General features: G+C 49.5%; 41 protein-coding genes and 2 pseudogenes (2 of these 43 only partly in view). 4 read left to right on the plus strand and 39 right to left on the minus strand.

The window, feature by feature from the left end; all coding sequences use genetic code 11:
• Positions 1-1,380, minus strand: partial view of an ABC transporter permease gene (locus tag AC0THY_RS01310; RefSeq protein WP_489992677.1) — the 5' end (the start) only. 2,073 nt of this gene lie to the left of the window's left edge; 1,380 of the gene's 3,453 nt are visible here — the first part of the coding sequence; its start codon is at positions 1,378-1,380; the stop codon falls past the left edge of the window.
• Positions 1,381-1,414: 34 nt separating this feature from the next.
• A complete protein-coding gene (locus AC0THY_RS01315; protein ID WP_489992678.1) occupies positions 1,415-2,134 on the minus strand; it encodes an ABC transporter ATP-binding protein in 720 nt (239 codons plus the stop codon).
• A 310-nt stretch (positions 2,135-2,444) separates the two neighbouring features.
• Between AC0THY_RS01315 and AC0THY_RS01320 the strand changes: the two genes are divergently transcribed.
• Entirely contained in the window at positions 2,445-3,011 is a 567-nt protein-coding gene (locus AC0THY_RS01320; protein ID WP_489992679.1) for a hypothetical protein, read from the plus strand.
• Positions 3,012-3,026: 15 nt separating this feature from the next.
• Complete coding sequence (locus AC0THY_RS01325; RefSeq protein ID WP_489992680.1) at positions 3,027-4,208, plus strand: iron-containing alcohol dehydrogenase; 1,182 nt, start codon at positions 3,027-3,029, stop codon at positions 4,206-4,208.
• A gap of 63 nt (positions 4,209-4,271) precedes the next feature.
• Here AC0THY_RS01325 and AC0THY_RS01330 read toward each other — a convergent pair whose 3' ends face one another.
• From AC0THY_RS01330 to AC0THY_RS01370, 9 genes are all read right to left on the minus strand, one after another.
• Complete coding sequence (locus AC0THY_RS01330) at positions 4,272-4,904, minus strand: GyrI-like domain-containing protein (RefSeq protein ID WP_321003932.1); 633 nt, start codon at positions 4,902-4,904, stop codon at positions 4,272-4,274.
• 136 nt (positions 4,905-5,040) lie between these two features.
• Positions 5,041-5,340: a hypothetical protein gene (locus AC0THY_RS01335; RefSeq protein WP_321003933.1), complete on the minus strand. Its 300-nt coding sequence runs from the start codon at positions 5,338-5,340 to the stop codon at positions 5,041-5,043.
• A gap of 180 nt (positions 5,341-5,520) precedes the next feature.
• Positions 5,521-7,812 (minus strand): hydratase, encoded by a 2,292-nt coding sequence (locus AC0THY_RS01340; protein WP_489992681.1) that lies wholly within the window; start codon positions 7,810-7,812, stop codon positions 5,521-5,523.
• Positions 7,813-7,969: 157 nt separating this feature from the next.
• Positions 7,970-9,058 carry a PucR family transcriptional regulator gene (locus AC0THY_RS01345; RefSeq protein WP_321003935.1) on the minus strand — a complete coding sequence of 363 codons (1,089 nt, stop codon included), beginning with the start codon at positions 9,056-9,058 and terminating at the stop codon, positions 7,970-7,972.
• A gap of 70 nt (positions 9,059-9,128) precedes the next feature.
• Entirely contained in the window at positions 9,129-9,680 is a 552-nt protein-coding gene (locus AC0THY_RS01350) for a hypothetical protein (protein WP_489992682.1), read from the minus strand.
• Positions 9,659-10,438, minus strand: a complete 780-nt coding sequence (locus AC0THY_RS01355) for a hypothetical protein (protein ID WP_489992683.1) — start codon at positions 10,436-10,438, stop codon at positions 9,659-9,661. Before AC0THY_RS01355 ends, AC0THY_RS01350 begins: the two co-directional genes overlap by 22 nt.
• A gap of 62 nt (positions 10,439-10,500) precedes the next feature.
• On the minus strand, positions 10,501-11,370 hold the full coding sequence (locus AC0THY_RS01360) for an aldose 1-epimerase family protein (protein WP_489992684.1): 870 nt from the start codon (positions 11,368-11,370) through the stop codon (positions 10,501-10,503).
• Positions 11,371-11,531: 161 nt separating this feature from the next.
• Entirely contained in the window at positions 11,532-11,906 is a 375-nt protein-coding gene (locus AC0THY_RS01365) for a hypothetical protein (RefSeq protein WP_489992685.1), read from the minus strand.
• A gap of 29 nt (positions 11,907-11,935) precedes the next feature.
• Positions 11,936-13,048 (minus strand): ABC transporter ATP-binding protein, encoded by a 1,113-nt coding sequence (locus AC0THY_RS01370; RefSeq protein ID WP_489992686.1) that lies wholly within the window; start codon positions 13,046-13,048, stop codon positions 11,936-11,938.
• 244 nt (positions 13,049-13,292) lie between these two features.
• On the opposite strand from AC0THY_RS01370, the gene AC0THY_RS01375 reads away from it, so the two are divergent.
• Entirely contained in the window at positions 13,293-14,258 is a 966-nt protein-coding gene (locus AC0THY_RS01375; RefSeq protein WP_489992687.1) for a 3'-5' exonuclease, read from the plus strand.
• 18 nt (positions 14,259-14,276) lie between these two features.
• Here AC0THY_RS01375 and AC0THY_RS01380 read toward each other — a convergent pair whose 3' ends face one another.
• From AC0THY_RS01380 to AC0THY_RS01415, 8 genes and pseudogenes are all read right to left on the minus strand, one after another.
• The gene (locus tag AC0THY_RS01380) at positions 14,277-15,014 is read right to left on the minus strand and encodes a tyrosine-type recombinase/integrase (RefSeq protein WP_489992688.1); all 738 of its coding nucleotides are present in this window, start codon (positions 15,012-15,014) and stop codon (positions 14,277-14,279) included.
• 3 nt (positions 15,015-15,017) lie between these two features.
• Positions 15,018-17,036: a D-alanyl-D-alanine carboxypeptidase family protein gene (locus AC0THY_RS01385; protein ID WP_489992689.1), complete on the minus strand. Its 2,019-nt coding sequence runs from the start codon at positions 17,034-17,036 to the stop codon at positions 15,018-15,020.
• A gap of 1,058 nt (positions 17,037-18,094) precedes the next feature.
• Positions 18,095-19,300 carry an IS256 family transposase gene (locus tag AC0THY_RS01390; RefSeq protein WP_489994127.1) on the minus strand — a complete coding sequence of 402 codons (1,206 nt, stop codon included), beginning with the start codon at positions 19,298-19,300 and terminating at the stop codon, positions 18,095-18,097.
• 184 nt (positions 19,301-19,484) lie between these two features.
• Positions 19,485-24,992, minus strand: a complete 5,508-nt coding sequence (locus tag AC0THY_RS01395; protein WP_489994229.1) for a hypothetical protein — start codon at positions 24,990-24,992, stop codon at positions 19,485-19,487.
• Positions 24,993-25,766: 774 nt separating this feature from the next.
• Positions 25,767-27,326, minus strand: a pseudogene (locus AC0THY_RS01400) (SPM autocatalytic domain-containing protein); the annotation flags it as partial.
• Positions 27,327-27,696: 370 nt separating this feature from the next.
• Positions 27,697-27,810 (minus strand): annotated as a pseudogene (locus AC0THY_RS01405) (IS200/IS605 family transposase); the annotation flags it as partial.
• Between the two features lie 254 nt (positions 27,811-28,064).
• Positions 28,065-28,685 carry a double zinc ribbon domain-containing protein gene (locus AC0THY_RS01410; protein ID WP_489992690.1) on the minus strand — a complete coding sequence of 207 codons (621 nt, stop codon included), beginning with the start codon at positions 28,683-28,685 and terminating at the stop codon, positions 28,065-28,067.
• Between the two features lie 60 nt (positions 28,686-28,745).
• Positions 28,746-29,666 carry a hypothetical protein gene (locus AC0THY_RS01415; RefSeq protein WP_489992691.1) on the minus strand — a complete coding sequence of 307 codons (921 nt, stop codon included), beginning with the start codon at positions 29,664-29,666 and terminating at the stop codon, positions 28,746-28,748.
• Between the two features lie 491 nt (positions 29,667-30,157).
• Between AC0THY_RS01415 and AC0THY_RS01420 the strand changes: the two genes are divergently transcribed.
• A complete protein-coding gene (locus AC0THY_RS01420; RefSeq protein WP_489992692.1) occupies positions 30,158-31,594 on the plus strand; it encodes an MATE family efflux transporter in 1,437 nt (478 codons plus the stop codon).
• A gap of 19 nt (positions 31,595-31,613) precedes the next feature.
• Here AC0THY_RS01420 and AC0THY_RS01425 read toward each other — a convergent pair whose 3' ends face one another.
• The 20 genes from AC0THY_RS01425 to AC0THY_RS01520 all read right to left on the minus strand — a co-directional run.
• Positions 31,614-32,117, minus strand: coding sequence for a tRNA (cytidine(34)-2'-O)-methyltransferase (locus AC0THY_RS01425; protein WP_489992693.1), 504 nt, complete (start codon positions 32,115-32,117; stop codon positions 31,614-31,616).
• On the minus strand, positions 32,117-33,295 hold the full coding sequence (locus AC0THY_RS01430) for an aminotransferase class I/II-fold pyridoxal phosphate-dependent enzyme (protein ID WP_489992694.1): 1,179 nt from the start codon (positions 33,293-33,295) through the stop codon (positions 32,117-32,119). The genes AC0THY_RS01425 and AC0THY_RS01430 overlap by 1 nt, the downstream gene beginning before the upstream one ends.
• Entirely contained in the window at positions 33,292-33,774 is a 483-nt protein-coding gene (locus tag AC0THY_RS01435) for an Lrp/AsnC family transcriptional regulator (RefSeq protein WP_489992695.1), read from the minus strand. Before AC0THY_RS01435 ends, AC0THY_RS01430 begins: the two co-directional genes overlap by 4 nt.
• A gap of 178 nt (positions 33,775-33,952) precedes the next feature.
• Positions 33,953-34,492 carry an AIR synthase-related protein gene (locus tag AC0THY_RS01440; protein ID WP_489992696.1) on the minus strand — a complete coding sequence of 180 codons (540 nt, stop codon included), beginning with the start codon at positions 34,490-34,492 and terminating at the stop codon, positions 33,953-33,955.
• Between the two features lie 189 nt (positions 34,493-34,681).
• Positions 34,682-36,328, minus strand: a complete 1,647-nt coding sequence (locus AC0THY_RS01445) for a VanW family protein (RefSeq protein ID WP_489992697.1) — start codon at positions 36,326-36,328, stop codon at positions 34,682-34,684.
• 147 nt (positions 36,329-36,475) lie between these two features.
• A complete protein-coding gene (locus tag AC0THY_RS01450; protein ID WP_489992698.1) occupies positions 36,476-37,189 on the minus strand; it encodes a 3'-5' exonuclease in 714 nt (237 codons plus the stop codon).
• 69 nt (positions 37,190-37,258) lie between these two features.
• Positions 37,259-37,897, minus strand: a complete 639-nt coding sequence (gene nth, locus AC0THY_RS01455) for an endonuclease III (protein ID WP_489992699.1) — start codon at positions 37,895-37,897, stop codon at positions 37,259-37,261.
• 59 nt (positions 37,898-37,956) lie between these two features.
• Complete coding sequence (locus AC0THY_RS01460; protein ID WP_489992700.1) at positions 37,957-39,693, minus strand: B12-binding domain-containing radical SAM protein; 1,737 nt, start codon at positions 39,691-39,693, stop codon at positions 37,957-37,959.
• A 14-nt stretch (positions 39,694-39,707) separates the two neighbouring features.
• Positions 39,708-40,754, minus strand: coding sequence for a type IV pilus twitching motility protein PilT (locus AC0THY_RS01465; protein ID WP_489992701.1), 1,047 nt, complete (start codon positions 40,752-40,754; stop codon positions 39,708-39,710).
• Positions 40,755-40,771: 17 nt separating this feature from the next.
• Positions 40,772-42,442 carry a GspE/PulE family protein gene (locus AC0THY_RS01470; RefSeq protein WP_489992702.1) on the minus strand — a complete coding sequence of 557 codons (1,671 nt, stop codon included), beginning with the start codon at positions 42,440-42,442 and terminating at the stop codon, positions 40,772-40,774.
• Positions 42,443-42,460: 18 nt separating this feature from the next.
• Positions 42,461-43,171 carry a hypothetical protein gene (locus tag AC0THY_RS01475; protein ID WP_489992703.1) on the minus strand — a complete coding sequence of 237 codons (711 nt, stop codon included), beginning with the start codon at positions 43,169-43,171 and terminating at the stop codon, positions 42,461-42,463.
• Positions 43,172-43,183: 12 nt separating this feature from the next.
• Positions 43,184-44,641 carry a type IV pilus biogenesis protein PilM gene (gene pilM / locus AC0THY_RS01480; RefSeq protein WP_489992704.1) on the minus strand — a complete coding sequence of 486 codons (1,458 nt, stop codon included), beginning with the start codon at positions 44,639-44,641 and terminating at the stop codon, positions 43,184-43,186.
• Positions 44,642-44,651: 10 nt separating this feature from the next.
• Positions 44,652-45,860, minus strand: coding sequence for a type II secretion system F family protein (locus AC0THY_RS01485; protein ID WP_489992705.1), 1,209 nt, complete (start codon positions 45,858-45,860; stop codon positions 44,652-44,654).
• A 173-nt stretch (positions 45,861-46,033) separates the two neighbouring features.
• On the minus strand, positions 46,034-46,804 hold the full coding sequence (locus tag AC0THY_RS01490) for a prepilin peptidase (protein ID WP_489992706.1): 771 nt from the start codon (positions 46,802-46,804) through the stop codon (positions 46,034-46,036).
• Between the two features lie 93 nt (positions 46,805-46,897).
• Positions 46,898-47,347: a hypothetical protein gene (locus AC0THY_RS01495; protein WP_489992707.1), complete on the minus strand. Its 450-nt coding sequence runs from the start codon at positions 47,345-47,347 to the stop codon at positions 46,898-46,900.
• Positions 47,348-47,418: 71 nt separating this feature from the next.
• Complete coding sequence (locus tag AC0THY_RS01500; RefSeq protein WP_489992708.1) at positions 47,419-47,820, minus strand: prepilin-type N-terminal cleavage/methylation domain-containing protein; 402 nt, start codon at positions 47,818-47,820, stop codon at positions 47,419-47,421.
• 247 nt (positions 47,821-48,067) lie between these two features.
• Positions 48,068-48,556 (minus strand): prepilin-type N-terminal cleavage/methylation domain-containing protein, encoded by a 489-nt coding sequence (locus tag AC0THY_RS01505; RefSeq protein WP_489992709.1) that lies wholly within the window; start codon positions 48,554-48,556, stop codon positions 48,068-48,070.
• Positions 48,553-48,870, minus strand: coding sequence for a prepilin-type N-terminal cleavage/methylation domain-containing protein (locus AC0THY_RS01510; RefSeq protein ID WP_489992710.1), 318 nt, complete (start codon positions 48,868-48,870; stop codon positions 48,553-48,555). Before AC0THY_RS01510 ends, AC0THY_RS01505 begins: the two co-directional genes overlap by 4 nt.
• Before the next feature lies 1 nt (position 48,871).
• On the minus strand, positions 48,872-49,468 hold the full coding sequence (locus tag AC0THY_RS01515) for a hypothetical protein (RefSeq protein WP_489992711.1): 597 nt from the start codon (positions 49,466-49,468) through the stop codon (positions 48,872-48,874).
• Positions 49,461-57,671: the 3' portion of a type II secretion system protein gene (locus tag AC0THY_RS01520; protein ID WP_489992712.1), read on the minus strand. It continues 2,190 nt past the right edge of the window; the window shows 8,211 of its 10,401 coding nt (coding positions 2,191-10,401); the start codon falls outside the window, past its right edge; it ends in the stop codon at positions 49,461-49,463. Before AC0THY_RS01520 ends, AC0THY_RS01515 begins: the two co-directional genes overlap by 8 nt.

The following is a 57,671-nucleotide window of genomic DNA, read 5'->3' on the forward strand; positions in this document are numbered from 1 at the left end:
CTCCCCCTCATCCAGCTGCTTTTTCGCCGTCTCCAGCTGGGCCAGCTTTGTGGCTGCATCTGCCTGGAGAGCGGCCGCCTGCTCCTGGGTCATCTGCCCGGACGCCACCATCTCCTCGATCTGCCTGGCTGCCTCCTCTGCCTGTGCCTTTCCGGCTTCGTACTCCTTCCTGCCTTTCTCCAGCTCCTTCTTTTTGTCTTCCAGCTCTTTTTCATTCTTTTTCAGGGTGTCCTTGGCATCTTTTATCTGCTTCTCGCCGCTTTTCAGCTTTTTTTCCGTAGATGTCTTTGTCTTTTTAAACTTAGCTTCCTGGCTTGTAAGTTCCTCCTTCGCCTGGGACAGCTGGGTTCTGCCGGAAGCGATCTGGGCTCTGGCATTGTCCAAATCCGCCTGCTTGGAATTTAGCTCCGCCTTGGCATCCTCTAGCTCCTTCTTTCCATCCTCAAGCTCTTTTCTGCCGTCGTCCAGCTTCTTTTGGGCATCGTCTATCTTTGCCTTAGCGTCCGCCAGCTCTTTGTCCGCCTCCTCTTTCTTATCCGCCAGTTCCTTTCTTGCGTCATCCAGCTCTTCATTTGCCTCATCCTGGATTTCCTGATACCGCACCTTGCATCTGGCTCCTTCTATGTCCTCAACAGCCTGACGGACCCTCTCCATAACGGAGTCATACTCCTCTGTGTACGCCGATGCCTCACGGCTCCCCTCAGCCTCCAGATATACCTGAGTGTAGACCTCCATATCAAAGCTGTCCTCAGTCACATAGAGAAATCCGGACACCTCCCCTGTCCCCAGGGTGGTGCTGCCTCTGCTAAAGGAGATATAGACCGGGCTGTTTCCGATACCAGTAATGGTAAAACGGTGGGCTTTCAGCACCTCACCGGACTCCTCACTGCTTTCCTCCTCATCCGTATCTTTCTCCTCCAAATCCTCTTTTACCTCCAGGATATCACCTACCTGATAACCCTCAGCGGCTGCGTACTCAGAGTCCAGGAAGCACTCTCCGGCCTTTTCCGGAAGCCTGCCTGCCTCAAGAGTCACTTTGTTAAGTGTCTCCGGGAGTGTTTCCATGTGAAGCACATCCATGGACTCATCCGTACCGCAGAGCACATCCGTCATGTATCCCGGCTCTGCCTTTTTGACACCCTCAAGCCCGGCCAGGGTCTCCACATCCTCCCCGGTGATCCCCATGGTTCCGATGACCTTGAGGTCCATCAGGTTATTTTCATCAAAATAAGCATCTCCCGTATGGCGCATATCAGGAGCTGCCGACTGTATCCCGGAATAAAAGGCAACTCCCATAGCCACGATAAAGAAAATCGAGAGGAAGCGACCTAAATTCCGCCTTATTTCCATATAAAAATCTTTTCTGAGCGCCCTTTTCATAGCCACCCCACCTTTGTCTTACTAATACACCGGATCACCACTCTATGTCCTCCACAGATATGGGGTTATCATTCAGATACATACGGGAGACCTTGCCATTCTTGATTTTAATCACCCTGTCCGCCATGGGTGTCAGAGCTGAGTTGTGGGTGATGACAATTACGGTCATGCCCTTCTCCCTGCACATGTTCTGCAGCAAGCGCAGTATGGCTTTGCCCGTCTGATAGTCCAGGGCCCCGGTGGGCTCATCACACAAAAGAAGCTTTGGATTTTTGGCAAGTGCTCTGGCTATAGACACCCTCTGCTGTTCCCCGCCGGAGAGCTGGGCAGGGAAATTGTCCAGGCGGTTCCCTAACCCCACTTCCTCCAGGACCTGCGCAGCATCCAGAGGATTCTTACAGATCTGAAGGGCCAGCTCCACATTCTCCTTGGCCGTCAGGTTGGGCACCAGATTGTAAAACTGGAATACAAACCCAATGTCATCCCTGCGGTACCCCGTGAGCTGTCTGGAACTGTATTTTGCGATATCCTCCCCATCCACCAGCACACTTCCACTGGTAGCGGTATCCATTCCCCCCAGTATATTCAGCACTGTGGTCTTGCCCGCGCCGCTGGGGCCCACCACCACCACGTACTCACCTTTCCTGATCGAAAATTCAATCCCGTCCACTGCCCGGATTTCCACTTCCCCCATCCGGTACACTTTGGACACACCTTTAAGCTCTACAAAGTTTTCACCATCTATATTATTCATGTGAAAGCCTCCGATTCCTTTTTGTCATATCATTTTATGCCCTGGCGTGAAAAAAACTGCCGCGGCAGGTTTTCTTTGTTAGTTACATTCTAACATACATAAAAATAAAAGAGGCTTAAATTTCTATGAAATTTCCATGCTCATTTTATTTGATCATCAAAATATTTGATGTTATAATTATATAGTTATTCAATGACTATTCAACAGGTCTGCGCATTTACTGCGCTGACCGTAAGAATTGATTCAAGCGTGTAAAAATCCCATCACCGAAGGTGATTTTAAATGGATTTTTAGCTGTGTATGGGAGGAAATGATGAGATTAAGAAAGAGATATTCCTGTAAAATGAAAAGCGCTGTCTGTGCAGCTGTGCTCTATGTGCTCTTTGGAGCATTAAAGCAGCTTTCGAGAATGGATACCCGGATGGCTGCAGAGATCAGCTCCTGGGAGGATGGGATGATCTACTGTCTGAAGACTTCTAAATGGGGACCGGCGCTTTATATTCAAAAAAATGGAGATACCATCTACCGGCTCCGGGATGCCCGCATCGGATTTGAGGATGTAGAGATTACCTTTAAAAGCATTGACCGGGCATTTCTGGTACTCACGGGACAGCAGGGACTATCCGGTGCCTACAGCGCCCATGCTTTTACACTGAGAGGGGACATCCAAAAGACCATGTCTCTGTGCAGGTGTGCCGACCTGGCGGAGGCGTACCTGTTTCCTGCAATCATGACACGCAGGATTCTAAAGGAGCTGCCCGCCAAAGAACATTTCACTGTGACTGTGTACCTGCGTCTGCTCCTGGGGATTCTCTGCCAGGAGCACCGCCCTGTGAAAGAGCGGCCGCATATTTTTACAGTTGCCAAAAGCCAATAATAGGGGGATACGGATATGCTTAAATACTATGAATTTCAAAACAGCGCTAAGCTGCTGGCGGGAAAATTCGCCCTGGAAAATGTACCGGGCGAACTGGAAAACCTGGGGTGTTCCCACCCCCTGCTGCTCTCTGACCATGTGCTCGCTAAGATCGGAGCCCTGGCCATTGTACAGGACGCCCTTCTCGCCGGACAGGTGCCTGCGGACACTCTTTTTACAGATATACCCGCGGATTCATCCTCTGACGTGGTCAATGAGATTGCAAGATTTTACCGCAAGAGCAAGTGCGACGGACTGGTGGCCATTGGCGGCGGTTCTGTCATAGACACCGCTAAGGGAGTGCGCATGCTGCTCTCCCAGGATGTATCGGACATTATGGAGCTGATGGGCTGCGAGGGAATCAAGAGAGGACGCCAGATCCCCTTTGTGATTATTCCCACTACATCCGGAACCGGTTCCGAGTCGACCCTGGTGGCTGTGATCAAGGACACCCAGAGAGAGGTAAAGATGGAGTTTATCTCCTACTACCTGCAGCCGGATGTGGCTGTCCTGGACCCCCGCATGACTCAATCCCTTCCCCCAAGGATGACCGCCTCCACCGGGATGGATGCGCTCTGCCACGCTGTGGAAGCATACACCTGCCTTCAGAAAAATCCACTGAGCGACGCCTATGCCACAGCCGCCATACGCATGATCAAGGATCATATCTTTACTGCAGTGGAGCACGGCCGTGATGCCTCCGCCCGGCTGGCCATGGCAAGCGCCTCCATGATGGCAGGTGCCGCTTTCTCCAATTCTATGGTGGGCATCGTACACGCCATCGGCCACTCCCTGGGCGCAGTCTGCCATGTCCCTCATGCGGAGGCTATGAGTATCCTGCTTCCCTTCTGCATGGAGTACAATCTGGATATGCTGTCTGAAGATTACGGGCGTTTGCTCTTGTATCTCACTGATGAGGACACCTATGCGCAGACTCCGCACAAGGAGCGCGCTGCGCGGTCCATTCAGGCTATACGGGATATGTGCAGCACCTTAAACAGGCTCTGCGGACTGCCGCTCACCCTGCGGGATGTAAATGTACAGCCAGAGGACTTTGAGCGGGTTGCGCAGGGGGCCATCAATGACGGCGCCATGATTGTGAATCCGAAACAGGCAGGGGTGGCGGATGTGGTTGGGATTTTGAAGAAGGCCTGGTAGTATTTAAGCGCATAAACCAGTTAAATTCCTAAGCCTCAACTTTGAAGAAAAACTTTTGACAGCCTATTTCACTCGTATAGGATGTCTGATTACCGTTTTCCACTTTGACACCTCAGTCTTTCTGGGGTCAGAGAGATATATTTCATGGTGCAGGCGCAGGTTACTAAAATCATTTACAAATCCATTTTCATTCACATATTCATCCATTTTGTCCACTGTTGCAGGTTCCTCATCGTATGAGCCATAGTGCATCATCTGGACGCATAGGCCCTCGTCTATAATCAGGAATTCGGCGGGGGCGCAGTCCAGCCTCTTCTTTCTTTGTGTTTCCCGGACAGCCCAGTCAAAATCCTCTCTCTTTACAAAATCCGGCAGTCGGATCACACTGACCCAATTAAAATTGCACTTATCGGAATAGTCCACGCCGTCAACGCCCTCTTGCCACCAAAACCCTTCCAGAGGAGGCACCACATATTCAAAAAAACCTTCTATTTTATGTGCGCTTTTATAGCTCATTCGTATAGTATAGGCAACGGCATACAAAATACTGACTGCCTTTTGATATTCCCCTCCCTCTTCATTTGGATCACCTTTTCCCCGCACAGCAATAAACTTCGCTGACGGTACCGTAACAACTGCCGGCTTATTTTTAGGCATATACAGTTCTTTAAACTCTTTTTTAAAATCAAATGTCATTTCAAACACCCTCCTCCTAACATATCAGTGTAGGTTCAACCCCTCAACATTCTGTGAAGATACTGAACAGTTACAGTTTACCACCATTAATATGACACCGCTATGTCATGTTCGGATATTGGATGTCAAAGGCCTCTTAACCGCATTTTCGCCCGCAGTTCACATAGCGGTCTTTTCTCTTCTTATTGGAGACTAATTCCATAATCTTTGCGCAATACTCCTCGTCTATGCTGATCCTCATCAGACTGATAAGCCGGTACGTATCCAGATGGTAGGGCAGGCTTCTGTGCAGGGCCAGATCAATCAGGTATTTGGCTGACTGAAAGCTGGATAGGTGTGTGTGTCCATTCTCAAACTTTTTCTCTGTGTTATGTACCACATAGCCGCCATCTGCCCGGTATACCTTAAATGCCTGTTTTGCGTAAATCTGATTCATACAATCATGCCTCCTTGTTTTTAACGGTTAAAGGGATCTCTTTACCTTATCAGAGGTGGGTCAGATATTTTCTGAAAGTTTACTAAAAGAACGTCTGCTTTCAATTTATTCCTCTCTTTATTCTATGAAAAAGGCGGCGGTACAAGAACACTTTGTCCCTGTGCCGCCGCCGTTTTTTATTTATCCTTTGTAGTAGTTAATCAGGCATCCCTTCAGTATGATAGTCCTTTCATCGTCTGTGAGTTCACCCATCTTCAGGGTAAATTCTTTCATTCCCTCACTTACCACATAGGCTTTGATTTCAGTTTTCTTTTCTTCCACTGCCTTCTTGATATCCGGCACATAGAGGTAATCCCCATTCTTAAAGGGCAGCTCCCCTTTATCGATCAGGAAGGGAAGCATTCCCCAGTTGATCAGATTAGAACGGTAACGTTTGGTGGCATACTCATTGGCAATGTTGGCCCAACCGCCAAGCACCTTCTGGCAGGAGGCCGCCTGCTCTCTCGCAGAGCCATCACCTGGTTTTACCGCAAAAATAGTGCTGCCGATGCCTGTATTTTTGCTGTCCATCTGTGGGAATTTTTCCTTTATGGCATCCCAGACGGGCTTTATCTCTCCGTTTGCCTCGCAGGGGCATTTGCCTTCTTCTCTGGCTTTTTCGCTCTTCTGCACTTCCTTCGCGCGTCCCACATAGGCCGGGTCTTTTCTGGAGAGTGTAAACTCTGCAAGCCCCAGAGGATTGGAACGGTAGGAGGAAGTCTCCCCTGACGGGATCAATTCATCCGTGGTGGTTACCGGATCATGGATTTCCGATACCACCTTCAGTACCAGGTTGTCTGTCAGTGCACACATTGCAGGCCAGTCCTTAATGTTGGGACCAAACTTGATCTCTACAGAAGGATCTGCCTCCCCGTGGCTGTCAAATACACGATTTTCGTAGATTGTCTTATCAAAGAAGTATTTCGGGTGGCTGAAGTTTACATCAATATCCGTAGCCGCTGTGAGATACCCCTTGTTGGCCGCCGTTGCTGCGATAGAACGTGCATCCATCAATGCCACTGAGGAAATCTGTCCGCTCTGCAGCTTGCTTCCCTCACGGTTGGGGAAGTTTCTGGTTGAATGGCGGATACTGAATGCATTGTTCGCAGGGGTATCTCCTGCTCCGAAGCAGGGGCCGCAGAATGCGGTCTTTACGATTGCTCCTGTCGCCATCAGATCTGCCAGTCTGCCGTTCTTGGCCAGCTCCACATAGATCGGGGTGCTGGCTGGATATACGCTAAGGGTAAACTCATCCGAGCCGATACTGTGCCCCTTCAGGATATCCGCTGCATCACAGATATTCTCAAATCCACCACCGGCACAGCCTGCAATGATTCCCTGATCCACATAAAGCTTTCCGTTTCGTACCTTATCCTTTAAGGTGAATTCCACAGCGCCGTCTAAGCTCACCTGAGCCTTCTTCTCTACATCATCCAGAATATCCATCAGGTTTGCATTCAGCTCCTCAATGGTGTAGGTATTGCTGGGATGGAAGGGCATAGCAATCATCGGGCGGATCTGGCTTAAGTCCACATAGACCATTCCATCATAGTAGGTGACCGCACCCGGTTCTAACGCTGCATATTCTTCAGAGCGTCCATGGATTTCATAGAACTCCCTGATCTGCTCATCATTTGTCTTCCAAATGGAGGAGAGGCAGGTAGTCTCCGTTGTCATGACATCAATGCCGATGCGGAAATCCGCGCTCAGCTTCTCAACACCAGGGCCTACAAATTCCATTACCTTGTTATTCACATATCCGTTTGCAAATACTGCGCCGATGATAGCCAGAGCCACGTCCTGGGGTCCCACTCCTGGAATGGGCTGTCCGTCAAGATACACACCCACAACGTCCGGCATATTGATATCATAGGTTTTGCACAGCAACTGCTTTACCAGCTCCGGGCCGCCCTCACCCATAGCCATGGTGCCCAGAGCACCGTAGCGTGTATGAGAATCAGAACCCAGAATCATCCTTCCGCCGCCTGCCAGCATTTCCCTGGCAAACTGGTGGATCACTGCCTGATGAGGGGGAACATAGACTCCGCCGTATTTCTTAGCACAGGTCAATCCAAACATGTGATCATCTTCATTGATGGTACCGCCCACAGCGCAGAGGCTGTTGTGGCAGTTCGTCAGCACATAGGGTACCGGAAACTTCTCCAGTCCTGAGGCTCTGGCCGTCTGGATAATACCCACAAAGGTAATATCGTGGGAAGTGAGCTTATCAAACTTAATCTTTAGCTTGTCCATGTTGTCAGAGGTGTTGTGTGCCTTCAAAATATTGTAAGCGATAGTGTTCCTGGCGGCATCCGCCTTAGAGGGAACCTGATCGCCTAATTTACTCTTGAGTACGGCTGCTGCGTCCTGGTCGTCCTGTACAAGCTCCGTGCCATTTAACAGATATGCGCCGCCATTATATAATTTAACCATTGTATAGTCCTCCTATCTATATTTCAACATCCTGCTACCTAAGTATAACGGCATCCGCCCAAAAAGTCAATTTCGACCAGGTCATTTTGGAAAACGACCTGGTCGTTTTCCAAAAATGACCTGGTCAAAATGGGAAAATTTATTAAAATTCTATAAACTAGAAATCCTGGCTCGCCATGTACTTCATATAACTCACCACCATCAACGCTATCTTAAAGGTTAAGGCATCCTCAAACACCCTTATATCCAGCCCCGTACTCTTCTGCAGTTTCTCCAGCCGGTACACCAGTGTATTCCGGTGTACGAACAGCTGTCTGGATGTCTCGGATACATTCAGGTTGTTTTCAAAGAATTTGTTGATTGTCATTAGTGTTTCATCGTCAAAGGTATCCGGCATGTTCTCCCCAAACACCTCGTGCATGAACATCTCACAAAGGGGCACCGGCAGCTGATAAATCAGACGTCCGATTCCCAGTGTACTGTATGCCACAATATCTTTTTCCGCATAAAATATCTTTCCCACATCCAGGGCCATCTTGGCCTCTTTGTAGGACTTGGATACCTGTTTGATCTCGTTCACGATTGTTCCATATGAAATGCGGACTGCGGACATAGCCTCTGAATTCAGCATGTCGCGAATCATCTTTGCGATATCCTCCAGCTCCTCGTAAGTATCCTCGGGCTTTAATTCCCTCACTAAAATAATGCTTTTTTCATCAACCGCCGTGATAAAGTCCCTGGTTCTGGATGCGAATAAGGACTTCATGGTCTCCAGGGCACTGCTGTCCTTTTCATATTTGGTCTCAACCATGAACACAACACGGCGCGCCTCCGCCTCTATATGAAGCTTCTTTGCCCGATTGTAAATATCCACCAGCAGAAGGTTGTCCAGCAGCAGGTTCTGGATAAAATTGTTTTTGTCATACCGCTCTTTGTAAGCAGTGAGCAGATTCTGAATCTCGCTGACCGCCACCTTACCGATCATATAGGCGTCCTCGCTGGCCCCCTGGGACACTAAAATGTACTCCAGATTTCTGTCGTCAAAGATTTTAAAAAAATGGTATCCCTGAACGACCTGACTCTCCGCCGCAGAATCTGCGAATAACTTTACCGCATGTCCCTGAATCTCTTCGCTCTCAAAAGTGGATACCACTGTACGTCCCTCTAAATCCATCACACATAAATCAATTCTGGTGATGGCTCTCAATTCATCAATTGCTGTTTGTAATACCTGGCTTGAAATCATTTTTTTCTCCTTTGCCATACCATATTTTTGTTTTATTAATAATAAATCATTTTTACTGAAATAGCAAGAATTATGATGTCCCGTTCTCGTTTAAGAGTATTTTTTTCCATACCAGACCGCCTCCGTGTTCGATCACAAACCTTCGGCAGTCCAGGGCGCCTTCCTTATCTCCCAGCTGTTTCAGGCATTGGCAGCGCAGAAATTCTTTAAATACCTCTAAATAGCATCCCCTTACTATCGTCCCCTTTGCGCATGGTTCATTGTCGTACGCTTCCATTTTTTCCAAAGCCCTCTGCCATTCCCCTGCTGTAAGTAAATCATTTATGCATAAGGAGTATCTGACATAACAGATCATGCTCTGCATTTTCTTACTTTTCTTCTTACCATTTCTGCCTATAAAATCCTCTATCTGCTGCCGCTCCGCTCTTTTTCCTTCCTCATCCTTCAGCATACAATAACATTCATACCGAAGATGATGGTAATGAAGATACACCAGCCTCTTTTCCCGGAACCTGCTGTACCTTGTTCCGTGCCAGATCATTTCGCTAAATTTCAGCGCCTCCTGAAAATCTCCAGCACACCGCATGGCCTCTGCCAGATTTATACTATAGCTATACGGCACATAGGCCCTAAGCCCCCAGCGATAACAAACAGCCCGGTAGACAAAATCCCTGACAGGATCAGATACCGCTGATGGCGTCTAAAGTACCTTTGAAAGCACTTCACTGCCTCCTGTTCCTTTCCCTCGTAGGTTCCTTGTCTCCTTTTAACCTGAATGTAAGCTTGCAGCTCACCAGCCCAGGGAGCCTTTCTAAAATGAAGCAAACTAAATACTACAAGCATCAGAGTAAAAATGAGCGCCAGACTCCCCAAGCTAAATATTTTATAATAATTTACACCTGTCTTCACTTCATATTCTTGGATATAAACAGAACTCTCTGCCCCGGAAATCTGTCCCAATTGCTCATCCTCAACGGCACTTTTATGGCTGTATTCGTCAAGCCATTCTGAAATTTCATCCGGTATCCTAATGGTCTGTTCCAGCCAGCCCGGCTTAGTCTCAAAGAATACCCGCATCTCCTGACTGCACGCCAAAGTATCCTCCTGTGTTCTCTCCTTTTCAAGTATAACAAACGTGCAGCCATTCTTTCGGTATTTCTCCACTTGCGGCGCTTCTTCCGGATATCGGAAAATCACATCCGCATGGACACCCGGCACAGCTATGACCGCCCGATAAGCAGTCCCGTCTGTTGCCACTACAGATACCTGTGCCACTCCTTCCATTGGAAAGCAAAATACATACATCGCGCATGCTGCAAACATTGTAAAACCCCATAATGCATATATAATGGTCACCATATTTTTCATCTTTCGTTTCATATTCCCCCTCACACCCCTTCCTCTATCTATGAGCCCCTATCTTGTTGTAACAAGTATCCGTATTACTCTATCTCAATGCTCCATTCATTCCGGTACTCTTCTCCTCCTCCCAGTTGTATTAAATCTTCCTTTTCCTCCAGCCTCTCCAAAACGCCCTTTCTGGCCGGAAGCGAAGTCCATGGCTCTATACATACATAGGGAGTCTCCGTTTTAGGCCAATGCCAGATACCAAGATACTTCATCTGCGGGAACCTGATGGTAATACATTTGTCCGCCACAGGGGAGGTGAGCTCAGCCCAAGTCCCCATTCCACTCAACACAATGGCATCCATGTCAAAAAGGTCGTGCCGCAGATGTATAGGGTTTTCCAAAGGTACATAGTCTCCGTCCTCCAGCACATATCCATCCTCGGAGATTGGCACACGCTCAGGTCTTGTCCCCTGCCCAAAATGTATCTCATAATCCTTGAACGTCCCCTGTGCCCCAATGGGAACACAAAAGCCTGGATGGCCCCCCACACCAAAATACATCTCCTTTTCCCCCCGGTTCTCTACCTCATAAGTAATCCACACAGTACTGCCTCTCAGCTCATAGGTTACCTGAAAACGAAATGCAAAGGGGTAATGCCTCCTGGTTATTTCACTGTCACTGAGTACAAAGGCAGCTTTTTCTTGGCTCTCTTTATTAACTTCAAATTCCGAGTACATGGCGATCCCATGAATGTCCATATGGTACGCTTTACCTTGATAAAGATATGTCTTTTCCGTAAGCCTTCCAATGTATGGGAAAAGTACCGGAGCATGCTCCTCCCATGTTGCAGCATCTCCCTGCCAGAGATACTCCTTTCCCTTTTCATCCTTCAATGACATCATCTGCGCCCCCAGTGACTCGATGTCCAGTGTCAGCTTCTCATTACAAATCCGGGTCATCATATGTTTTTTTCCTCCATTGTATTCTGAAAGCGCTTAGTAGCCGAAGTTCTTTCGATTCGCATCCGCCGCCATCCTTATCTGATCATCATCCATCCTCTCAAGCACCTTAAGCACTTCACCCTCTCTCTGTGCATATACTGCCTCCTCATGGCAGAGGGGAATCAACTGATAAAAGCTAAGCAGCCTCCCAGTAGACAGTTGTTTCTGACCCACTCCCCCTGATTATCAAAAACCGGCATGGTGGCGGCGGCACGAAACCCTACGCTGGATATCAGAGAGGTCTGATTATAGTCTATCAGATGTCCCATCCCTATCCAGGACTGGGTGTCCTGCACCATTTCAGGTATCCGCTTCATCCACTGTACTGCCCAGGTATGCTGATCCTCCTGGCTGTTCATATCCCACATACTGAACGCCACGCTTCCCAAGTAACTTAAAGATTCCCATATTTCTTCTCCTCTCTTTTCATTACCTCCTACGTCGGAGGTTTCATCTGGTTCCATATGTAAGATCGCTTCCACAAAAAGGAGCCGCATTCCTGCGGCCCCCTGTATTTAAATTTTGATTAGTTTGTAATCGTCTGCTCTGTCTCTTTGTCAAATACATGGATCTTCTCAGCATCCAGAGCAAATTTCACATTGTCACCTGTTCTGGCAGTGGTGCGCGGATCTACACGTGCGGTCATTGGGAATCCCTCTACATCAAAGTATAAGTAAACCTCAGCGCCCAGCAACTCATATACACGGATGGTGGACTCTACCACTGTATCCGGTGAGGACTCAATAAACATCTGGGAATCATGCACGTTCTCAGGGCGGATACCCATAACAACCGTCTTTCCTGCATAACCGCCGTCAATGAGTTTCTTTGCTTTTGCAGGCGGAAGCTTAATGCTGTGGCTGCCCACAACCAGACGAACCTCGTCCTTGTTTACCTTAACCTCTGCATCCATAAAGTTCATCTGAGGTGATCCGATGAATCCGGCAACAAACAGGTTACCCGGGTTGTTGTACAGGTTCTGCGGTGTGTCTACCTGCTGAACAACACCATCCTTCATAACAACGATTCTGGTACCAAGTGTCATAGCCTCAGTCTGGTCATGTGTTACGTAGATGATGGTTGCGCCCAGTCTCTGATGGATCTTAGAAATCTCAATACGCATCTGAACCCTCAGCTTGGCATCCAGGTTTGACAGCGGCTCATCCATGAGGAATACCTTGGGATCACGTACAATGGCACGCCCCATAGCAACACGCTGCCTCTGGCCGCCTGACAGAGCCTTTGGCTTGCGGTCTAACAATTTATCCAGATCAAGAATCTTTGCAGCTTCCTTCACCATCTTGTCAATCTGATCCTTCGGCACTTTTCTCAGCTTCAGACCAAATGCCATATTGTCATAAACAGTCATGTGGGGATAAAGAGCATAGTTCTGGAATACCATTGCGATATCTCTGTCCTTGGGCTCCACATCGTTAACCACTCTGTCACCGATCTTTAAGGTTCCGCTGGTGATCTCCTCAAGTCCGGCGATCATACGAAGGGTTGTGGACTTTCCGCATCCTGATGGGCCTACAAAGATGATAAACTCTTTATCTTCAATTTCCAGATTGAAATCCTTCACTGCTTCAAATCCGTTGGGATAGGTTTTGTTAATGTGCTGTAATGATAAACTTGCCATTCTTTCATCCTCCTAAAAAGTGAACTGCATTTTTTAACTGACCTAAGTATACTAGACATCACATGATCTAACCATGCCATTATTGAACAAATATTTACTTAAACCCTTGTAAATTTTGCTTACCAACCTATTCACTTCTTTTTCTTTAGGACAGATTGACGGAATTTAATTGCTTCTTATATACAAATTGACGAATGGCTTGTATTTTTCCTCTGTGTTGTGTATACTCATAGGTATGGATTACGTGATACTTGACTTAGAATGGAACCAATGCCCTGACGGGAAGCAATCTGAGGACAAGCAGCTTCCCTTTGAGATCGTTGAGATCGGGGCAGTAAAACTGGACAGCAAATACCGGGAGATCAGCCGGTTTTCTGAGATTATCCGTCCCTGTGTGTACAAATCCTTCCACTTTAAAACCCAGGAAATCATACAGCGGAATATGGATGATTTTCTTGTTGCGCGCACTTTTCCACAGGTCTTTTCAGACTTTATGGCCTGGTGTGGGAACCGGGTGCATTTCTGTACCTGGGGGACCCTGGACCTGCTGGAGCTCCAGCGCAATGTATGCTACCACCAGCTGCCGAATCCGCTGCGCACACCCTTGCGCTACTATGACATCCAGAAGGTCTTCAGCCTGGTCCATGAGGACGGAAAAAGCAGGCGTACCCTGGAGCACGCAGTAGACTTTCTGGGGCTGGAAAAAAGCATGCCCTTTCACGATGCCCTCTGTGATGCCTGGTACACTGCTCAGGTGCTGAAAACCCTGCCTGAGAGGACGGTGCTTCACAACTACTCTTACGACTATTTCCGGCCTCCAGCCAGCAAAAAGGAGGAGATCTTCGCCACCTTTGACACCTATTTCAAATACGTTTCAAGGGAATTTGACACAAAGCAGGATCTCATGAAGGACCGCCAGGTCCTCTCCACTAAGTGCTATCTCTGCCACAAGGCTGCGAAGAAAAAGGTGCGCTGGTTTCTGGCGGGAAATCAGAACTATTTCTGCCTTGCCTACTGCGAGGAACATGGATGGCTAAGGGGAAAGATCCGCGTCAAAAAGTCAGAGAATGGAAAGTATTTCTGCATTAAGATCCTAAAGCTGGTCACACCCGAAGATGCCCAGGAGATCAAAGAGCGAAAAGATGCCTTAAAAAAGAAAAGATCCGTCCACTTGGCGGAGATTAAAAAAGCTGCCGCACAGGATCATTAGTGCGGTAGCTTCCTTTTTCTATTTAGTACTATTAAAGTTCTCAACCAAGTCCTCAAACTCAGCCAAAAGACAGTCCACCCTCCCATAAAAGGCGTCGTTATTGGTGGGATTGTCCAGCTCTCCCTCAATATATTTCAGCGTTTCCATGATCGCATGAATCCTTTTTTTGCCGGCTTCGTCCTTGTAAAGAATATATCTGCTCCGTTCATTTTCTTCCGGCGTCATCTTTTTTAGCACTACCTCTACACTGGGTTTCTCCCCGATATAGCGGTATGTAATTGAGGGGGAAGCGTGGTTCAGCAGGTTCTGGAGATAATAGATGTCATCCGTGGCTTTATAATATCTCCATGCAAAGGTCTTTCTCATGGTCTGGGCTCCAATGGAATTCAGCCCCATGCTCTTACCCACACTCTTAAATACCCGGTACGCCTGTTCTCTGGACAGTGCGGCCGCGGAACTGGCATGCCCCTGGATCAGATACGCTTCGGGCTCCTTGCCCTCTGTAAATTTGTTGATGATCTCCTGAAGGTCCTTGGGAATATTGAAAATCCTCTTGATATTTTTTGTTCCAATACTTGCCTCAATGCTCTCTTTTCCACGGATATCCTTGATCTTAAATTTCAGGATCTCCTGCAGCTGGAGCCCGGTTCCCACCCCGATTTCAAACAAGATATAGTACTTGTCGTCAACCTTCCGCAGCTCCTGCTTAAACCTCTCCAGTGTTTCCTCGTCTTTGATTGGTGACACCCAATTCATAGCTTATTCCTCCTTTTCCCCACCCATTTGCTTTTCGCTGTCTATTGTTTCATCGCTCGTCTTCTCTCCCTGAACCTCATTTTCCGGTTCTCCTGAAGATTCTGATGTCTCTTCTTTGATTGTGTCTGCACCTGAGTCTTTTTTCTCCTCAAATCCAGGGGCCTGCTGATCTTTTTGCAGCGTAACCGCTTCACAGCGTCCGGGTTCTGATGCCTTCTGCTCTTCTGTCTGTGTCTCAGAGTGTCCCGCCACCGACGGCTCCTGTATGCCGGACTCCGTTCCCGTGCGTTCCCTTTCCTGCTTGTCTTTCTCCTGCTGTTCTTTCTCTTTTTCTTTTCTCTCTTTTTCTTCTCTTTCCTTCTCTTCCCGCTCCTGCCGCTCTTTCTCTTGCCGCATAAGCTCTGCCCGCAGCTCTGCCTCGATCTCCAGGGCTGACTTGTTCTCTATATCCCTCTCGATCCGGGTCATCTCTTCCTTTTCCCTCTGCCGCTGTCTGCGTATCTTCTGGGACTTTCGGTTTCGGATATAGGCAATCACTACCAGGGGAAGCAGGGCGATTATAACCACCAGTCCTACCACTGCCATAAACACATCGTTGGCGTAAACCCACTCCCAGGCCGCTGACCATGCGGACTGGATATGTTCCCCTGCAGTCTTTAGCATTCCCTCTGCTTTTTCCAGTACACCCTTGGCCTCCGTCTCACTCTCAGGCTGCTCTTCCCCGGCGGAAACCACCTTGTTAATCACCTGCGGGACCGCAATCTCAAAGTTCACTCCATTGAACTTTAGAGAGGTGCTGGAAACGGGCCAGCCGTTAAAAGAGTAGGACAGAGTTCCGTCCGATCCCAGTGTCCGCACCACCTGACCAGCATCCCCGTCCTTGGGAATAGACACCTTTACGCTGGAAACTGCCTCCACGGTCTTCTCCTTTAAGGCCGCGCACTCCAGTTCTCTGGCCTTTCCCAGATAATTGACCCCCAGTATGTCCGCCCGGGTCACCTTGGTGTCCTCAACCGGAATCTCTACACGGGTAAAATTCTCAAATGCATAGTTCAAAAGTTTAGCAGACTCAGTAAAGGTCTTCCCAGAACCGTTGGTTCTAAGTACTACACAGATCAGTTTGCGCCCATCCCTTTTCGCCACTGTCACAAGCGTATTCAGGGCAGCGTCCGTAAATCCCGTCTTTCCGCCAAGGCATCCCTTGTAATAAAATTCCTCGTCATAGAGCATTTTCTGATGATTGACAAACGCCCTCTCCTCTTTGCTCTTGTTGGTCTTTGGGTATTCATATTCCGTGGTCCTGGTGATCTCTGCAAAGGTTTCATTCTGCATGGCTGCCTGCATGATGATTGCCATGTCCCTTGCACAGGTGTAGTGGTTCTCATCGTGAAGTCCGTGGGCGTTTACAAAATGGGTGTTAATACAGCCCAGTTCCGCCGCTTTGTCATTCATCATCTGCACAAAATTCTCAATGGTGCCTCCCACCTTCTCTGCAACACCGTTTGCGCAGTCATTGGCTGAGGCCAGCATGACACCATACAGCGCCCTGCGCAGAGTAATCTTTTCTCCCACCTCCATCCACAGGCGGCTGCTGTCCGGGTCCAGACTGTTGATGGCCTCATCCGAAAACTTTACCTTGCTGTCCAGATTACCATGTTCCAGTGCCACCAGAGTGGTCATAATCTTTGTAATGCTGGCCGGATATTCCTTGGCCTCCATATTTTTGCTGTAGAGGAACGCGCCCGTGCCTGCATCCATCACAACTGCAGCCTCCGCCTCCACCTGAGGTCCGGCAGGCCAGCCATCGATGGAATTGGACTCAATGGGCAGGTAATATGATTCCGGAAACTCTGTCTCGCTCTCCGCGTCAGACGCCCCCTCAGAGGGATCTTCCGAACCCTCCTGCTGTGTTTCCTCTCCTATGTTCTCTCCCGTGGCATGCACGACTCCTACCGGCATCACTGCCGTCAGAAACAGAGCGGCAGCCAATGCAGGTAAAATGTAGATACCCTTTTTTCTCATGTTTGTTCTCCATCATTTATCGCCAAAAATAATTTCTCATTTTTACATCACATATTATTATATTATAACCTATCACATTTTTCAACTGAAAGTAATGAGAATAACAAAAAATAAAGTAACCGTTCAGCCTTAATTGAACCAAAAACCCCCTTCAAGTGCCACTTTATCAGACATTATCAAAGAATAAAGTATATTATCATAAAAATTTTGAATTTTTTCACCTTTTGCCGATCGCTTATCCACTATGTTCCCTCATTCCAGTGACCAGAAAGACGGCCGCTCTGTAAACATCTATAATGGTGGAAGAAGACCGAACGAAAAGCGAAAAAGCGTCAAATGAAGTAAGGTGTTTTAGCAAGAACAATGGATATGAAATGTACTCCTCGATTCTGAGCATTATCGAAATGTTAATAAAAAAGAGATGATTGACGATGCTTAATGATATAAAACCTTTATTTATGGATAAACCAGCTACTTTCTAGCCAGTGCTAAACCATTTGATCAGATGAAAGTAGAACTGTTACAAAAAAGGAGTTGGAAAAAATCTGATCACTTATAATGTGAATGAATGTCCATGAGGGCGTAAAAATTTCTGTGTCTATAGATAATAATTTCTTTTAATAAGAATCAAAAAAATATATAGTATTTATTGAAAGCTGTTCTTTGCATTACGAGCAAATCAATAGCAGTGATTGTTAAAATGGGCGCTGCTCACACCTGACAGTTGAAATAAACGTTGAAATTTGGGACAAATCCTTTAATGCTGGAGGAATATGGTCGGAACGGTCAATCTATGTATAAAGTTGTCGTTCCGACCTACAAGTAAATAAAATAGAGAACATCCCCTAAACTCTATTTATACATTATCATATCATATAATGAAATATGCTACTTTTGTTGAGTGTGTGAAGAAAAGTCTGTAAATACAGTTCTTCTATGATAAGTTTGAGCTGGTAAGTTAAGGAATTAGCTTCCAGCTCTTGTTATATATATACTTTAGATATCCTTGCATGTCAAGAGAAGGCGAGTGATTCCCGCCTTTTTCAGGACTGTACTTCTTATTCTGGCAGTCGGTCCGAATACATGATACTCAGTTCCCCATAGACCTGAGCCCAGTTCCGAATTGTTGTTGTCCAACCCTTCGTGGCTTCAAATGTGGACAGATAAAGTGCTTTTAACAGAGCGGTATCGCTCGGAAATACACTTCTCTGACGATTCAGCTTGCGATAGGTGCCGTTCAGGCTTTCAATCGCATTCGTCGTGTAAATGACCTTTCTAACCTGTGAAGAAAACTTAAAAATCGGGGATATGGCCTCCCAGTTATCACTCCAGCGTTTCATGGAATTGGGATATTTAGGTGTCCATTTTTCGCTGACCCGTTCCTGGGCTTCCAGCGCTTTCTTCTCATCTGGTGCATGGTAGATGGTTTTAAGGTCTGTTGCAAATGCTTTACGGTCTTTGTCAGGTACGTATTTTAGAGTATTTCTAACCTGATGGACAATGCAACGCTGGTATTCTGTTTTAGGGAATGCAGCAGCAATAGCTTCTTTGATTCCGCTAAGCCCATCGGCACAGATGATGAGGATATCTTTTACTCCACGATTTTTTAGTTCATTCAGCACAGAGAGCCAATACTTAGAACTTTCATTATCTCCGACATTGATTGTCAGAACTTCCTTCTTTCCTTCTGTGTTGATCCCAAGAATAACGTATGCGGCTAATTTTCGAATCACGCCATTATCCCGGACAGAATAATGAATGGCATCTATGTACAGGATTGGATAAATCTCATCCAATGGACGGTTCTGCCAGTCTTCAATCTGTGGAAGAATCTTATCTGTTACATCTGAAATAAATCCTTCTGATGCTTCAAAACCATAAATATCCTCCATCGTTTCAGATATTTGTCGGGTAGTCATTCCTTTTGCATACATGGAGATGATTTTCTGATCAATATCAGAGATATCCTTCTGGCGTTTTCTTACAACCTGAGGTTCAAAGGTTGACTTACGATCCTGAGGAACATCGATATCCATGCAGCCATAGCTGCTGTTAACACGTTTGGATTTGTAGCCATTACGATAATCATCACTGTCTGAACGCTCGGATTTTTCGTATCCAAGGTGGTCATCCATTTCAGCTTCCATCATTTCCTTGATGGTTCCGCCAAGTAAATCTTTGAGTGCATCCTGAATATCCTGTGCAGACTCAATGTCATACTCCTCCAAGAGCTGATGGATGATGTTGCGTTTTCCTTCTGTCATTTGTACTCTGTGTACTGGTTTCTTTTCTCTTTTTGCCATAATAAAAGGCCTCCTATGATTTTATTTTATCATAGAAGACCCTTAGAATCTTTATTTACAGAAAAACTTTCACAGACTCCTTTTGTTAATTATATTGTATAGTAAAATATTCTAAATTTTCCATATATACATTGGATTTAATTTATTACTTTATAATCCGTAAAGTTGGATATCCCCCCTCCTCCATTTCCCACACTGTTTCGAAATCCCAGCCCTCATATGTCTCCTGAAGCTTCAGCTCTTCCGTCGTCTTTCTTCCCGTCAGGTCTGCGCTCTCCTCCCCCGCAAGATCCCCGTTAAAATAGCTCCTGGTTATGCTACCCGCTCCAAGACCGTTTCCATTGCCGCTCAGCGAATAGCAGTTCCTTATCTCTGTGTTATAAGCATCCCCCAAAATACCTCCCGTATTTCTGCGGTCCGCCACAGCTCCCGTCGCAAAGCAGTTCTTTATGACTAAAGCTGAAGAGTAGCCTATAATTCTCCCACTTCCTGCCAAACCACCCAGTATTCCTGCCGTCCCGTTTGTTGAAACATTCCCTGTTGCATAACTCTGTTCCAAAACCTTTCCGTTTACCTCGCCTGTCAGGCCGCCTACATAACTACTCCCTTCTACATTCACGGTCGCATAGCAGGCTCTTCCACCTTTCTCCATCCTACCCGCCAGACCTCCTGCATACTTACTGGTTCCGCTCGTTACCTTCCCCTTCCCAGACGCGTGGCTTTCGCTGACTTCTCCTGATGCACAGCCCACCAGGCCTCCTGTATACTCCTTTCCTGTTACATTTCCGATTCCTTCCGCAAAGCTTTTCCCTATGGTTCCGGCTCTCCCGGCCAGACCGCCTGTATAATTCCCTCCCGTTATACTTCCGATTTCCTCCGCTCTGCCGGCCACTGCCTGGCTCACTTCTCCACACAGGCCTCCTGTATAGTCTCCTCCTGTCACACTCCCGACTCCGGATACTTTTCCTCCCTTCATCCTGTTCGTTACCTTTCCGGCAAGGCCTCCCACATAGCTGCTTCCAATGATCTCTTCTCCGCCTTTTACCTCACATGCTCCCAGATTTCCCTCCACGTAGCCCGCTACGCCTCCTGTATACTTCCCTCCGCTTATCCTTTCTATCCCTTCTACCTTCACTCCTGACAAGATTCCCTCACTGTAGCCCGCTATTCCTCCCGTATAGTCCTTCCCGATTACGCTTACCCCTTCCAGCCTTACGTTCCGGATTATTCCACTGCTGTAACCAAACAGGCCCGCATAATTCTGATCCCCCCTGTTTACACTTAGGTTCTTTATCGTATATCCATTTCCATTAAAACTTCCCCTGTATGGCGTTTCACTGCTTCCCACCGGAATCCAGTCTTCTCCCTCCAGGTCCAGATCCCCCATCAGGCAGTAATCCCCTTCCGGGTCCCCTGCCATCTTCTTTAATTCCTCCACTGTTCTGATCTCCTGCAAAGCCACACTCTCTGCTTTCGCCAGACCGCGCAGGGAGGGATATCCCCCCTCCTCCATTTCCCACACTGTTTCGAAATCCCAGCCCTCATATGTCTCCTGAAGCTTCAGCTCTTCCGTCGTCTTTCTTCCCGTCAGGTCTGCGCTCTCCTCCCCCGCAAGATCCCCGTTAAAATAGCTCCTGGTTATGCTACCCGCTCCAAGACCGTTTCCATTGCCGCTCAGCGAATAGCAGTTCCTTATCTCTGTGTTATAAGCATCCCCCAAAATACCTCCCGTATTTCTGCGGTCCGCCACAGCTCCCGTCGCAAAGCAGTTCTTTATGACTAAAGCTGAAGAGTAGCCTATAATTCTCCCACTTCCTGCCAAACCACCCAGTATTCCTGCCGTCCCGTTTGTTGAAACATTCCCTGTTGCATAACTCTGTTCCAAAACCTTTCCGTTTACCTCGCCTGTCAGGCCGCCTACATAACTACTCCCTTCTACATTCACGGTCGCATAGCAGGCTCTTCCACCTTTCTCCATCCTACCCGCCAGACCTCCTGCATACTTACTGGTTCCGCTCGTTACCTTCCCCTTCCCAGACGCGTGGCTTTCGCTGACTTCTCCTGATGCACAGCCCACCAGGCCTCCTGTATACTCCTTTCCTGTTACATTTCCGATTCCTTCCGCAAAGCTTTTCCCTATGGTTCCGGCTCTCCCGGCCAGACCGCCTGTATAATTCCCTCCCGTTATACTTCCGATTTCCTCCGCTCTGCCGGCCACTGCCTGGCTCACTTCTCCACACAGGCCTCCTGTATAGTCTCCTCCTGTCACACTCCCGACTCCGGATACTTTTCCTCCCTTCATCCTGTTCGTTACCTTTCCGGCAAGGCCTCCCACATAGCTGCTTCCAATGATCTCTTCTCCGCCTTTTACCTCACATGCTCCCAGATTTCCCTCCACGTAGCCCGCTACGCCTCCTGTATACTTCCCTCCGCTTATCCTTTCTATCCCTTCTACCTTCACTCCTGACAAGATTCCCTCACTGTAGCCCGCTATTCCTCCCGTATAGTCCTTCCCGATTACGCTTACCCCTTCCAGCCTTACGTTCCGGATTATTCCACTGCTGTAACCAAACAGGCCCGCATAATTCTGATCCCCCCTGTTTACACTTAGGTTCTTTATCGTATATCCATTTCCATTAAAACTTCCCCTGTATGGCGTTTCACTGCTTCCCACCGGAATCCAGTCTTCTCCCTCCAGGTCCAGATCCCCCATCAGGCAGTAATCCCCTTCCGGGTCCCCTGCCATCTTCTTTAATTCCTCCACTGTTCTGATCTCCTGCAAAGCCACACTCTCTGCTTTCGCCAGACCGCGCAGGGAGGGATATCCCCCCTCCTCCATTTCCCACACTGTTTCGAAATCCCAGCCCTCATATGTCTCCTGAAGCTTCAGCTCTTCCGTCGTCTTTCTTCCCGTCAGGTCTGCGCTCTCCTCCCCCGCAAGATCCCCGTTAAAATAGCTCCTGGTTATGCTACCCGCTCCAAGACCGTTTCCATTGCCGCTCAGCGAATAGCAGTTCCTTATCTCTGTGTTATAAGCATCCCCCAAAATACCTCCCGTATTTCTGCGGTCCGCCACAGCTCCCGTCGCAAAGCAGTTCTTTATGACTAAAGCTGAAGAGTAGCCTATAATTCTCCCACTTCCTGCCAAACCACCCAGTATTCCTGCCGTCCCGTTTGTTGAAACATTCCCTGTTGCATAACTCTGTTCCAAAACCTTTCCGTTTACCTCGCCTGTCAGGCCGCCTACATAACTACTCCCTTCTACATTCACGGTCGCATAGCAGGCTCTTCCACCTTTCTCCATCCTACCCGCCAGACCTCCTGCATACTTACTGGTTCCGCTCGTTACCTTCCCCTTCCCAGACGCGTGGCTTTCGCTGACTTCTCCTGATGCACAGCCCACCAGGCCTCCTGTATACTCCTTTCCTGTTACATTTCCGATTCCTTCCGCAAAGCTTTTCCCTATGGTTCCGGCTCTCCCGGCCAGACCGCCTGTATAATTCCCTCCCGTTATACTTCCGATTTCCTCCGCTCTGCCGGCCACTGCCTGGCTCACTTCTCCACACAGGCCTCCTGTATAGTCTCCTCCTGTCACACTCCCGACTCCGGATACTTTTCCTCCCTTCATCCTGTTCGTTACCTTTCCGGCAAGGCCTCCCACATAGCTGCTTCCAATGATCTCTTCTCCGCCTTTTACCTCACATGCTCCCAGATTTCCCTCCACGTAGCCCGCTACGCCTCCTGTATACTTCCCTCCGCTTATCCTTTCTATCCCTTCTACCTTCACTCCTGACAAGATTCCCTCACTGTAGCCCGCTATTCCTCCCGTATAGTCCTTCCCGATTACGCTTACCCCTTCCAGCCTTACGTTCCGGATTATTCCACTGCTGTAGCCAAACAGGCCCGCATAATTCTGATCCCCCCTGTTTACACTTAGGTTCTTTATCGTATATCCATTTCCATTAAAACTTCCCCTGTATGGCGTTTCACTGCTTCCCACCGGAATCCAGTCTTCTCCCTCCAGGTCCAGATCCCCCATCAGGCAGTAATCCCCTTCCGGGTCCCCTGCCATCTTCTTTAATTCCTCCACTGTTCTGATCTCCTGCAAAGCCACACTCTCTGCTTTCGCCAGACCGCGCAGGGAGGGATATCCCCCCTCCTCCATTTCCCACACTGTTTCGAAATCCCAGCCCTCATATGTCTCCTGAAGCTTCAGCTCTTCCGTCGTCTTTCTTCCCGTCAGGTCTGCGCTCTCCTCCCCCGCAAGATCCCCGTTAAAATAGCTCCTGGTTATGCTACCCGCTCCAAGACCGTTTCCATTGCCGCTCAGCGAATAGCAGTTCCTTATCTCTGTGTTATAAGCATCCCCCAAAATACCTCCCGTATTTCTGCGGTCCGCCACAGCTCCCGTCGCAAAGCAGTTCTTTATGACTAAAGCTGAAGAGTAGCCTATAATTCTCCCACTTCCTGCCAAACCACCCAGTATTCCTGCCGTCCCGTTTGTTGAAACATTCCCTGTTGCATAACTCTGTTCCAAAACCTTTCCGTTTACCTCGCCTGTCAGGCCGCCTACATAACTACTCCCTTCTACATTCACGGTCGCATAGCAGGCTCTTCCACCTTTCTCCATCCTACCCGCCAGACCTCCTGCATACTTACTGGTTCCGCTCGTTACCTTCCCCTTCCCAGACGCGTGGCTTTCGCTGACTTCTCCTGATGCACAGCCCACCAGGCCTCCTGTATACTCCTTTCCTGTTACATTTCCGATTCCTTCCGCAAAGCTTTTCCCTATGGTTCCGGCTCTCCCGGCCAGACCGCCTGTATAATTCCCTCCCGTTATACTTCCGATTTCCTCCGCTCTGCCGGCCACTGCCTGGCTCACTTCTCCACACAGGCCTCCTGTATAGTCTCCTCCTGTCACACTCCCGACTCCGGATACTTTTCCTCCCTTCATCCTGTTCGTTACCTTTCCGGCAAGGCCTCCCACATAGCTGCTTCCAATGATCTCTTCTCCGCCTTTTACCTCACATGCTCCCAGATTTCCCTCCACGTAGCCCGCTACGCCTCCTGTATACTTCCCTCCGCTTATCCTTTCTATCCCTTCTACCTTCACTCCTGACAAGATTCCCTCACTGTAGCCCGCTATTCCTCCCGTATAGTCCTTCCCGATTACGCTTACCCCTTCCAGCCTTACGTTCCGGATTATTCCACTGCTGTAGCCAAACAGGCCCGCATAATTCTGATCCCCCCTGTTTACACTTAGGTTCTTTATCGTATATCCATTTCCATTAATAATCCCCGTAAATGGTTTCTCTACAGTGCCAATTGGAATCCAATCAGTTCCACTCAAGTCAATATCTGCCATAATCTTATAATTTAAATCAGGATCTATTAATTGTAACTCTTGAGTTGTCCAAATCTCGTTACTGCTTACAAAATCAAGCAATTCCTTTTCAGTTCCATCTGAGAAAATAATATAGAATCTATGATCTGGTCTATAATTTTTAACTAAGATTTCTGTAGTATAACCCGTTAATTTCACTTCTAAGTCAAAGACATTCTTATTTCCATTTTTAAATATTGGATTGACTAATACATCTTTTTCATTAATTCCATCCCATAGAAGAATCATATCATCTCCATCATTGTCCACTATAGTGTTTCTCCCAACATCGTTCATAAAGATATATGAATCATTACAGCCTCCTCCTTTTATGTTATTTCCACCATTCCATATCCAAAAAGCATTGTCACTTTCCAATCCTGTCAATGTATTTATACCTTCGGAACTAAAGATATTATTTTTCTCAACTGTATCAGCGAGCATGCCATATCTTTGATTTTTTGAATTTAAAACATCTCTAAAAGTAGAAAAATCAACTTTTTCTAATAAGGACAGAGCATGAATATTCGAAACGAAATCAGCCAACAATACTTCACCGGCGTTTTGGTCCTGCTCTAAAACAGTCAACAAATGATACGCTGTTTGTGTTAAATCGTCCTTACCTTCCTGTGTAAATTCTCTATTATAATAAAGTTCTTTTAAATGTGATGAAGACATCAGATGTTCATAAACAGCCATAATTAGTCGATCATATGCTTTATTAATGATAGCCAATGCATTTGATCCTGTTCCGCCTGTATATTTTTCACCTGTCAAAATTTCGAGCACTTTAATCTTATCCGCTCCACCTGTCCACTTATGTATAATTTGAGATGTTAATTCAAGACGTTCTTGTCTATCTTTTTCTTCAGTAAACTTAGTAACGAGCTTTTTGAGTTCTCCGCTTTCATCAAGGACAATAGCCTGATGTAGACTATAAGCTGTTCCAAAACTTCTAATGTTTGGAAGCTCATATATTTCTTTTGGGATATAAATAAAATCTGACGACTCTGAATATCGAAAATCACGCATAAACCAAATATCTATAACATCAAGTAGACTACCATCAATTTTTGATGCCGTGCTTGATTGATTATAAGTATTTCCATTTGAATCCAGGATATTAATCTCTTTGTAATTTAAATTAATAGACCCTATCCCTAACTCTTCAAATGTATGTAATTCACTCTTTCCCGATACCCCATTACTATTAGCATCAATCCAAATTAAAACTCCGGATTGAGCTGCCTCTGATGCACTAAAAATCATATCTTTGTTAAGGTCTAATTCTTTCAAAGCTTCAAATCCATTGGATGCGCATTTTCCATTTTTTAATAATGTTGCATTTCCAAATAATTCTTTTCCGCTGTCAATTTGTCCGTTTCCATTTAAATCTCTTACTAAAATACCTTCTTCAGATCCTGCCCACCCTGTTTTAACCTTAAATCCACTTCCATTATGATCAAAATGTACACCACAATTTATAGATAGTGTTTTCATCCCATTTCCATTCAAATCTATAACCAAGGGTGAAGAAGCTTTGCTCGCCTCATCAATCGCCCCACTCGCTGAATTAATGATTTGTTCTTCTCCATTCGGAAGAACCCTTACCCTTACAAATTCACCGTCTTTTTCTCTTATTTGATATTGACTCTCTTTATCCCATCCTGCATTTAAAAGAGTTTCATAAAGATTATATACATATTTTCTCTGTTCAACATATGTTACCTTTCCCTCAACAGTCCTCTCAAATTGTGCAATCTTACCTGCATACTCCGGATTGGATTCAAATAACTTCATTGTCTTTATACAAGCACTACTATCTTGAACAGCTATATCTATTTCTTCTAACTCAGTTCTCATTCTATCAAGGCATTCTTTATTAAGCAGCCCAAAATTACCGCACGACTCCATAAAACAGTTTTCAAAGCCTGATTGCCCTTCTTCTGTAATTATATTCGCAACAAAATATGCCTGTCTAAAATAGTATTCCTCTGCTAATTCTATTAATTTATCTATCTGATTTAATATAGCAATACCCATTTCAAAAGGAAACGAAACAAAAGTTCCTACAATCGGAATAAATGTAGAAGATATATTGCTACAAATGCTAAACAGACTTTCAGCACTTTCTGCCATTTTTCTGGCTGCTTCGTTTCGATCTCCTTCATCTATTTCTGTCTTAAAATCCTGAGCACTAACTGATAAGTCTTTCATATCCGAAGCTAAATGATAGAAGAATATTACGTTATTGCAAAATTCCTCCAATCCTTCATATCTACCTCTGTAAATACTTTTTAAAGTATCTATATCTCCTTCTGAAGATTTTCCATAATCTAGCATCGCTTTGTATGCCTCATAATTAAAAGAAGGCTGATCCCCAAAAACATAGTCAAAGCAATATGCTTCAATAACGGTTTCCACCATATCAACTGTAGAATCTTCTAAGAGCTCATTTATTTCTCTGACAAATTGTTCTTCCGGTGTCTCGATTGTATTCATATCAATGTCTGACGCTACCACATTAATATTAGAAAATAATGAAAAAATCAAGCTAATAATTAGCATAACCGCTATTTTACGAAAACTTTTTTTCATAATCATATGTCTCTTCCTCCCTCTTTTACCCAAAGTAACTTAATACGTTTTTATTTAAAGCTTTTAAGATCTTCCTCCTTCCCAAATATTAAATAATTCTGTTGTTAATAATTTATTATTGAGTCCAATTGTTATTAAATATTGTATCATAATTAATATCTTTTTTCTATTATAATTCTGAATTTTGATCTAATATCTATATATTTTTTGTTTTTTTATTTTTTATTATGAAATTTTATTTGCAAATAAACCATTTTAAGACTCGTTTAAAACTGTCTGCGGAAAAGATTATCTGTTCATTAGAATACTTATGATACAATAATTTAGAGAATACAGCATACATACTATCAAACAAATAATAACCTATGAAAATCACTACACTCTCTTTATACTGATTGTATATAATCTTTCTCATATATTGGGGTGTTAACACTATATGGTATTTGCACAACCTTTTTGTGTACGATAAACTATTTACCTTATTAACCATAAGTATTTACCACACTACCCGCATAGCAGATGGATTTTTGTTTTCCAGAGGCTTCTTTCTCTGTTAAGAAACTTACCTTTGTTCAACTGACTAAAACCATAAAAAAGAGAAGCGCAATATAAAAGCACTTCTCCTTTTTGCTTATTAAAAAGCATTATTCCATTTAAATTTAAATAAAAGTGATAAAGATTATACCTTTTAATTCATATAGTACACAATCATAGCATATAATAATATTATTAAAAGTTATTTTCTTATTGTTCTTCTCCTTCTGCCGTCTCCCCTTCATCTGTCACTGTCTCAGCCTGTGCTTCCTCCACCGGAGCGCTCTCCTCTTCCGCCTTGCAGTCCACCGGTTCCTCCACCACGTCGTCGATTTCCCCCTCAGGCGGAACCTCTGACACATTCTCCTGCTTTGCCCCGCACTTTGTGCAGAACGCTTCCTGATCCATCACCTGGGCGCCGCAGTTTTTGCAGGTGTGGAATTCCACGGCTGCCTCCTCGCCGGTTTCCTCCTCCTGCTGGGGATACCTTGTGCCGCAGGCGGGGCAGAACTGGCCTTTCTCCGGAAGCTTTATGCCACAGGATGGACAAACACGCTCATTCTCAATCTCAGCAATTCTTCCTTCCAAAATGGTAATCTTTCGCTTGATCTCCTGTACCTTCTCCACGCCGTCCGCCAGCTCTTGCTGAGGGCTTTCGCTGTGGAGCGCATAATACCGCTCACCCAGCTCCGCAAATTCGCTCTTCATCTTCCGCTCCTCATCCTTGATCTGGAGCTTTAAGTTACTCACTTCCGCTACATCCTTGGCCTTTTTTGCCATAGATTGACTTGTCTTTGTCAGTTTCTTTCCAAAATCGTCTAAAAATGCCATACTAATTCCTCCATTCTATTAAAATAATAACCGTTCAGCCAAGCTGCCCTTTCATTTCGCTCAGGGCTGCAGCTTTGCCCCGCACATGTTGCAGAAGGCAAACTCTGTGCTGCACTTTTCCCCGCACTGGGGGCAAACGCGGTGTTTAGGCTTCATGATTGCCGCCTTTTTGGGTTCTGCCGGTCTGCTGACGCTTGGTGCAGTTTCCCCACTCTTCGGTTTCTTTGCTTCCTGCGGTTCTCTGGTCACCGCTGATTCCCTGGCCGCCGCCCATGCAGCATCCTCCGTCTCCTTTGGAATTTCCGGCTGCTTTTCTGCCTCCAAAACTGCGGGCTTCGGGGCCGGTTCCTGCAAGGAAGCAGGCTCCTGTTCTGCCACCCTCCCGGGCTGCGGGGTCTGTGGCTCCTGTCTTACGGGCTCCTGAGGTCTTGGCTCCTGGGGCTTTGGCTCCTGGGGCCTTGGCTCCTGAGGCCTTGCCTCCTGGGGTTTGGACGCCGCTTGCCTTACACTTCTGCCGGCTTCATGCAGAGCACCCCAGAAGTGATGCTCCTCCTTTATAGGCTGCGGCAGCTGTCCGTCCGGCTGCGCCTCTGACTGGTCAGGTGTTTTCTTGTTCAGCTCACCTAAGTTTCTGCATGCCATGATCAGCATCAGAATAAACTCATACGCAATCCTGGCCGCCAGGTTGCCTCCCACCAGCAGTATCAGCCCGTGGGTCAGCTCCACAATCGAGAGTGACATAAACAGTCCCATTCCGGTGCAGATAGAGGCAACCAGCACATAGGTAAACTTTAAAAGTCCCTCGATGATGTAAAACCTGAAGTTCAGGAAATCGTACAGCTTCCCCAGCCAGCCCCCGAACCTGTGCTCATTCTTCTTTGGCATGAAACCAAAGAAAATCACGAATGCGCCGATAATTCCAATTACCAGCCCCAGCACTGCCATAACTGTGGCAAACCCTTCGATGTTCATGTGGATCATATTACCCCTCCTCGTCGCTTATTTGACTTGATGTTACTGTTCACTCGTTCACAGTAACGACTTGATCCTTCACTTGTGAATTAACATTATTATACAATGCATAGTATTAAAACACAAGACGCAAGAGCACATTATATAAAAAATTAAGATTAAAGACAAAATTTATTAACTTCTCTGTAAAGCTAAGGATTTTCCGTGAAAGTGCACAATATATATAGGCTAAAAATTTGGGCAATCCTGCTCTTACAGCCCGGAACTTTTTTGTGGTATAATGAAAAAGAAATGGCTGTAGCTCCTGCGTGAAGGCCAAGCACGCAGGGGCTGCGGCCATTTTGCTGCCCCAATCCCCCGAGTCCCTGCTGTAAACAATATGCAACCGGCCCACTGACCCATAAATATCGTATCCACTGTTAAAGAGCACGGCGGGCGTCTTGCAGCAGAAACGCGGGCGTTTCATTACTGTAACATACTATTTTAATGGAGGTTATAAAATGAATACAAACACAAACCAATATCTGGCAGAACAGCCCATAGGAAAACTGATGCTCAAATTTTCTATCCCATGCATCATGTCCCTGCTGGTATCTGCCCTGTACAATATCGTGGATCAAATCTTCATAGGCCGCGGTGTGGGATATCTGGGCAATGGAGCCACCAATGTGGTATTTCCCATTACCATCATAGCCCTGGCCATTGCTCTTTTAATCGGGGACGGCTGCGCCGCCTACCTGAGCATCTGTCAGGGAAAAAAGGATGAGGACAGCGCCCACCGCTGTGTAGGCAGTGGGATTGGCCTCATCCTCCTATGCAGTATTCTCATGACTTTGGTATTTTACCTCTTTCAGGAGCAAATCCTCTGGGGCTTTGGCGCTACTGAGAACAATATTGATTATGCCAGGGAATACTTTCGCTGTATCGTGCTCGGCATCCCTTTCTTCATGTTCGCCAATTCCTTAAACTCCATCATACGCGCTGACGGCAGTCCTCAGTTTGCCATGATCTCTACCCTCATTGGATGTATAATCAATGTAATTCTGGACCCAATTGCCATCTTTGTGCTGCACTGGGGAATGTTTGGGGCTGCACTGGCAACCATAACCGGTCAGATCGTCTCCGCCCTGCTGGCCTTATACTACCTGTTTCACACCAAGTCCTTCCGCCTGCGCAAATCCAGCTTCCGGCGCAGCGGCCCGGTGCTGAAGCGTGTTCTCCCCCTGGGCGTTAGCAGCTTTCTCACCCAGGTGTCCATTGTCATCATCATGGCTGTCATGAACAATGTTCTGGTCCGTTACGGGGCGGAATCCAAATACGGCGCCGATATCCCGCTCACTGTCGTGGGGATTGTTATGAAAGTCTTTCAGATCGTAATCTCAGTTGTGGTGGGAATCGCAGCCGGCTCACAGCCCATTGTGGGCTATAACTACGGCGCCGGCCACAGTATACGCGTAAAAAAGATATTCCGCACCATGATTCTGGCCGAGCTGTGCGTAGGCCTGGCCGCCACCCTGTGTTTTGAGTGTTTTCCGCTCCAGATCATTGCCATATTCGGCAGTGAGGACAGCCTCTACAATGAGTTTGCCGTCCTGGCCTTTCGTATCTATCTCAGCACCATAAGCCTCTGCTGCATTCAGAAGGCCACCAGCATTTTCCTGCAGTCCCTAGGCAAACCAGTCCTCTCTATGGGTCTGTCTCTTCTGCGGGACTTTCTCCTGAGCGTCCCCCTGGTGCTCCTGCTGCCCGCAGCCCTTGGAGTCACCGGCGCCCTGTATTCCGCTCCCATAGCCGATACCGTAAGCTTTATCGCAGTCCTGGTCATTATCCGCTATATCCGCCGTTACTTGGATTGCTATACGGACCGCAAAAAAGAAGCCCCGCTTCCCCGACGCAGTGTCAGAAAGCAGAGCAATGTTTCAGGCTCCGCAACGTAGCGGAGCCTGCTGCCTGTCCTTATTCACCCCACTGATACCTGGTGAGGTCCCCTTTCAGCCGCATCTGCTCAAACCCATGCTGGCGCAGAGCCTCATACAATACAATCGCAACAGAGTTACCCAGATTCAGGGACCGGATGTCCCCGATCATAGGAATGCGCACCGCAGTTTCCGGATTTTGCACCAATATTTCTTCCGGAATCCCCGCGCTCTCCTTGCCAAACATGATATAGCAGTCCGGTTCGTAGGATACTTCTGTGTACACTCTTCTGGCCTTGGTGGTGGCCATATAGATTTTGGCGTTCGGATTCTTCTCCAGAAACTCCTCATAATTTATGTAGGTAGTCACATCCAGATCTTTCCAGTAATCCATCCCAGCTCTCTTGATGGCCTTTTCATTCAGCTTAAATCCCAGCGGCTCAATCAAATGCAGCCTGGTTCCCGTAGCCACGCAGGTCCTCCCGATATTCCCTGTGTTGGCTGGGATCTCCGGCTCAAACAGAACTATGTTTAAAGCAGCCATTATTTTGTCTCACCCTTCTCTCTCAGCTTTTCCACAAAACGTCCCAGCCGTCCCAGCGCAATCTTCAGATCCTCCAGGGAATAGGCGTAGGAAATCCTCAAATACCCCTCCCCGCAGTCTCCGAACGCAGTGCCCGGGACAACCGCCACCCGCTCCTCTTCCAGCAGCCGCGTAGCAAACTCATCGGAGCTCATGCCAAACTGCTTGATACACGGGAACACGTAAAATGCTCCAAAGGGCTCAAAGCAGGGAAGCCCCATCTCCTCAAAAGCGTGGATCAGAAACCTTCTTCGTCCATTGTAGGCCTGGCGCATCTCCTGTACATCCCGGTCCCCATCGCGCAGGGCTGCCACCGCCGCATACTGGCTGTTGGTGGGGGCGCACATAATGGCAAACTGGTGAACCTTTGTCATCTGCTCAATCACTGCCCTGGGACCGCAGGCATATCCCAGCCGCCAGCCCGTCATGGCATATGCCTTGGAGAAGCCGTTCATTGTAACGGTCCTCTCCCGCATTCCCGGAAGGCTGGCTATGGACACATGGTCCACATTATAGGTCAGCTCCGAGTATATCTCATCTGAGAGCACAAAAATATCCTTCTCAATCACTACCTCGGCAATGGCCTCCAGGTCCTCACGCCGCATAATGGCCCCTGTCGGGTTGTTGGGGAAGGGCAGCACCAGTAGCTTCGTCTTCTCTGTAACGGCTTCCAGCAGCTCCTCCTTTGTGAGGCGGAACTGATTTTCCTCCTTTAGCTCAATCACTTTGGGCACCCCGTCCGCAAGTACGGCGCAGGGAAGGTAGGAGACAAAGCTGGGCTGAGGAATCAGCACCTCATCCCCGGGATTGAGCATTACGCGCATAGCCAGGTCAATGGCCTCGCTGCCCCCCACAGTGATCAGGGTCTCATGATCCGGATCATAGTCAATATGGCAGCGTCTCTTTAAATATTTACAGATTTCTACACGAAGCTCCCGCAGCCCTGAGTTGGAGGTGTAAAATGTACGTCCCTTCTCCAGGCTGTAGATCCCCTCGTCCCGAATGTGCCAGGGAGTGTCAAAGTCCGGTTCCCCCACTCCCAGAGACACCACATCCTCCATCTCGCTGACAATGTCAAAAAATTTTCGGATTCCTGAGGGTTGGATATCTTTAACTTTATCTGCTATCGGATCTCTCACGGCGTCACCAGCATCCTTTCATCTTTATTTTTCTTGGCAAAAATCGTTCCGTGGTCTTTGTATTTCTTCAATATAAAATGTGTGGCCGTACTCAGCACCGTATCTAAGGTAGAAAGCTTGTCAGACACAAACCCGGAAACCTCCCTGAGGGTCTTCCCCTCCAGGATTACCATCAAGTCATAAGCGCCTGAGATCAGGTACACGGACTTCACCTCCGGGTAATTGTAGATGCGCTCCGCGATGGAGTCAAACCCCTGCCCCCTTTGGGGTGTGACACGCACCTCAATCAGCGCTGTCACCTTATCGCTGCCAGCCCTGTCCCAGTCAATCAGAGTGTGGTAGCCGCAGATCACTTTTTCCTGCTCCATCCTGCTGATCTCATTGGCAACGCTCACCTCATCCGATCCCAGGATCACCGCCAGCTCCTTCAGATCAATACGGCTGTTCTTCTCAAGAAACGTCAAAATCTGTTCTCTCATTTTCTTTGTCTCCTTTTCTAATCTATCGGTTTATCAGTTCCGTAATCTGATGTAACTATTCAACAGGTCTGCGCATTTACTGCGCTGACCGTAAGAAAATGATTCAGGGGTGCAAAAACCCCATCACCGAAGGTGATTTAAAATGGTTTTTGCATGTGACTGTGAAGGTACTGAACAGTTACAATCTGATAATATTCTCATACACCTTGTACATCTCTTCCCTCTGTGGCCGGTCCAGGTAGCGTTTGCTGCCGTCATTCCACAGTATCCGGTCATTTCCATCCGTGAGTCTGCCGATCATGGCTGCCGAAATCCCTTCCCTCCCAAGTTTATCCACAAGGGATGCCCCATCCGGCACAGCCGCAAGCAGGGAACCCCCGGAGAGGGCATTGTAGGGATTTAGGTCAAAGTATTCGCAGATCTCCACTGTCTCCTGGCGGATGGGAATCTTACGCAGATCTGCCTCCAGACCTGCGCCAGCCTCCTCAGCCAGCCTCCAGAGCGCTGTAAAAATGCCTCCCTCACCCATCGGGAAGGTATAGGACCCCTTCACGGACCGTGCGATTTCCAGCTCCCGCTTTGTGTCCACCTGATCCCCAAACTGTCTGCCCGTATCAATGAGAGCTTCGGGAAAACGTTCTCTGAGCTGTTCCCTCTTATCCCTCGCCAGTATGGCTGCGGCCTCAAGGGCAATCCATTTCGTTACAATCAAATCCATTGGATGCTCCTTTTCCTGATAAAAGTTTTCATAAGCATACCATATATGGGGAATTTTGTCCATAAAACCAGAGCACAGCAGATGCAGATGCTTTTAAATAAGCAGCCTCTTCGTTATTTTTATTTAGGCAAAAGTAAAGCAGCCGAAAGTTTTCCTCTTCCGACTGCTTTTTTCTTTTCGCTATACTTCTCACCCTGTGGCGTTCGCCATTCCTTCCGGCTCCGGCGGGTCTATAATTCCTCCGCCCTCCCCGCCTCCTCCATCACTCTCTGATGAAGGAGGCTCGGTAGCCTGTGTCTCCGTAGCCTGTGTCTCCGTAGGTGCGGTGGTCTGCCCTGACGTATCCTGGTTGGAGTCAGACTCTGACTGATTCTGGTCCGTGCTTCCGTTTCCTGTGCCGGAGGCCCCGCCGGCTATGATTGTCTGGACTGCCTGCAGGTCATTGTTTGCGATGGCGGTCTGTATCTGTGCCACCACATTGGGGTCGCTGGAATTGATCCCCACCTCGTAGGATACGGGCACTGCCTGGTAAGTACTGCTGTTCACCTGGGTCCTGATGGTCTCTCCATTCTCCGTCACAATTTTCCACAGCTGCGCTTCCACTCCTGTGTGGGAGTTCTGAGTCTGGCTGAGATAGCCCACGTCCGCGTCCGCCTTTGGATAGAGCTTCACACCTTCCGGCTCTGTGGTGTTTGTGGTCTCGCTGACGTATTCTACAGTGCGGTCCGGTGAGCGGTACTCTTTTCCGTATACCGTAAATGTCAGTTCCCCGCCGTATCCATAGCCCTCAATATAAATGGGATAGTCCGTATTGTTGGCAAACTGCAGATCCATCAAGCCCTCCGCAATGGCGGCATCCTTGGATGGGTCCACATAGGTCACGATCATGGTATGGTTGTGCCTCTCCAGGATCTCCAGCTCGGATTTCAGAAGGGCATTGTAAAGAGTGGTGGATACCTGGCAGATTCCGCCGCCGTAGGAGTCAACCACCTTCCCGCTCTCATAGGAGGGCGCCAGCTCATAACCATTCTCTGCGGTAAAGGGCGACACCGCCGCGGTCACGGAAAAGGAGTCCCCCGGGTAGAGTACCGTTCCGTTCAGCCGCTGAGCCCCCACCTCGATATTTGTGTTTCGCTGATAGGTAGAGCCATAGTAGGTAGTGGCTGTTCCCAGTACATCCTTGACCTGTGACAGTTCCTCCTGGGTTCCCCTGGGCTTCTGTTCATTTGCCTCCAGCTGGATGGTTCCTCCATCCCCCTTCCAGGTATTGTTCATAAACTCATACACTGTGTCAGCGGACTTCTCCACATCCAGTTCCACGCCTACCACGCCCGGCTCAATGACGAACTCGCCATTTTCCCTGGTCAGGCTCCCGTCCTGGGCCTCACAGTCCAGTTCCTCCTTCTTGCTCTTAAGAAACGACTTGATCTCCTTCTTATCTGCCTCGTATTTTAAGGCAAAGGTCTTTTTCTTGTGCTCAAGATCCTTATTGTCCTTATAGCGTTTCACAATATTGCCTGATTTTCCAAGTCCCATGGCCTCACTGACCACTTCCCTGTTGGACCAGCCCACTCCAAGCTCATCCGCAGTTGCCGTCACCTTGCTGCTGCCCACCGTAAGGGTCACATTGTTTTCCAGTTCCTTCTTTGCTTCCTTCTCTACTGCATCCTCTGCCTCCTGGGCAGTCATCCCCGATACATCCGTTGTGCCAATCAGCACTCCTTTGTTGACGGTCTCCTCCTCGCCGGCTGCCTTTGCCTGACCGCTCCCTAAGGTCAGAGACAGGGCCAGCACTGCGCAGGCCGCGAAAGAAAATCTGCAAATACTTTTTTTCATTATCATACTCCTCATCTTACATCTGCGGCTCTCTTTAAACCAGATAGCCTAACACCATGGGCACTACCATTGCGGCGATGATCAGCACTACAATCACTGCTGCTATGATTCTTCTTGTCTTATTGTCGTTAAAGTTTATCAATGCGTTCACCTCTTTATTTTTCCATAGTTCAGGATAATGCGGTCAATAATCCTGGAGGCCTCGTTCCTCGTCAGACTGTCGATTGACATTTCCAACCCTATTCTATGATATTTTGTTAAATCATTCAAGTAAACTTTTTGTGATTTTGTAATTGGCCCCTCTTTTTTTACCTTATAGATCAGTGGCTTGGGGACAAAGGCCTGGGGAGAGAGGTGGTGAAACTCCCTGTACATGTGTTCATACAGCTGACTGGCTGCCACAGCATCGTCCATGGCCCGGTGGCTTCTTGCACATTCAATGTGGTAATGAAGGCAGAGGGCCTCCAGGGTTCTGCTGGGAAGCTCCCCTAAAAACCTCCTGGATATCTTCAGGGTATCGATCCCCTGCTTTTCAAACGGGAGCCCCATATTCACGGCCTGGCGCTTTATGAAACTATAGTCAAAGATAATATTGTGACCCAAAAGCGGCAAATCCCCACAGAAAGCCAGCAGCCCTTCCACTGCCTCCCCTGTAGGCAAGCCTTCTTTGACCATGGCTCTGTCGATTCCGGTGAGCTGGGTAACAAACTCCGGAATTGCAATCTGGCTGTCCACAAACACTCTATAGGTTGCCACAGTCCTGCCATCCACCACTTTGGCTGCTCCGATCTCCAGGATTCTGTCCTCCTTTGGGCTCAGTCCCGTGGTTTCCAAATCCAGGGCTACATACTCACTTCCCATTCTTTCTGCCCGCCTTTCTCTGTTTTTCTGTAATAATTCACCAGGTCAACGCATGTAACTGTGAGGTACTTAACAGTTACATTTTTCTTTGTATTCCAGACAGTAGTCTGTCAGAAAGCACTCTTTACACCTGGGGCTCCTGGCAAAGCAGATCTGCCTCCCAAAGGTGATGATCTGAATATTGTAGAGAATCCAGTGCTCCTTTGGCAGCGCCTTCATAAGATCCATCTCGATTTTCTCAGGGTCTGTCTCCTTTGTAAGCCCCAGCCTTCTGGATATCCGCTTCACATGGGTATCCACCACCACACTGGGCTCATGAAAAATGTTGCCCCGGATCACATTGGCAGTCTTTCTCCCCACTCCGTCCAGGGCGGTGAGCTCCTCTATGGAATTAGGCACCTCTCCCCCATGGCGTTCCAGCAGGGCCTGCATACAGGCTTTTAGGTTCCTGGCCTTGTTGTGGTAAAATCCTGTGGGCTTGATGTCCTGCTCCAGCTCCTTTAGGTCCGCATTGGCCAGCTTTTCCACGGTATCGTATTTCTGAAACAGGTCCGCAGTCACGATATTGACCCTGGCATCCGTACACTGGGCACTGAGCATGGTAGCCGCCAGCAATTGCCAGGGTGTCTCATAGTTCAGATAGCATTTGTATTCTCTGGTATACGTTTCATCCAGCAAATCCAGGATGGCTTTTGTTCTCTTTGTCATTCTGATTCTCCTATTTCCATGTGTATATGGCAATGGTTTCAATCCAGGCTCCGTAATTTCTAATCTTTTCTGTCAAGGGTTAAAAAAGTCACCGCCGCATTCCCTGTAAGCACATCCCTCCTGCGGTAGTCAAAGACAGCCAGCACTGTCTGAGCCTTCCCTTCCCCTGACAAGTCCTCCAGAAACACCTCCGCGTGGGTCATGTTCATCCGCTGGCGGCAGCTGTATCCTTCATACCCTTTCAGCACCCGGGACTCCTCTATCTCTCCGCGGTAAAATGCTGAAATCTCTTCCTTATAAGGTGTCAGATCCTTTGCCCAGGCCGGACGGCGCTTGCTATTCTCCCTCAGATAGAGATCCAGCACCAGAAGCTCCTCGAAGCGTGCTCTCTGCCCCGGGTCTGCCTCTGACGCAAAATCCCGCAGAATGTCAAACCTTCCAAGCCTGGAATGGTTTCTCCCCGCCAGCTCCTTGCGCTCATAGTAGGCGGCCATACTCTCAAACATTTCAAAAGGTGTGTTAAAAGCCTGCTCCAAAGCTCTGAGCGTGTTGGAAAACTGGCTGCTGTTGTAGTACACCTCTACCATCTCCTCCACCCCCTTTAGCTTCAGGAGTTCCCCGTAGGAGAGCCATCTGGAACAGAGTACCTCGTAAGGCGGATTACTGTGACAGACGATCCCATACTCCTGGGCGCGGCTGTGCATCAGTGACCCCTTCAGTACCTTTAAAAATCCCAGCTGAAGCTGCTGGGGCCTCATGGCGTACACCCGGTTAAAGGAGGCTTTAAAGCTGTCATAGCCCTCCCAGGGCAGCCCGGCGATGAGATCCAGGTGCTGATGGATGTTTTTCCCCTCATGCAACCGGCCCACCGTGTATTCCAGCCTGTCCAGGTCCATGACCCTGCATATCTCCCTGATTGTCTCAGGGTTGGCAGACTGAACGCCTATTTCCAACTGGACCAGGCCCGGACGCAGGGAATTCAGAAGGCTCAGCTCCTCCTCCCCCAGCAGATCCGCGCCGATTTCAAAATGAAAATTCGTCACACCGTTGTCGTGCTCCCTGATAAAGTCCCAGATCTCCACTGCCCGGCTGCGGCTGCAGTTAAAGGTCCTGTCCACAAATTTTACCTGCGGGACTCTCCGTGAGAGGAAAAACTCCAGCTCCCGCTTTACAAGCTCCAGACTCCGGAAGCGCACCTGTTTCTCCACGGAGGACAGGCAGTAGCTGCAGGAGAAGGGGCAGCCCCGGCTGCTTTCGTAGTAAACGATCCGGTTGGCAAACGCCTCCATCCCCTCATAAACAAAGGGGATCTCATCCAGATCCAGAAGAGGCGCCCATCCATTATCCCGGATTCTACCCTCCTCCTGTCTGAAAGCAATCCCGGGCAGACGCCCAAGCTCTCCTTTTCCCTCTGTATAGTACTGTACCAGGGAGTGGAAGGTCTTTTCCCCCTCCCCTTTCATAACGCCAAAAATCTGGGGGTTTTCCTCCAGAAAAGGGACGGCGTCGTAGGACACCTCAGGTCCTCCCACCCAAATGGGAACATGGGGCAGTAGTTTCGCCAGCTCTCTGGTCAGGCTCTTGACTACCTCTATATTCCAGATGTAACAGGAAAAAGCAATGACATCCGGCCTGCGCCTGTAAAGGCCAGCCAAAATGTCATCGTTCTGGTGGTTTATGGTATACTCCGCTATCTCTGTCTGTTTCGCATACGCTGAGGCATAGGCCTTTAAGCTGTACACCGCCAGATTGGAGTGAATATATTTTGCATTGATCGCTGTCAGCAGTATTTTCATCTTCTTTTGCTCCATCACATCAGATATTGTTCCAGATCCTTTCGGTCATTGGAATATTTCATGGCGTTCTCCCGGCTGATCTTCTGGCTCTGCACCAGACGGCAGAGGTCACTGTTTAAGGTGTGCATGCCAAAGGCGGCTCCGGACTGCATCACGGAATTCATTTGATGGCACTTGCTCTCACGCACCAGATTCATGGCTGCATCCGTTCCCACCAGCACCTCAGTGGCTGCCACTCTGCCTGTGCCGCTCTTGTTGGGAATCAGACACTGGGTGACCACGCCCTTTAATATACCCGCAAGCTGGGTCCTGGCCTGATTCTGAGTCTGGGCGGGGCAGGCATCGATGATGCGGTCAATGGTCTGGGCCGCTCCGGTGGTGTGCAGGGTGGAGAGTACCAGATGGCCTGTCTCCGCTGCCGTCAGGGCTGCGGATATGGTCTCATAATCCCTCATCTCCCCCACCAGAATCACATCCGGGTCCTCCCGCAGGGCAGAACGCAGGGCCGCCGCAAAGCTGGGCACATCCTCCCCCACCTCCCTTTGATGGATCAGGGACTTCTCTGCCTGATACACATACTCCACCGGGTCCTCTATGGTGAGGATGTGCTCTGCGCGCCTGTGGTTGATATAGTCAATCATGGCTGCCAGAGTGGTGGATTTTCCGCTTCCCGTAGGTCCCGTCACCAGAATCAGGCCTCTTGGCTGGTCCGCCAGATTTCGCAGTACATCCGGAAGCATCAGCTCCTCCAGCGTGGGAATCCGGTTGTTTAGCAGACGGATGGTGGCTGCCAGCTTTCCCTGGTACCGGAAGATATTGACGCGCTGCCGGCTGCCGTCCCCGGTCTGAAAAGCAAAGTCCTGATCTTCCCCCTGCTCAATCCGCTCCCTGCGGCTCTGTCCCGCCAGAGCCAGAATAAGCCCTCTCGTCTCCTCCCCCGGCTGCACAGGCGCCTCCTTTAGCATCCCGTGGATACGCAGGATCAGGGGCGTGCCCTCAGAGATATGGATATCGGAAGCCTCCAGCTCTCTTGCCATCATGATAATTCTCTCTATTTCCATATGTCTCTCCTTCTCCCCTATGCATTATAGGCGATCTTTAAGAATTCTTCCATGGTAGTAATTCCCTGGCTCACCAGTTTAAGCCCTTCCTCGCGCAAAAGCTTCATCCCCTGCTGCTCAATGGCATAGGCTGTGATCTCCTCCATGGTGGCCCTCCTGGAAATCATATCCCGAATGGCTTTGTCAATTCTCACAATCTCGTGTACCGCAATTCTGCCGTGGTATCCCGTGTAATTGCAGCGGTTGCATCCCTTGGCCCTTTTGGCCCGTTTCACCTGGTGGCCCGTCATCTCTTGCTCCAGCTCTGTTAACTCCACCTCCTCACAGCAGTGGGGACAGACCTTTCGCATAAGGCGCTGCGCAATGATACCCACCACTGAGTTTGCAATCATATAGGGCTCCATTCCCATATCAATCAGACGCACAATGGATGCTACCGCGTTGTTGGTATGCAGAGTGGAGAGCACCAGATGCCCGGTGATGGCCGAACGTATGGAAATGGCCGCGGTCTCGGAATCCCTGGTCTCACCCACCATGATGATATCCGGGTCCTGACGCAAAAGCGCACGCAGCCCCACCTCAAAGGTGAGGCCCGCGGTGTTGTTCACCTGAACCTGGTTAATCTTGGGCAGATTTTTCTCCACAGGGTCCTCTATGGTGGAGATGTTGACCTGTTTTTTGGACAACTGCTCCAGCACCATATACAGGGTGGTGGTCTTGCCTGACCCCGTAGGCCCTGTGATATAGATGATGCCGTTGGGAGCATCCAGCATGTGGGCAAATTTCTTATAATTTGCCTCATTCATTCCATAGGACTCCACATAGTCAATCTCCGCATTGTTGGCCAGCAGTCTGAGCACGGCCTTTTCCCCAAATACGGTTGGGATCACGGAGACTCTGATGTTAATATACTCATTCTCCAGACGGATGCGGAAATGGCCGTCCTGGGGCAGGCGGCGTTCCGCAATGTCTAAGTCACTCAGGATCTTGATGCGGGCAATCAGGGGTGCGTGCAGGGCCTTCTGAAGAGTCACATACTCAATAATGGTGCCGTCCAGGCGCATCCGCACCAATGTTTTATCCTCAAAGGGCTCGATGTGGATATCGCTGACGTTAGTATTGTTGGCTCTCTGGATCAGGCTGTTGAGCAGCTTGATGATAGGGGCGTCCCCATCCCCCTCCTCCACTTCCAGCTCCTCCACTTCCTCCTTGATGCTCACATTGGCATTCTGTGCAGCCGCCCTGGCAGCCACCTCGGAATAGTAGTAGTCAATTGCCTTGTCCACGGATGCTGTCTCTGCCAGAAGAATCTCCAGGTCTTTTCCCGTGAGCTGGCGAATGTCCTCCAGACCGTAGAGATTTAAGGGATCATTCGTCACTACAGTGAGCATATGTTCCTGGGCAGATATTGCCAGCACGTGATATTTTCTGGCCAGCTGCGGCGGTATCTGCTCCACTGCCTTCACATCCACTGTCATGTTGGAAATATCCGCAATGGAAAGCTGAAGCTTCTGGGCAAGAGCCTCAAGCATCTGCCTCTCTGAGATAAATCCCAGCTCAATCAGGATTCCCCCCAGTCTCTTGCCCCGGTGATCCCGCTGATATGCCAATGCCTCCTGAACCTGCTGTTCCGTTATATATCCGTATTCCTTTAACACCTCGCCTATTGGAACGTTCTTTATTTCCATGTCTGTCTGCCTCCACTGCTACTCTTCATACATATAAAAACCCATCTCCACATCCAGAACCGTGTTGGTGGACTGTACCCGTCCTGCATCGTCAATCACTTCCTCTGTGTCGTACTTGGCGGAAAGCACCCTGACCGCTGCATAGCCGTTGACAAACCGGTCCATGAGCCTGCGGATCTTTTCCCGGCTTCCCTCCACGCTTAAGTCTACCTTTGCAGTGTAAATTTCCGCGTATGTTTCCGCCTGTACAGAACCTGTATCTTCCCCTGTGTCCTCACCCGCTTCTTCCTCCTCATCAGCAGCTTCTGTCTCCGCGGCCTCGCTCTGGGCCTGCTCCTGCTTCTCCTTCCACAGATAGGGCTGCAGGGACTCGGGCTCCTGGCTCACTGTGATATTCATTTTCTTAGTGGTCAGCCCCTGTGCAAGCACCTCGTCTGTCACGATTTTATCAATATCCTGACTCTCCATCATAGGGTAGAGCTCCCTGCTGATGTCCTCCCACTCCTTATTCATCACCCCCAGCTGCTCCTCAAGGGTGGGCAACTGTGCGATCTTGCTGTCCATCTCCAGCTTGTTCTGAGTGTCTGCGGCAATCTCTTCCCTTAAACTCTGCGCCCGGTCAAACCCCGGTAAAATCACCAGCGTCAGAAAGGCGGCTGCAATTACAAAGACTGCCAAAAATGTCAGCAGCTTCTTATCCCGTTCCGTGATTTTCATCTCTAATTTCACTTGCGCCTCCTCCTACTCTACCGGATTTTCGGACAGATAACAGATCACATTGATATCATAAATCTCTTTGTCCGTATTAAATGTATAGCCTGAATACTCCACCTTGCGGAATATAGCCAGGCCGTTAAGCTTCGTGATAAACCCGTTGATGCTCTCCACCCTTGCAGAGGATGCCTTTAAGGTCAATGCCCCCTCTTCTGCGTCATAGCTCCTGATCTCCGTGGACACACTGCCCCCGGCCGCCTTGGAAATGGAAGACTCCACACTGCTGTCCACCCTGGGATAAGAATTCAGCGCATCCATGGCCTCCCGGGCTGCGGACATCTTTCTGGCAATCCGGGCCATCTGACTCTCCAGATCTGAACTCTTGCTGCTCTTCTCCACATTGGAGGGGTCTGTCAGGTAATCGGAAAGGGCATCCGCCTGTCTCTGCAGACTTCCATTGTACACCAGCATACCCGCTGTGGCTGCTGTGCAGATGCCCAGGGTCACGGCTGCCGGAAGAATGCGTTTCACCACCTGTCCTGCAGCGGCATTTCCCGCCCTCCCCCTTTTGTAGGAGGTCATCAGGTTTCGGTCTCTTTTAGATGTGAACAAGCTGCCCAGAAGAAATACATAATTACCCGCCTCCTGGGTCCTGGCAGGGGTGGTAAACGCAATCACATCGCTCGCCTGAAGCCGCCCCACCTCCATGCCCAGGCTCTGCATTCCGCCCACACAGTAACGGAGATCCTCCTCCTGCATTCCGCAGGTGTAAACCTCCTTAAGAGGCTCCTCTCTATTCAGAGATGCGTAGAACTGCATCAGGTTGTTGATGGTCCGGCTCACTTCCGTTCCCATACTCTCAGTGCCGTGGTCGCTAAAAAGGCGGCTTCGGCTGGAATACTCATAGCCTCCGTCCGCCCAGAGGATATTCGTTAGGTTGTTGTCCTCCATGAGCTGGATCACACAGGTCTTTCCCTTCAGATCCGGCAAACGCTCAAGCAGACGGACCGCGCATCCCAACGCAGTGTTCACCCCAGCCACCTCAACGCCGATCTCAGAAAACAGCTCCAGAAAACCGCCCACAAAGCTGCGCTCCGTCATGGTTGCCAGTATCTTGACGGAGCTGGACTGCTCCGAGAGTACCCGGTAGCTGTAGATGGGGTCATGCCTCCGCTCCACGTCCGAAAACTCCTTGTCCAGGACCTCTAAAAGCTGAGCCTGCTTCATTTTGGGCAGCTCCAGAGATTTCAGGATGAACTGGGAGCTGTTGATCACCAGCTTTATATTCTTTGTGGGGAGACGGTTCTGCTCCCAGAAGCGCTTTAAATAATCCGCCAGCAGCTCTTTGTCCGTGATAATACCATTGATCAGGCACTCCTCCGGCACTGTGGTCTCATACACCTTTAAAACCTGCGCCTTTCCCCTGCTCGCATTGCCCAAAAGCACCTGCACATTTCTATTTGAAAGATAAACGGCTGTAATCATCTGTGTCCTCCTAATATACTGCTCCAGAATTTTCAATTGCCCCGTAGGAATCCAGAATCGGCAGCAGAACTGACAATAGGATAAATCCCACTATCAATGCCATCACTACAATCAACAGGGGCTCCAGGATGGCTACCATCCTGTTTATGGATGTCTCAGAAGAGTAGTCCAGATCATCGGAGATGGCGGTGAGCATGTTGTCCAGGCGGCCTGTCTCCTCCCCCACCATCACTGCAGATGTGAGGCGGTTGTTGAAGCCCTGGATGCCGCTGAGCGCGGATGAGAGACTGCCTCCTCCCCTCACCACAGCAATGGCCTCGTCAAACTGGGACTCCAGGTACGTATTGCCTATGGTCTTGCGTCCCACCTGCAGGGCGGACACAATGGGCAGACCCGCAGAATACAGAGAACTGAGGGTTCTGGTAAACCGGGCTGTGTATACCACAGAAAGCAATTTCCCAACCAAGGGCAGCCGAAGCTTCATCCGGTCCTTCCACAGACGTGCGGCAGGGACTTGAAATATAGATTTCACAGCCGCCACCAGTGCTGCCACGCCGATTATGATAATATACCAGTAATTTTGAAAAGCATCGCTCAGTCCCAGAACGACTCTGGTGGGCAGAGGCAGCTCATCCATCATACTGAACAGCTCCGAAAACATGGGGATTACAAAGGTCACCAGCACAATCACCGCCCCCAGACAGGCCACCAGGATGACGATTGGGTAAATCATGGCTGTAACCACCTTGCTGTTCAACCGGTGATCCTTTTCAAAATGGCCTGCCATACGCAGCGCCACTTTATCCAGATTTCCTGCCATCTCGGCGGAGCGGTACATCTGGATCATCAGCTCCGGGAACACCCCGTCCTGCTGTTCCATGGCATCCGACAGAGCCACACCCTGGCGGATAAGCAGAAGCACATTCTGATACACTGCTCTCTGCCAGGGCTTAATGGTGTTCTCCTGGCAGATGATATTGAGCGCGCGCACCAGTGAGATCCCTGACTCCAAAAGAGAGCCCAGCTCCCTTGAGAACTCCGCCAGGTCTTTCGCCTTGATGCGCTTTCCCTTGGACTTCCCATCCGCGGGCGTGGAACTTAGCAGGTATTTCCCCTCCGCCCGCAGTCTGTTATACAGCTCCGTCTCGTCCGGGGCCTCAATGAGTCCCTTTAGCTTTTTGCCCTCCATGTTTTTCGCTGTATAGCGGTATTTAGCCATATGGAATTCCTCCTCCAAATGTAACGGAACCTTATGCTTCTCAGTTACATGCAAAAATTCTTATTTTAAATACGCCTCGGCGTATTTGCATCGAAGCGCGCGTCACCCACAGGACGCCTTTGGTATGCTATACATGGCATAAACCATCTGCGCGCTTCTGCCATCCGGGACTATCAAAGTAAAAAAAATGAAAAATACCAATCCAGTATTTGTTCTCCCCAAAACAGTGCCACCGTCATGCCCAGGCATAAAAATGGCCCGAATGCAAAGTGTTCTTTCCTTCCCTTTTTCCCGGCTGCCAGCAGCCAGATGCCGTACAGGCCTCCGGTGAGCAAGCCAAAACACAGGGACAGCAGACAGAGCTTCCATCCCAGAAACAACCCGCAGGCTGCCATCAACTTTATATCACCGCCCCCAAATCCTCCCGGCACAGCCAGGGTGATCAGAAAGAGCGGAAGACTAACGGAAAAAATTCCGATTATTCTCGATATCAAATTTACTTCCGGAAACACAAAAATGGAGATGACTCCAACCACCCCTGCCCAGAGGACAAGACCATTGGGAATCTCCATGGTATCCAGATCCACAAACGCCACAACTGTGAGGATGCACAAAAAGGCAAACACCACCGCAGCAGCGGGAACAGCTCCAAAATATTTGACGCACAAAAGCGCCAGGCACCCTCCCAGACCTTCGATCAGCGGATAGCGAAGGGCTATGGGTTCGCCGCAAAAATGACATTTCCCCCTCAGGTAAAACCAGTTCAGCACAGGCAGCATATCCCTCCCCCGCAAAGTCTTCTGGCAGTGGGGGCACATGCTTCTGCCGTTTACAAAGGAAAGTTTACGCGGCAGCCGGTAGATCACCACATTTAAAAAGGAAAACACCGAAGCGCCGAAGAAAAAAATAACCGTTCCGATTAGAACATACATTAATAAAAGCATAGAAATCTCCAAACTATACAGCAAGCCTGCTGCCACTGTGTATACTGAATATACAAAACTATCCCTAACACAGAAACTCTGTGCAGGGATGTCTCATTCGGTCAGCATGGACTTGGTCCGGTAGAGCTGCCAGTGCTGCTCCCCCTCCTGATCCCGGGAATACACCGCTGTGTAATCCCCCTCCGCGTACGCTGCCCTCTTCACGCGGAAATTTTTGGCGTCCCACTGCAAAAGGTAGTAGTCCCCCTCGCACTGGGCCAGTTCCCGGATCTTGGACCAGGCCTCATCGGTCATCCCGTGAACCCTGGTCTGATCCGCAAACGATTGGTTGCTGCTGAAATATTCCAAAACGACATTCCCCACAGCCAGCTGCACAGCCTTTGCCTGCATCAGCACTAAAGTGGCCTTCGACTTCTCCCTCATCCAGCTCCCCATTGGCGCGATCAGGGCAACGATGAGAAGGCCGATGACCAGAATTTTCAGTGCGGATCTGATTGACTGGGCTTTTAATATATGGCTTGCTTTTTGGTTATTGTTTGGCATGGGGATGGTCGCTTTCTTTTAAGTTCATAATTAAAAGGGAGATACTAGATAATACATCATATGGCTAAGATTTATGATATTGTATCACCTATTTTGATTACCACATCTCTTTTAGTAGTACATGTAACATTTACCTTTTCCCCTAGAATTGTAACTGTATAAGACTGAATCTGGTCAGTATCTGGAGCTAATTCCGTTAATTTTGCCTTGTTACCAGTATCTTCGTCTGTGTTTTTAATTTCAGTTTTAGGTAAATCATATTTTTCTTCTGCCGCAATCGTCTTACCAGCCAAATACAAACTTCTCGCCTGGATCTGCGCCTGTGAATTGTTCGCCTTATTCATATACCCAATAAAGCTGGGAACCAAGATAGCTGCCAAAATCCCCAAGATTACAATAACAACAATCAACTCCACCAAGGTAAAACCTTTTTTGTTCTCTCTTGCCTTTTTGAATCTTTCCAATAATCTCATAATACTTATTCCTTCCTATTCTGATTTTCTCTCCCAGACACTGCCTTCCGCGCATCTGAATGCGCCTTTTGAGATCGCGGACGGGTGCCTGTATCTTCCTCTTTTGCCTGCTGCCAATGGCATCCCGTTTCAGTATTGAGAGCTTGCCCCTATTATACCTGTATTTCGACACATTTTCAACTAATTTGAGTGATTTGTTAACATTTCCTTAATTTGGACACCGATTTTTGTGACTCTATCGTGACTTTTATGCCCATCCGTTCAAAATCCGAACCACCATCTCCATATCTTCCCCCAAACTGCTGTAAAGTTTGTTCTCCAGAACACAGGTGACCTTGATGCAGCCTTCCCCTCCGTCTTCGAACGTCAGATCACTCACCTTGTATCCCCCATACACGGAGTCTCCCAGAAGTTCCCTGCCGTCCACCGTCACATATCCGTTCTCCAGCCTCATCTCCACCTGTGTTCCTCCGTGGATGGAGCTCCGGTAGCGAAGCTCTTCATTCTCCCCGGTAAGGGCAGTGTCCAGCCTGGCGTAATGCAGCTCATCAGATATGGCTGTGTAGAGTGTGGATTTGAGAATTCCCATCTCCGAGAGAGCTGCGGACCGGTTGTACAGACGGAAGGAGGCCGCCAGAGCCAGGGCAGCGGCCGCCACCAGGACAGCGCTCAGCGCCATGGCCACAATCAGTTCCACCAGAGTCATCCCTCTTTTGTCCCCGCGCTGTCTTCTCATGGGCTCTCCCCCTCCTCTAAGGAGTAGGCCCGTATCTCTCCCTCATAGACTGTAACAGGGATCTCTATTTCCAGGCCGTCCCCGTCCTTTAGGATAAGGGTCTGCTGCCTGGCTTCTCCGGTCCTGGCCTCAGCGGCCGCCAGCTCCTCATACATCTTCTGGTCCTGCACCGACACCCTATGGTTGACCCGTCCCGCCATAACCGCGCAGGTTCCAAAGGCGGTAAACGCGATTGCCACAATGACCATGGATACGATGATCTCCACCAGAGTCTCGCCCTTTGTCCCTCTCAGGATCTCTGCCCATCTTCTCATCTCACGTCTCCTCCTTCCCTTTCTCCTTCAGTCGGGTTATCGTACCCTGCTTCCAGCTGATTGCGGTTTTTTGATCCTGGGTCTTCAGGGATGCCGGGATTTCCTCTGTCATCTGTGACAGGACCTTCCCCTCCCTGAGCACCTGGATTTTCAAATCAATCCCATACCCGGAATTCATAGTGTAGGTAACTTTCACCTCCTGATCCGCCAGGGCATCCCCGCCGGACAGCTCCAGATCCCGCTCTGCCTGATCCTTTGCAGTACCGCCGATGCCCAGAAGCCCGCTCACATCCTCCGCCAGCATCTGCCCCAGTTCCTCAGAACCGGTCTTTGTATCCACCTTCACCTGAAGCTGTCCGGACGCGTCCGCCTCCAGAAGGAGCTTTTGCCCCTCCATCAGGTCGCGGAATAAAAGCGCGGTGGATTCTGCTGTGACATATGCCTGCTGCTCCCGTCTGCTGCGCTCCAGTCTGGTCATGTTTACCGAGGCAGCGGAGATGACGATTCCACCCAGTACCATACAGATCAGAAGTATGACTATGGCAATCATCAGGGAAGAGCCATCCTCATTTTTCAGCTGTTCCTTGATTTTATTCATCTGCCCCACCACCTATTCCCGATTTTGCTCCCGCCTGCGTTTCGCTCTGTGCCTGGGAGTTGGAATCCGCCTGCTTTCCGGGCCGGGACTCTGACTGAGTCTCTGTCTGAGCCTCCGTCTGTGTTTCACTCTGTTTCTCTGTATCCGGCTCTGTCTGCTTTTCAGTGTCCTTGCCGCTCTCCGGCTCCGTCTGATCCGTCTGGGGCTGATCCTGGGGTTTGGAGGGACCTGTGGGGGCAGTTGGCTTCTGGGCGGGTGAGTTGCTCTTCCCGTTGTCGTCCTTTACCTCCATCTCCGTGATCCCGCCGGAGCTCTTGTTTTCATCCACGTCCTCCTCCCAGATATCTCTGGCGCTGGGATCAGTTCCTCCGCCTGCAAAATAGGCCTCCACCTCATATCTCTGTGGGCTGCCCTGAAGCTGCGGGCAGGCATAACCAATGACAAATCCATTGTCACCCGCATCCATGGTCCACACACCGCTAAAGTCAAATCCCGCGTAGGATTCCCGTGACTGCATCTGCTCCGAGGACAGGGCCTTGATGCCCGCGCCCTCCTTGGCCGCTTCACCCAGATAATAGCAGTCCGTAGCTTTTACGGTGCCGCTTCCAACCATATTGTAGATCCTCTGTGAACCATGGGCTGCTGTATTGTATGCATAGCAGCGGGCGATGACACCCCAGTTGCTCTTACCCACAAACTGACCCGGTGCCCCTCCCTGGGACTTTGTCACCTTTCCGGTACAGTAGGAATCCCTAATCTCAACAGTGTTACTTCCTGAGCCAACCTCCAGGTATCCCACAAATCCTCCCACATAGTTTCCGTTTTCCACATCACCTGAGGAGTAGGATTTCTCAATCACTCCTGCGTTGAGACCTGTCAATCCTCCCACATAGGTGTTTTTCCACCCTGCAAAGTTTGCATTCCTGATGTCTACATTCGCGCTGCACTCAGAGATTACCCCACCTGTGCCGTTCTGTCCCGCAATTCCTCCCACATACGCGGTAATGGAATTTTCGGCATCCTTTGTGGTGTTTATGGTTCCCTCCACATGCACATCGCGCAGTTCTCCCAGATTTACCGCAAACAGTCCCAGATAGCTGTTCCCTAGGCTGCAGTTTCGCTGCTGGGCAAACCCTGTGATCTGGTATCCTCCTCCATCGTATCTTCCGGTAAAGGCATTTCCCTCCACCCCGCCGATGGGTTCAAAGCTCTGGTCCTTTAAGTCAATATCTCCCAACTGCACATAGTACTTATCCAGTCCCCCGGCTGTGATAGCCCCAAGCTGCGCACCTGTGCGTACCCCCAGTGGAGTCTGCTGTGTCCTGCCCAGCTGACTTTCCGGGACATTTCCATTTTCATCCGCTGCGGTCCACTCAATTGCCTGCGCAAACGCAGCATTTACATAAAACCAGGCGGTCTTTTCACCTGCCGTAACCTTTAGGGGCGCTGTCTGCAGGATGTTTCCCGAAAGCTTCCAATAGCTGTAACCCTCCTCCTCCGTGAGCAGCGCGCCTTTTTGCAGCTTCTGCCCATTTTGGGTAACTTCCGGCTGGTCCACCGCCCTGGACGGCATGTAAATCCCGTATCCGGTCTCATCCGGCATATCCATATTCCTCTGCTCTGCCTGCTCATTCCGGATCGCACCGTCGCAGTCAATCAGATAGAACTGGTATCCCTCTTTGTACTTCTCGTAGTAAAACAGCCCGAAGGCCGCGCTTCCCTTTAGCTCTCCCACGGGCAGAGGCAGCCCCCGGATGCTTGGATAGCGGTAGGATACTTCCTGGTCCTGGTAATTGGACTGCCAAATATCCGTGGGCAGCTTCCCACCCTCATCCGACAGCTTCTCAAGCTGAGACGCCTCAAGCGGTGAGGCATTTGCGGAGGCTGTGCCCCCTGTGGTCCCCTCCCAGTCCAGATAGTAGCAGTCTGCAATATGCCCCCCTGCCCCCTCTGTCCTTTCAAAAGCGTAGCGCACAGCTCCGTTCTTGACTAAGGATGAGGCACTATAGCTGTATGAGATACTGCCGCCTGTCATCTTCCAGACGAAGCCGGACGCCTCCCCGCCACTGCTCCCGGCCTGTGCCTTCACCTGGCAGACACTGAAGCTGTGGGAAACTTTTCCGGTGTTGGTCAGCACAAAGCCTGCTGCAGCCTTGCCCGATTCTTTACTGCCCTGAACCTCCCCGGCGGCGTAGCTCTTTGAGATTTCCTTCGTATTTTCAGAGACGAACCCGGCGGCATTTCCGTGTGCAGACACGGTATCTGCCTTCACATAGCTGTGGGAAATCTCCCCTGCGTTTTTCCCGGCAAATCCCGAAGCATTTTCCCCGGAGGATGCTCCCTGGCCAGCTTCCACACCGGCGTAGGAGATAAGGCCCGCGTTCTCCAGCACAAACCCGGCTGTCTCACTGCCCCAGCCCTGCCCATCCCGGACAGAGGCACCACGGAAGCCTACAAACACGGCATCTGTGTCCTTTTCCGGAGCCCGGCCCTCAATCCGGCCGTTTTTCTCATTTGTGAAAAGGAAGCCGGCTGCGCGTTTTCCCTCTGTGTACACCTCTGCATCCACAGAGGTCCCTGACTCCCCGGAGGCGATGGTTCCCTGATTGCTTCCGGCAAAACCCGCAGCACTCTGGGTTCCGTGGATTGCACTCCGCTCTTCCCCCTCAGACACGGTTCCGGTGACCGCAGCACCTGTGATCTCTCCTGTAGCTTCGTTGGTTTTCAGGAACCCATAGGCTTCCTGTCCCTCCACCCGGCCGCGAATCACCACCTGGGCGCTTTCGATCTCACCTGCATTGGTCCCTGCAAAACCGCAGCTTAAGAGTTCTCCTCTTACAGCACTGCTGTTTACAGTACATTTTACAATATATCCCTTGTCTGCATTGCTTCCGGCAAATCCATAAACATTCTGCCCGTTCAGTTCCGGCTGCACGCTGCTTCTGGAGATGGTCCCTGCATTTTCCACTGCAAAACCATAGACCACAGTGGTTTTGGAAAGATCCGCCTTCTCATTCACCATGCACTCCTGTATCACTCCCTGGCCGCTGTTTATCCCTGCAAAGCCGCTGACGGTATTGGTGCTCTTAACCGTTCCGGAAGCAGTCTCTGAGAAGCGGATCTCCTTGTCGTTCTGCCATACGAATCCGGCGCTGCGCTCTCCGCCGCTCTCCACGCTTCCGCCCCCCAGTTCCACACGGGCATATTCAATGGTTCCTTTATTTGTCCACGCGAATCCCGCGCTGCTCTCATTGCTGGAGTAAACCTTCACTCCCGTACCCGTGACCCTCACAGGGATCAGGGAGGTTCCCCGTATAGCGCCCCCTGCCTCATTGGTGCCCACAAACCCGGCACACGGGCCGTTGGTTGTGATGCTCACGGACGCACTGCATTGGTTATTCACCTCACCTGCATTGGACGCCGCAAAACCGGCTGTACCCTTTTCTCCGGGAGTCCACTTTGTGATCTCTCCCTGCGCGCTGCTGCGGCTCACCACAGCCCCCTTTTGGTTGTAACACACAAAGCCCGCGGCATGGCTGCCAGCTCCTCCATGGTTGGTGATCTGTATTCCCTCCGCCTGGCTCGCATCCACTGTTCCCCGATTATTTACCAGAAATCCGCTGCTGTCTGAATCTCCGCTGATCGCCAGTGTCTTTTTGCCCCCGGCGGTGCTGTGCAGTATGGTTGCGGATGTCCGTTTCTCCGTTCCGTTCTCCACCGCAAATCCGGCCGCTTTTCCCTTTTTGCCGTTGGATGAGGCGTCCACCTTCTCTCCGGTATAGGCTGCGTAGTCCACGGCCCCTGCATTGAAAACTACAAATCCGGCTGCGGACTTGGCGCTGGAGGTGACGCTTCCCTCAGCGCAGATCAGGGACTGGGCATCCCCGCGGATGGTCCCATAGTTGTTCACCACAAAGCCTGCTGCCAAAGCGTTTCTGGACAAGCCAATGACCTCCGCTTGGGTGGAACACTGGCCTGTGATGGTTCCCAGGTTCGTCTGGCAGAAGCCGGACGCCCCCTTGTCGTCGTAATTGTCGCTTCCATCATTCCAGGTACCGTAGGTGACCCTGCCTGACAATACTTTAGAGTCCGCTATAGTGCCGAAGTTGTATCTGACAAAACCGCAGGACTCTGTCAGGGTAGAGGTAACATTCCCGGTGAACGTACAGTTCTCAATCCTCACCTGGCTGTAATCCCCGTCCAGTACCGGGGCCCCGTTGGTCAGACCGTCAAATTCCGTGTCCGCGTTATCGCGCCCATTGTTGTACACAAAGCCGCTGGCCGTCCATTTTCCCTTCACCTCCAAGCCCTCGGCCTGGCAGGAGCTGACACTCCCCTGATTCTCCATCACAAAGCCTGCTGCTGTCCTGAGCCTGGAATCCACGGTCATAGACCGGACCCTGCTGCCTGTGATTACCCCGGAATTGTATGCAGCGAAGCCTGCGGCATAGCAGTAATTGGCTTCCGCCTCCACATTGACTCCCGATACGTAAGAATCTGTGATGGTCCCCTTATTCTCTGCCGTAAATCCTCCAAACTTCACCTGGGCGTTTCCGCTGCGCACAGCCCGAATCACGCCGCCGCCGTACAGTCCGGTTCCCGAAATCTCGCCTTCCGTTGCCGCAGCGATGGCACCAGCCACGGCAACAGTATTCCCAAACCGGATGGTATTGCCGCCTGTGTCCACACTGCAGTCCTTGATGCTGCTGCCGGATGCCACATAGGCAGACAGGATACCCGCTGTTTTACTGTTCCCCAGTGACACATCAACCGCAGCGTCCAGCTTTAGCTTTACATTTCTGACCGCCCCTTTTCCGGCGCCGTCTCCAATATATCCAAAGAGACCTACATACTGGGCATTTGTGGACTGTGGAAGCCGAAATCCGGTAATCTCATATCCCCCGCCATTGTAGTCTCCCACGTAGGGATTCTCAGGCAGGTACTGCCCGTTTCCAAAACTTCCCTTGTACCTGCTGTCCCAGGGATTCCACACCTGTGTCTTCGCCTGGTCCTGAAGGTTGATATCGTGTGTCTGTTCAAAGTAATTGTATTTTGACTCCTTACTCTCATACCCCTTGAGGCCCATGTAATAGAAGTGGTCCGCATGCCGGATCTTAAAGGGTTCCCCCTCTTTTCCAAAGGAGGCATCCGGCATATTGGCGCTGTCCACGCTTGCGTAGGACTTGGAGTTGATGGCCGCTGCAAAGCAGGGGTTAAAAAAGTTGTAGGTATCCGTGGAGTCCACTTTTGTGTAGAGATACTGCACCTTCGCATTTTCCACCATCCCCTTCAGGCCCTCTAACTGCTGTTCCTTAAAGGGATAAAAATGATAGTTTTCCCCAAGGGGCTGGGTGATCTTCAGCTCCTTGCCATCCACCCATTTATTTATACTGGCTGTGCTCTGTGCAGAGCTTCCCCTGGCAAATATGGTCATAGAGCCTTTCTGGTTCAGCTCTCCTTCAATGATCACACCGTATCCCCAGTCCCGTATGGTTTTATCGGAGAGTGTGCTGTAGGAGCGGTAATTGTTTTCCATAAAATGAATGCCATAGCTGTTATCTCCATACTGCTCATAGTAAAAAATGGTGCCATCGTTTGCCACCACCTCCGGCCAGTCCCCATGGTGATCCAGATAGGCCAGCTTGGGATAAGGGTATGCCATACCGCTGAGGGTTGGGGAATTGGGAAAAGTGGTAGAAACCGTCCCCTTTCCCCAAATGCTCCCCAGGCTGAGCTTGTGTAGCTCCTCCTCCGTCAGAGCAGTCCCCGAACCCGTTGCACCCTGGTTACCTCCAAAGCTCAGATAATAACAGTTGGTGAGATCCATTCCGGATGGTCCAAAGCCCAGCTTTGTCTTTGCCTTCAGATAGGCAGCGCTGTAGCTGTCCGCGATCCCGAAGCTCTTCTGATTGGTCAGCACAAATCCGGCCACGCTGCCTGACTGAGGTTCCTCCCCAGGAGAGTATGCCGTTGCCGCCACTTCCAGAAGGGCATAGCAGCTTTCAATATTGTTATTTAAACTCGTAACTTCACTTTTTCCATTTTTCAGCACAAAGCCAGCTGCTTTTGCTGTCCTGTCCGCCTGAGCCGTGGTTATACAGTCCGCATAGGAGGTGTCTATTAACCACTGATTATCGTAGACAAATCCCGCTGCCTCCGCGGTCCTACTTGGGTCAGCAGTCCGCACAGTTACGATTGAGTTTGAGTAGCTGCTTCCCACATATCCCTGATTGGTCAGCATAAATCCAGCTCCAGCGGTATTATATTTGGAGTCTTCCACCTCAATGCTGCTCTCAACACTGCAGTTATAGATCTGATTCGCGCTGATACCAGCAAATCCGGCTGCCTTCTGGGCCCCAAAAATATTTGTCTTTTCCCTGTCTCTGTAAAGTGAATACACACGGCAGTCCATCACCCCGCCTTTTCCCTCAAAGACCTCACTCCTGCTGTTTCCCTTGCCTGCAATGGTATGGATGATCTGTATGTTCTCACGCACAAATCCCACAGCCGTATTGTTTGTATTTTTCACTGAAATCACCGCATTGCATCTGGTGACCGGACCGCAGTTTGCCAGCACAAAGCCTGCCGCGTAGGTGCCCTCTGTGATCACCTTGGCATACACGTCACAGTCTGTGATGCTGCCCGCGTTCACAGCAGCAAATCCCGCTGCCGAACTGTTCTCTCCGCTCTGGTTATTCTCCACCTGTTTTACCGTGATGGGTTGTTCTGCAGAGGTCCCGGAGCTGCAGTTTTTGATTTCTGCATAGGGATGATTGACCACCACAAACCCGGCTGAGTAGAGCTGGCTGCCCCAAACGGTTCCGCCTGAGTAGGCATCCTGGATTATTCCCTTGTTCTCAGCTGCAAACCCGGCTGCAAAGCCATTCACTCTCACATTGGTATTGGTAAGGCACTGTATATTTCTGCTGCCGGACTTCACAAGGGCGTTTTTATCCAGCAAGCCCGCAAAGCCTCCTGCACAGACTTCCTGATTCTTGACTGCGCTGATCTCGCCTTCCCCCCACACCTGACAGCCGCTGATGGTACCGTCCGAGTAGCCTACCAGGCCACCGATATAGGTTCTATAGTACTTCTTCGTAAAATCGCTGTGGGCATTGCCGTTGACAAACTGGATGGAGGCATTCAGTACTGTATTGCAGTTTTCAATATAGCTGGACTGCCGGCACCTTCCCGCCAGGATTCCAAAGTATACATCCTCTTTGTCCGGGGCCTGCTCTGTTCGTATCTCCTTTTGATACCCCGCGTCTGCAGTTTCCACCGTCAGATTCCGGATGGAAGAACCTGCGCCAGTGCTGCCTGATCCATTCCGGCCCACTGTGTCAAAAAGTCCCAGGTTCGTCTCCGTGGTTACCCAGGATTCCTTTTGGATAACCAGTCCGTCTATGGTATATCCATTTCCCTCATAGCTGCCCATAAATCCGTTATGGCACAGAGGTATCCAGGCCTGCGGAGAGAGTGTGATGCGCGCCCTCTCCTGTGTAAAGTAATAGAAGCTTCCCCCGCTCGCATATTCCCCAAATCCGTCTATACATTTGAGCTGTGCCTCGGTGCGGAGCACAAATGGATTTGCAGCAGAACCAAACCAGGCAGGGTTTTCCTGTTCCTTTGGCTGGCTTCCCAGCGCTTTTGCAAAGCAGGGACTAAAATAGAAGCGCTTTTCCCCATACACAAAGCTGATGTAATTGTAAGGATTCCCTGTGCGGTAGCTGGCGGTCATGGTCTTCTGCCAGCTCTCGGCTTCGGCAGCTGTTCCGCTCATCTGAGAACCTGATATCTTCATTCCATAGTAGTACACCCCGTCGATCACCTGATAGAAATCAGGGATGGGCTCAAACTTCAGCTCACCAGCTTTCTGATTTTCATCTGCATTGAAATATCCCTGTATCCCAGCCATGGCGGGAGCACCGCCGTTCTCCTCCGGCGACATCAGGCCATACCCGGTCTCCAGAATGTCTTTTGTGGCATCCAGCCCAATGGCATAGTCTCTGTCCTTAAAGTAATAACCGTAGTCCGTATCCCCATACTTTTCGTAGTAGAACAGCTGGATGTAATCCGCCTTTTCTGCCGTATCCGGTGGCCAGTCACCATAATGGGATACAGGGACACTCAGCTCCCCCGCTGCCCCAGTCAGGGCCGGATAAGGAAAGACCGTGTCGCTCTCTGTGAGACGCCCGTTTATATA

It is taken from the genome of Ruminococcus sp. 8Y-12 (genome assembly GCF_058119865.1).

Coding starts and splice junctions, on each gene's coding strand:
- AC0THY_RS01425 (WP_489992693.1), bottom strand. CDS start 32,117: ATGGCTGCTTTAAACATAGTTCTGTTTGAGCCGGAGATCCCAGCCAAC.
- AC0THY_RS01320 (WP_489992679.1), top strand. CDS start 2,445: ATGATGAGATTAAGAAAGAGATATTCCTGTAAAATGAAAAGCGCTGTC.
- AC0THY_RS01515 (WP_489992711.1), bottom strand. CDS start 49,468: ATGAATAAAATCAAGGAACAGCTGAAAAATGAGGATGGCTCTTCCCTG.
- AC0THY_RS01325 (WP_489992680.1), top strand. CDS start 3,027: ATGCTTAAATACTATGAATTTCAAAACAGCGCTAAGCTGCTGGCGGGA.
- AC0THY_RS01450 (WP_489992698.1), bottom strand. CDS start 37,189: ATGGGAAGTGAGTATGTAGCCCTGGATTTGGAAACCACGGGACTGAGC.
- AC0THY_RS01370 (WP_489992686.1), bottom strand. CDS start 13,048: ATGGCAAGTTTATCATTACAGCACATTAACAAAACCTATCCCAACGGA.
- AC0THY_RS01380 (WP_489992688.1), bottom strand. CDS start 15,014: ATGAATTGGGTGTCACCAATCAAAGACGAGGAAACACTGGAGAGGTTT.
- AC0THY_RS01500 (WP_489992708.1), bottom strand. CDS start 47,820: ATGAGATTATTGGAAAGATTCAAAAAGGCAAGAGAGAACAAAAAAGGT.
- AC0THY_RS01360 (WP_489992684.1), bottom strand. CDS start 11,370: ATGATGACCCGGATTTGTAATGAGAAGCTGACACTGGACATCGAGTCA.
- AC0THY_RS01390 (WP_489994127.1), bottom strand. CDS start 19,300: ATGACAGAAGGAAAACGCAACATCATCCATCAGCTCTTGGAGGAGTAT.
- AC0THY_RS01460 (WP_489992700.1), bottom strand. CDS start 39,693: ATGAAAATACTGCTGACAGCGATCAATGCAAAATATATTCACTCCAAT.
- AC0THY_RS01470 (WP_489992702.1), bottom strand. CDS start 42,442: ATGGAAATAAAGAACGTTCCAATAGGCGAGGTGTTAAAGGAATACGGA.
- AC0THY_RS01415 (WP_489992691.1), bottom strand. CDS start 29,666: ATGATCCACATGAACATCGAAGGGTTTGCCACAGTTATGGCAGTGCTG.
- AC0THY_RS01440 (WP_489992696.1), bottom strand. CDS start 34,492: ATGGATTTGATTGTAACGAAATGGATTGCCCTTGAGGCCGCAGCCATA.
- AC0THY_RS01465 (WP_489992701.1), bottom strand. CDS start 40,754: ATGGAAATAGAGAGAATTATCATGATGGCAAGAGAGCTGGAGGCTTCC.
- AC0THY_RS01420 (WP_489992692.1), top strand. CDS start 30,158: ATGAATACAAACACAAACCAATATCTGGCAGAACAGCCCATAGGAAAA.
- AC0THY_RS01345 (WP_321003935.1), bottom strand. CDS start 9,058: ATGATTTCAAGCCAGGTATTACAAACAGCAATTGATGAATTGAGAGCC.
- AC0THY_RS01485 (WP_489992705.1), bottom strand. CDS start 45,860: ATGGCTAAATACCGCTATACAGCGAAAAACATGGAGGGCAAAAAGCTA.
- AC0THY_RS01335 (WP_321003933.1), bottom strand. CDS start 5,340: ATGAATCAGATTTACGCAAAACAGGCATTTAAGGTATACCGGGCAGAT.
- AC0THY_RS01355 (WP_489992683.1), bottom strand. CDS start 10,438: ATGAAACGAAAGATGAAAAATATGGTGACCATTATATATGCATTATGG.
- AC0THY_RS01490 (WP_489992706.1), bottom strand. CDS start 46,804: ATGCTTTTATTAATGTATGTTCTAATCGGAACGGTTATTTTTTTCTTC.
- AC0THY_RS01505 (WP_489992709.1), bottom strand. CDS start 48,556: ATGAGAAGACAGCGCGGGGACAAAAGAGGGATGACTCTGGTGGAACTG.
- AC0THY_RS01330 (WP_321003932.1), bottom strand. CDS start 4,904: ATGACATTTGATTTTAAAAAAGAGTTTAAAGAACTGTATATGCCTAAA.
- pilM (WP_489992704.1), bottom strand. CDS start 44,641: ATGATTACAGCCGTTTATCTTTCAAATAGAAATGTGCAGGTGCTTTTG.
- AC0THY_RS01365 (WP_489992685.1), bottom strand. CDS start 11,906: ATGCGGCTCCTTTTTGTGGAAGCGATCTTACATATGGAACCAGATGAA.
- AC0THY_RS01435 (WP_489992695.1), bottom strand. CDS start 33,774: ATGAGAGAACAGATTTTGACGTTTCTTGAGAAGAACAGCCGTATTGAT.
- AC0THY_RS01445 (WP_489992697.1), bottom strand. CDS start 36,328: ATGAAAAAAAGTATTTGCAGATTTTCTTTCGCGGCCTGCGCAGTGCTG.
- AC0THY_RS01385 (WP_489992689.1), bottom strand. CDS start 17,036: ATGAGAAAAAAGGGTATCTACATTTTACCTGCATTGGCTGCCGCTCTG.
- AC0THY_RS01315 (WP_489992678.1), bottom strand. CDS start 2,134: ATGAATAATATAGATGGTGAAAACTTTGTAGAGCTTAAAGGTGTGTCC.
- AC0THY_RS01495 (WP_489992707.1), bottom strand. CDS start 47,347: ATGCCAAACAATAACCAAAAAGCAAGCCATATATTAAAAGCCCAGTCA.
- AC0THY_RS01340 (WP_489992681.1), bottom strand. CDS start 7,812: ATGGTTAAATTATATAATGGCGGCGCATATCTGTTAAATGGCACGGAG.
- AC0THY_RS01410 (WP_489992690.1), bottom strand. CDS start 28,685: ATGGCATTTTTAGACGATTTTGGAAAGAAACTGACAAAGACAAGTCAA.
- AC0THY_RS01510 (WP_489992710.1), bottom strand. CDS start 48,870: ATGAGAAGATGGGCAGAGATCCTGAGAGGGACAAAGGGCGAGACTCTG.
- nth (WP_489992699.1), bottom strand. CDS start 37,897: ATGACAAAGAGAACAAAAGCCATCCTGGATTTGCTGGATGAAACGTAT.